General features: G+C 69.0%; 56 protein-coding genes and 1 tRNA gene (1 of these 57 only partly in view). 28 read left to right on the top strand and 29 right to left on the bottom strand.

All coding sequences use genetic code 11. The features are described 5' to 3' along the window. Positions 1–538: the 3' end of a DUF5916 domain-containing protein gene (locus tag L3V18_RS16160; protein ID WP_237056281.1), read on the top strand. It extends 1,715 nt beyond the left edge of the window; the window shows 538 of its 2,253 coding nt (coding positions 1,716–2,253); its start codon lies off the left edge, out of view; its stop codon occupies positions 536–538. Positions 539–584: 46 nt separating this feature from the next. Beyond that, on the top strand, positions 585–1,586 hold the full coding sequence (locus L3V18_RS16155) for a TauD/TfdA family dioxygenase (RefSeq protein WP_237056279.1): 1,002 nt from the start codon (positions 585–587) through the stop codon (positions 1,584–1,586). 661 nt (positions 1,587–2,247) lie between these two features. On the opposite strand, the gene L3V18_RS16150 is transcribed toward L3V18_RS16155, so the two are convergent. Continuing rightward, positions 2,248–2,324, bottom strand: a tRNA-Met gene (locus L3V18_RS16150). 143 nt (positions 2,325–2,467) lie between these two features. Here L3V18_RS16150 and L3V18_RS16145 point away from each other — a divergent pair. The 3 genes from L3V18_RS16145 to bfr all read left to right on the top strand — a co-directional run bounded on the left by L3V18_RS16145 (position 2,468) and on the right by bfr (position 4,017). Continuing rightward, the gene (locus L3V18_RS16145; RefSeq protein ID WP_237056277.1) at positions 2,468–3,070 is read left to right on the top strand and encodes an RNA pyrophosphohydrolase; all 603 of its coding nucleotides are present in this window, start codon (positions 2,468–2,470) and stop codon (positions 3,068–3,070) included. A 135-nt stretch (positions 3,071–3,205) separates the two neighbouring features. Next, a complete protein-coding gene (locus L3V18_RS16140) occupies positions 3,206–3,409 on the top strand; it encodes a (2Fe-2S)-binding protein (RefSeq protein WP_237056275.1) in 204 nt (67 codons plus the stop codon). A gap of 137 nt (positions 3,410–3,546) precedes the next feature. Further along, positions 3,547–4,017 carry a bacterioferritin gene (bfr, locus tag L3V18_RS16135; protein WP_237056273.1) on the top strand — a complete coding sequence of 157 codons (471 nt, stop codon included), beginning with the start codon at positions 3,547–3,549 and terminating at the stop codon, positions 4,015–4,017. Positions 4,018–4,156: 139 nt separating this feature from the next. Here the strand turns inward: bfr and L3V18_RS16130 are convergent, their stop codons facing one another. Next, the gene (locus L3V18_RS16130) at positions 4,157–4,732 is read right to left on the bottom strand and encodes a DUF4126 domain-containing protein (protein WP_237056272.1); all 576 of its coding nucleotides are present in this window, start codon (positions 4,730–4,732) and stop codon (positions 4,157–4,159) included. A gap of 97 nt (positions 4,733–4,829) precedes the next feature. On the opposite strand from L3V18_RS16130, the gene L3V18_RS16125 reads away from it, so the two are divergent. The 6 genes from L3V18_RS16125 (at position 4,830) to L3V18_RS16100 (ending at position 9,672) form a co-directional block, all read left to right on the top strand. Continuing rightward, complete coding sequence (locus tag L3V18_RS16125) at positions 4,830–5,630, top strand: DUF6776 family protein (RefSeq protein WP_237056270.1); 801 nt, start codon at positions 4,830–4,832, stop codon at positions 5,628–5,630. Between the two features lie 2 nt (positions 5,631–5,632). Next, positions 5,633–6,067, top strand: coding sequence for a bactofilin family protein (locus tag L3V18_RS16120; protein ID WP_237056268.1), 435 nt, complete (start codon positions 5,633–5,635; stop codon positions 6,065–6,067). 120 nt (positions 6,068–6,187) lie between these two features. Next, positions 6,188–6,988 (top strand): DUF6776 family protein, encoded by an 801-nt coding sequence (locus L3V18_RS16115; protein WP_237056266.1) that lies wholly within the window; start codon positions 6,188–6,190, stop codon positions 6,986–6,988. Positions 6,989–7,038: 50 nt separating this feature from the next. Next, positions 7,039–7,425, top strand: coding sequence for an iron-sulfur cluster insertion protein ErpA (gene erpA / locus L3V18_RS16110; RefSeq protein ID WP_237056264.1), 387 nt, complete (start codon positions 7,039–7,041; stop codon positions 7,423–7,425). 182 nt (positions 7,426–7,607) lie between these two features. Then, positions 7,608–8,552 carry an NAD(+) diphosphatase gene (nudC, locus tag L3V18_RS16105; protein ID WP_237056262.1) on the top strand — a complete coding sequence of 315 codons (945 nt, stop codon included), beginning with the start codon at positions 7,608–7,610 and terminating at the stop codon, positions 8,550–8,552. Between the two features lie 202 nt (positions 8,553–8,754). After that, positions 8,755–9,672, top strand: coding sequence for a hypothetical protein (locus L3V18_RS16100; protein WP_237056260.1), 918 nt, complete (start codon positions 8,755–8,757; stop codon positions 9,670–9,672). A gap of 101 nt (positions 9,673–9,773) precedes the next feature. On the opposite strand, the gene L3V18_RS16095 is transcribed toward L3V18_RS16100, so the two are convergent. The 4 genes from L3V18_RS16095 to L3V18_RS16080 all read right to left on the bottom strand — a co-directional run bounded on the left by L3V18_RS16095 (position 9,774) and on the right by L3V18_RS16080 (position 13,201). Further along, a complete protein-coding gene (locus L3V18_RS16095) occupies positions 9,774–10,058 on the bottom strand; it encodes a CD225/dispanin family protein (protein WP_237056258.1) in 285 nt (94 codons plus the stop codon). Positions 10,059–10,083: 25 nt separating this feature from the next. Further along, a complete protein-coding gene (locus tag L3V18_RS16090; RefSeq protein ID WP_237056256.1) occupies positions 10,084–10,515 on the bottom strand; it encodes a DUF2752 domain-containing protein in 432 nt (143 codons plus the stop codon). Positions 10,516–10,518: 3 nt separating this feature from the next. Beyond that, positions 10,519–10,863: a CD225/dispanin family protein gene (locus L3V18_RS16085; protein ID WP_237056254.1), complete on the bottom strand. Its 345-nt coding sequence runs from the start codon at positions 10,861–10,863 to the stop codon at positions 10,519–10,521. A gap of 391 nt (positions 10,864–11,254) precedes the next feature. After that, entirely contained in the window at positions 11,255–13,201 is a 1,947-nt protein-coding gene (locus L3V18_RS16080) for an MFS transporter (protein ID WP_237056291.1), read from the bottom strand. Positions 13,202–13,524: 323 nt separating this feature from the next. Here L3V18_RS16080 and L3V18_RS16075 point away from each other — a divergent pair, with 323 nt between their 5' ends. The 3 genes from L3V18_RS16075 to L3V18_RS16065 all read left to right on the top strand — a co-directional run bounded on the left by L3V18_RS16075 (position 13,525) and on the right by L3V18_RS16065 (position 14,897). Next, complete coding sequence (locus tag L3V18_RS16075) at positions 13,525–13,851, top strand: DUF2200 family protein (protein WP_237056252.1); 327 nt, start codon at positions 13,525–13,527, stop codon at positions 13,849–13,851. Between the two features lie 7 nt (positions 13,852–13,858). Continuing rightward, positions 13,859–14,245, top strand: a complete 387-nt coding sequence (locus L3V18_RS16070) for a hypothetical protein (RefSeq protein WP_237056250.1) — start codon at positions 13,859–13,861, stop codon at positions 14,243–14,245. A gap of 121 nt (positions 14,246–14,366) precedes the next feature. Continuing rightward, complete coding sequence (locus L3V18_RS16065; protein WP_237056248.1) at positions 14,367–14,897, top strand: DinB family protein; 531 nt, start codon at positions 14,367–14,369, stop codon at positions 14,895–14,897. Between the two features lie 43 nt (positions 14,898–14,940). Here the strand turns inward: L3V18_RS16065 and purD are convergent, their stop codons facing one another. After that, on the bottom strand, positions 14,941–16,242 hold the full coding sequence (gene purD / locus L3V18_RS16060) for a phosphoribosylamine--glycine ligase (protein ID WP_237056246.1): 1,302 nt from the start codon (positions 16,240–16,242) through the stop codon (positions 14,941–14,943). 158 nt (positions 16,243–16,400) lie between these two features. On the opposite strand from purD, the gene L3V18_RS16055 reads away from it, so the two are divergent. Further along, the gene (locus tag L3V18_RS16055) at positions 16,401–17,840 is read left to right on the top strand and encodes an alanine/glycine:cation symporter family protein (protein ID WP_237056244.1); all 1,440 of its coding nucleotides are present in this window, start codon (positions 16,401–16,403) and stop codon (positions 17,838–17,840) included. A gap of 28 nt (positions 17,841–17,868) precedes the next feature. Here the strand turns inward: L3V18_RS16055 and L3V18_RS16050 are convergent, their stop codons facing one another. From L3V18_RS16050 to L3V18_RS15980, 15 genes are all read right to left on the bottom strand, one after another. Beyond that, positions 17,869–18,951, bottom strand: a complete 1,083-nt coding sequence (locus L3V18_RS16050) for a calcium/sodium antiporter (protein WP_237056242.1) — start codon at positions 18,949–18,951, stop codon at positions 17,869–17,871. Between the two features lie 171 nt (positions 18,952–19,122). Then, on the bottom strand, positions 19,123–20,733 hold the full coding sequence (purH, locus tag L3V18_RS16045) for a bifunctional phosphoribosylaminoimidazolecarboxamide formyltransferase/IMP cyclohydrolase (RefSeq protein ID WP_237056241.1): 1,611 nt from the start codon (positions 20,731–20,733) through the stop codon (positions 19,123–19,125). Positions 20,734–20,867: 134 nt separating this feature from the next. Continuing rightward, positions 20,868–21,140: a DNA-binding transcriptional regulator Fis gene (gene fis / locus L3V18_RS16040; RefSeq protein ID WP_237056240.1), complete on the bottom strand. Its 273-nt coding sequence runs from the start codon at positions 21,138–21,140 to the stop codon at positions 20,868–20,870. Between the two features lie 126 nt (positions 21,141–21,266). Continuing rightward, positions 21,267–21,749: a DUF3426 domain-containing protein gene (locus L3V18_RS16035; RefSeq protein ID WP_237056239.1), complete on the bottom strand. Its 483-nt coding sequence runs from the start codon at positions 21,747–21,749 to the stop codon at positions 21,267–21,269. A 454-nt stretch (positions 21,750–22,203) separates the two neighbouring features. Then, positions 22,204–23,124 carry a 50S ribosomal protein L11 methyltransferase gene (prmA, locus tag L3V18_RS16030; RefSeq protein WP_237056238.1) on the bottom strand — a complete coding sequence of 307 codons (921 nt, stop codon included), beginning with the start codon at positions 23,122–23,124 and terminating at the stop codon, positions 22,204–22,206. Between the two features lie 11 nt (positions 23,125–23,135). Next, positions 23,136–23,816, bottom strand: a complete 681-nt coding sequence (locus tag L3V18_RS16025; protein ID WP_237056237.1) for a hypothetical protein — start codon at positions 23,814–23,816, stop codon at positions 23,136–23,138. Positions 23,817–23,964: 148 nt separating this feature from the next. Next, positions 23,965–25,332, bottom strand: coding sequence for an acetyl-CoA carboxylase biotin carboxylase subunit (gene accC, locus L3V18_RS16020; protein ID WP_237056236.1), 1,368 nt, complete (start codon positions 25,330–25,332; stop codon positions 23,965–23,967). Between the two features lie 11 nt (positions 25,333–25,343). Further along, positions 25,344–25,817: an acetyl-CoA carboxylase biotin carboxyl carrier protein gene (gene accB / locus L3V18_RS16015; protein ID WP_237056235.1), complete on the bottom strand. Its 474-nt coding sequence runs from the start codon at positions 25,815–25,817 to the stop codon at positions 25,344–25,346. 92 nt (positions 25,818–25,909) lie between these two features. Further along, positions 25,910–26,326: a lysozyme inhibitor LprI family protein gene (locus L3V18_RS16010; protein WP_237056233.1), complete on the bottom strand. Its 417-nt coding sequence runs from the start codon at positions 26,324–26,326 to the stop codon at positions 25,910–25,912. Continuing rightward, positions 26,323–26,766, bottom strand: a complete 444-nt coding sequence (aroQ, locus tag L3V18_RS16005) for a type II 3-dehydroquinate dehydratase (RefSeq protein ID WP_237056231.1) — start codon at positions 26,764–26,766, stop codon at positions 26,323–26,325. The genes L3V18_RS16010 and aroQ overlap by 4 nt, the downstream gene beginning before the upstream one ends. 250 nt (positions 26,767–27,016) lie before the next feature. After that, the gene (locus L3V18_RS16000; protein WP_237056230.1) at positions 27,017–27,637 is read right to left on the bottom strand and encodes a TlpA family protein disulfide reductase; all 621 of its coding nucleotides are present in this window, start codon (positions 27,635–27,637) and stop codon (positions 27,017–27,019) included. 94 nt (positions 27,638–27,731) lie between these two features. Next, positions 27,732–30,227: a protein-disulfide reductase DsbD family protein gene (locus tag L3V18_RS15995; protein ID WP_237056229.1), complete on the bottom strand. Its 2,496-nt coding sequence runs from the start codon at positions 30,225–30,227 to the stop codon at positions 27,732–27,734. Continuing rightward, entirely contained in the window at positions 30,224–30,574 is a 351-nt protein-coding gene (gene cutA, locus L3V18_RS15990) for a divalent-cation tolerance protein CutA (RefSeq protein WP_237056228.1), read from the bottom strand. The genes L3V18_RS15995 and cutA overlap by 4 nt, the downstream gene beginning before the upstream one ends. A gap of 185 nt (positions 30,575–30,759) precedes the next feature. Next, complete coding sequence (locus L3V18_RS15985; RefSeq protein WP_425493547.1) at positions 30,760–32,493, bottom strand: endonuclease; 1,734 nt, start codon at positions 32,491–32,493, stop codon at positions 30,760–30,762. Positions 32,494–32,578: 85 nt separating this feature from the next. Next, positions 32,579–32,980, bottom strand: a complete 402-nt coding sequence (locus tag L3V18_RS15980) for a helix-turn-helix transcriptional regulator (protein WP_237056226.1) — start codon at positions 32,978–32,980, stop codon at positions 32,579–32,581. Between the two features lie 629 nt (positions 32,981–33,609). Here L3V18_RS15980 and groES point away from each other — a divergent pair. Together groES and groL are read left to right on the top strand one after the other, a co-directional pair. Continuing rightward, a complete protein-coding gene (gene groES / locus L3V18_RS15975; protein ID WP_237056225.1) occupies positions 33,610–33,897 on the top strand; it encodes a co-chaperone GroES in 288 nt (95 codons plus the stop codon). 140 nt (positions 33,898–34,037) lie between these two features. Next, positions 34,038–35,675: a chaperonin GroEL gene (gene groL, locus L3V18_RS15970; RefSeq protein ID WP_237056224.1), complete on the top strand. Its 1,638-nt coding sequence runs from the start codon at positions 34,038–34,040 to the stop codon at positions 35,673–35,675. 169 nt (positions 35,676–35,844) lie between these two features. On the opposite strand, the gene L3V18_RS15965 is transcribed toward groL, so the two are convergent. The 4 genes from L3V18_RS15965 to L3V18_RS15950 form a co-directional block, all read right to left on the bottom strand. Then, entirely contained in the window at positions 35,845–37,365 is a 1,521-nt protein-coding gene (locus L3V18_RS15965) for an MAC/perforin domain-containing protein (protein WP_237056222.1), read from the bottom strand. A gap of 35 nt (positions 37,366–37,400) precedes the next feature. Next, complete coding sequence (locus L3V18_RS15960; protein ID WP_237056220.1) at positions 37,401–38,138, bottom strand: hypothetical protein; 738 nt, start codon at positions 38,136–38,138, stop codon at positions 37,401–37,403. Positions 38,139–38,148: 10 nt separating this feature from the next. Beyond that, positions 38,149–38,490: a hypothetical protein gene (locus tag L3V18_RS15955; RefSeq protein ID WP_237056217.1), complete on the bottom strand. Its 342-nt coding sequence runs from the start codon at positions 38,488–38,490 to the stop codon at positions 38,149–38,151. Positions 38,491–38,918: 428 nt separating this feature from the next. Then, complete coding sequence (locus L3V18_RS15950) at positions 38,919–39,077, bottom strand: hypothetical protein (RefSeq protein ID WP_237056215.1); 159 nt, start codon at positions 39,075–39,077, stop codon at positions 38,919–38,921. Between the two features lie 14 nt (positions 39,078–39,091). Here L3V18_RS15950 and glnE point away from each other — a divergent pair, with 14 nt between their 5' ends. From glnE to L3V18_RS15935, 3 genes are all read left to right on the top strand, one after another. Further along, positions 39,092–41,935, top strand: coding sequence for a bifunctional [glutamate--ammonia ligase]-adenylyl-L-tyrosine phosphorylase/[glutamate--ammonia-ligase] adenylyltransferase (glnE, locus tag L3V18_RS15945; protein ID WP_237056213.1), 2,844 nt, complete (start codon positions 39,092–39,094; stop codon positions 41,933–41,935). A 63-nt stretch (positions 41,936–41,998) separates the two neighbouring features. Continuing rightward, complete coding sequence (locus L3V18_RS15940; protein ID WP_237056211.1) at positions 41,999–42,697, top strand: aspartate/glutamate racemase family protein; 699 nt, start codon at positions 41,999–42,001, stop codon at positions 42,695–42,697. A 179-nt stretch (positions 42,698–42,876) separates the two neighbouring features. Beyond that, the gene (locus L3V18_RS15935; protein ID WP_343226350.1) at positions 42,877–43,524 is read left to right on the top strand and encodes a LysE family translocator; all 648 of its coding nucleotides are present in this window, start codon (positions 42,877–42,879) and stop codon (positions 43,522–43,524) included. A 15-nt stretch (positions 43,525–43,539) separates the two neighbouring features. On the opposite strand, the gene L3V18_RS15930 is transcribed toward L3V18_RS15935, so the two are convergent. After that, the gene (locus L3V18_RS15930; protein WP_237056209.1) at positions 43,540–44,529 is read right to left on the bottom strand and encodes a mitochondrial fission ELM1 family protein; all 990 of its coding nucleotides are present in this window, start codon (positions 44,527–44,529) and stop codon (positions 43,540–43,542) included. Positions 44,530–44,737: 208 nt separating this feature from the next. Here L3V18_RS15930 and L3V18_RS15925 point away from each other — a divergent pair, with 208 nt between their 5' ends. The 7 genes from L3V18_RS15925 to L3V18_RS15895 all read left to right on the top strand — a co-directional run bounded on the left by L3V18_RS15925 (position 44,738) and on the right by L3V18_RS15895 (position 50,374). Next, the gene (locus tag L3V18_RS15925) at positions 44,738–45,325 is read left to right on the top strand and encodes a malonic semialdehyde reductase (RefSeq protein ID WP_237056207.1); all 588 of its coding nucleotides are present in this window, start codon (positions 44,738–44,740) and stop codon (positions 45,323–45,325) included. 130 nt (positions 45,326–45,455) lie between these two features. Beyond that, on the top strand, positions 45,456–46,037 hold the full coding sequence (locus tag L3V18_RS15920) for a YceI family protein (RefSeq protein WP_237056205.1): 582 nt from the start codon (positions 45,456–45,458) through the stop codon (positions 46,035–46,037). Positions 46,038–46,131: 94 nt separating this feature from the next. Beyond that, positions 46,132–46,836 (top strand): pirin family protein, encoded by a 705-nt coding sequence (locus L3V18_RS15915; protein ID WP_237056203.1) that lies wholly within the window; start codon positions 46,132–46,134, stop codon positions 46,834–46,836. Positions 46,837–47,051: 215 nt separating this feature from the next. After that, complete coding sequence (locus L3V18_RS15910; protein ID WP_111267499.1) at positions 47,052–47,252, top strand: zinc-finger domain-containing protein; 201 nt, start codon at positions 47,052–47,054, stop codon at positions 47,250–47,252. Between the two features lie 105 nt (positions 47,253–47,357). After that, positions 47,358–48,482: a glycosyltransferase gene (locus L3V18_RS15905; RefSeq protein WP_237056201.1), complete on the top strand. Its 1,125-nt coding sequence runs from the start codon at positions 47,358–47,360 to the stop codon at positions 48,480–48,482. Further along, positions 48,463–49,797 (top strand): O-antigen ligase family protein, encoded by a 1,335-nt coding sequence (locus L3V18_RS15900; protein ID WP_237056199.1) that lies wholly within the window; start codon positions 48,463–48,465, stop codon positions 49,795–49,797. The genes L3V18_RS15905 and L3V18_RS15900 overlap by 20 nt, the downstream gene beginning before the upstream one ends. A 37-nt stretch (positions 49,798–49,834) precedes the next feature. Beyond that, the gene (locus tag L3V18_RS15895; protein ID WP_237056197.1) at positions 49,835–50,374 is read left to right on the top strand and encodes a hypothetical protein; all 540 of its coding nucleotides are present in this window, start codon (positions 49,835–49,837) and stop codon (positions 50,372–50,374) included. Between the two features lie 16 nt (positions 50,375–50,390). Here the strand turns inward: L3V18_RS15895 and lpxL are convergent, their stop codons facing one another. Beyond that, the gene (lpxL, locus tag L3V18_RS15890) at positions 50,391–51,308 is read right to left on the bottom strand and encodes an LpxL/LpxP family Kdo(2)-lipid IV(A) lauroyl/palmitoleoyl acyltransferase (protein ID WP_237056195.1); all 918 of its coding nucleotides are present in this window, start codon (positions 51,306–51,308) and stop codon (positions 50,391–50,393) included. Positions 51,309–51,559: 251 nt separating this feature from the next. On the opposite strand from lpxL, the gene waaA reads away from it, so the two are divergent. Next, a complete protein-coding gene (gene waaA, locus L3V18_RS15885) occupies positions 51,560–52,936 on the top strand; it encodes a lipid IV(A) 3-deoxy-D-manno-octulosonic acid transferase (protein WP_237056193.1) in 1,377 nt (458 codons plus the stop codon). A gap of 114 nt (positions 52,937–53,050) precedes the next feature. Here waaA and L3V18_RS15880 read toward each other — a convergent pair whose 3' ends face one another. Beyond that, on the bottom strand, positions 53,051–54,463 hold the full coding sequence (locus L3V18_RS15880) for a TolC family outer membrane protein (protein ID WP_237056192.1): 1,413 nt from the start codon (positions 54,461–54,463) through the stop codon (positions 53,051–53,053). Between the last annotated feature and the right edge of the window lie 188 nt (positions 54,464–54,651).

Genomic DNA, 54,651 nt, shown 5'->3' with positions numbered 1-54,651 from the left:
CTTCGGTGCCGGATTCACCGCGATGGCGACCGGGCTGTCGGCGGAGACCGGGAGGGAGCTGGAGCTCTGGGCGGACTGGTTCCCCAGCGACGCTTTCAACGCTTCGCTGACCCTCGGTCCCGAGCGGACAGGAGACTGGCTCATATGGGAGGGCGGTACGGACTTTGGCCGCTACTCGCGCCGGGGCGATTCGATACGTCTCGGTCTGAGCTGGTTTCCGGGCCTGCGCCACGAGCTGCGCCTGAAGTCCGAGTGGGTTGCGATCCGAGCCAGCGACGGGACGGCCTATGTCCTGGATCCATCCGGCGACATGCGGGCGACCGGGGCGGAGCTGGAAGACTTCGACATCAACAGCTTTGGCCTGCAACTGCGTTATCGCTACCTGATCGGCCCGCAGTCGGACGTGTACCTGGCGTACTCGCGAGGCGGCGAGTCCCGCTTCGATCGCGAGGACCCCGGCCTCTCCGACCTGCTCGATGATGCGCTGAGTCTGCGCGACTCCGACCAGGTGCTCGTGAAGGTCCGCTACCGCTTCTGATCCTCGACGCCCGCCGCGTCTGCCCGGCACAACAGGAACGCCCACAATGTCCGACTTCAACCAACGTCTTCTGATCCCGGGCCAGCGCGGCCCGCTCACCTTCGAGCCCGAAGGCGAGCGCGATCTCGCGGCATTCGTCTCGGCGCATTCCGCGCACATCGAGGCATCGCTGCTTGAGCATGGCGCATTGCTGTTCCGGGGTTTCGACGTCGCCTCGGTCGAGGACTTCGAGCGGGCCGGCGCCGCGATCTCCCCGAATGCGCTGGAGTACACCTATCGCTCCACGCCGAGAACCTCGCTGGGCAAAGGGGTATTCACCACTACCGAATATCCGCCGGACCAGGAAATCGCATTGCATTGCGAGAATGCCTATCAGCGCGCCTGGCCGCGGAAGATTGCGTTCTGTTGCCTGGTCGCCCCCGATAGCGGTGGCGCAACCCAGATTGCCGATGTGCGCAAGGTCACCGCTTCACTGGATCCCGCGCTGATAGAGCGGTTCTACCGCCTTGGCGTGCGCTACGTACGCCACTATCGACCCTATGTCGACATCCCATGGGAAACGGTCTTCCAGACATCGGACCGCAATGAGCTGGCGGATTTCTGCGTACGCAACGGGATCGAGCACGACTGGCTCGACGGCAACACGCTTCGTACCGTGCAGACCAATCAGGGGTTGGCCACACACCCTGTAACCGGCGAGCGCGTGTTTTTCAACCAGGCGCATCTGTTCCATATCTCAAACCTGCCTGCGGACGTGGTGCGCTCGTTGCGAACGATGTATGGCGATCGCGTCCCGCGCAACACGTTCTATGGCGACGGCAGCGAAATTCCGGCAGCCGACCTGCAGGCGGTGCGCGAGGCATTCAAGGCGGCCGAGATGAGCTTTCCGTGGCGAGTTGGCGATGTGATGCTGTTGGACAACATGCAGATGGCCCACGGGCGGAAGCCGTTTAGGGGCAATCGAAAAGTCGTGGCGATGTTGCTCGACGCTCATGCCCCCGGCGGTACCCGCGAGCTCGGTGATGCGCTGCGCACCGCGGTGCATTGACAGCAAGTTCGAGGCGTAGCATCTTCCGGCGGCTCACAGTCCGCATCAGCGACTGAGTTCGACCGGGCGCGGCGTCTCGATCCGCGATCGGCAACCCCCGGCACCATCGATACCGCTTTTCGCAGGGCCAGGAATCGTCTGCTTTCCGAAATTGGCCTTCGACGCTCGGATCTTCCACGTTCCGGCTGTTCTTCCTGGTTCCGGCCGCCATGCCATGCAGCGTCCCGCTCCAGGACCGGTTTCTTCAACGGAATGGATCGGGTGCGGAAATATGCCCGCCGGCACATTCGACTTCGCGCGCGAGCCTTCCCAACACATCAGCTGCGTTCTGGATCCAGCTCGCGGCCGGGTGCTGGACACGGGGTCAGCATGGCGATCGGCGGAGGCCGTTTCATGGGAGCGACTTGAGGGAGTGCTTGTCTCCACGTGGCAGCTTGGCAAGACTGCCCAGCGCGACCAGTCGAGCTCGGGGCTACCCTGTCCAGCAGACACTCGCGGACGACAGATGCCGCCCCAGGCCTGGCCGCCCAAGTGACCGTAATGGCACGTCAGAGGCAATTCAGCAGGTTCGCCGATTCCGATGACACCCGGTACCGCCGCAAGAAAGCCTGTTTCGAAGCTGGGCTTTCGCCGGCTAACGCATTGTTTTTGCGGCGGAATCTGGTGGCTATGGGTGGACTCGAACCACCGACCCCAGCATTATGAGTGCTGTGCTCTAACCGGCTGAGCTACATAGCCACGGGGTGAACCGCGAATTTTTCACGCAAGTGCGCGGCCTGTCAATTGCCCCGCCGGGCATCGCGCGGCGGCTTGTGGCGCCGCCGGGTGCGTGGCAGAGTCGGTGGCAGTGACGCAAGTCAGTAATTCAGGGAGTCCGCATCGTGATCGATCCGGACGGCTATAGACCCAATGTAGGCATCGTCCTGATGCGGCCGGACGGCCGGCTGTTCTGGGCCCGCCGGGTTCGCCGCGATGGCTGGCAGTTCCCGCAAGGCGGGATGAACAGCGACGAAACGCCGATCGAGGCCATGTATCGCGAACTGCGCGAAGAAACGGGCCTGCTTCCCGAACATGTCGAGGTGCTGGGCGTCACTCCGGGCTGGCTGCGTTACCGGCTGCCGCAGCGGGCGATCCGCCGCAACGACCGCCTGGTCTGTGTCGGCCAGAAGCAGGTCTGGTTCCTGTTGCGGCTGCTCGGCGAGGAATCGCACCTGCGCCTGGACCTGACCGACAAACCCGAGTTCGACCACTGGCGCTGGGTCGACTTCTGGTACCCGCTCGAGCACGTGGTGATGTTCAAGCGCGGCGTCTACGCCCGCGCACTGGGGCACCTGGCGCCGTTCGCCCGCAAGGTGGCCGGGGTCCAGGCGGTGCCGCCGAAGGAGGGCGACCCGCGGACGGCCGGCTGGAGCCGCAATCGCGCCAGGCCGAGGTCGCGCGAGGCCGCCGGCGGGGACGGCGGTCGCGGTCACCGGCACAAGTAGCGCGGGCCGGCCTGGCGCCGCCCGGGCTTTTCGGGAACCCGATCTGCGTCGATTGACAATCATTCTCATTCGTAGTGGAATGCGGATGCGGCCAATCCGGCTGCGACAGTGCCCGCCACGCCACCACACGCCATCATGTACGTCTGCATCTGCAACGGGGTCACCGATCACGACATCCGCGAAGCGGCCGAAGCCGGCTGCGGCAGCGTGCCGGAGCTGACCATGCGGACCGGTGCCGGCGCCAACTGCGGCAGCTGTCTGGATCTCGCCGCCGAACTGCTCGAGGCCCATCGCCCGGTCCGCGACCTGCCGCTGCCGGTGCTGGCCCACGCCGCCTGAGCCCCGCGCCTCACCGGCGCCGCGATTCCTTCATCGTTGAAACTGATTCGCGAGTGCGGCTGCGGCCGATTCGCGTTCCGTCACGCCTGTCCGGCAAGCGCTAGAGTGCCGCCATAGTTTTCGCACGGAGCTCGACCATGAAGGGTGACGCCAAGGTCATCGAATTCCTCAACAAGGCGCTCTACAACGAGCTGACCGCGATCAACCAGTACTTCCTGCACGCCAAGATGCTGAAGAACTGGGGACTCAAGGAACTCGCCGAACACGAGTACCACGAGTCGATCGACGAGATGAAGCATGCCGACAAGCTTTCGGAGCGCATCCTGTTCCTCGACGGGCTGCCCAACTTCCAGGCGCTGGGGAAGCTGCGCATCGGCGAGAACCCGCGCGAGCTGCTCAACTGCGACCTCGCGCTGGAGCTGGAGGCGGTACCACTGCTGCGCGAGGCGATCGCGCACTGCGAGAGCGTGTCCGATTACGTTAGCCGCGACCTGTTCGCCCACATCCTCGACTCCGAGGAGGAACACATCGACTGGATCGAGACCCAGCTCGCGCTGATCGAGCGCGTCGGCGAGCAGAACTACCTGGCGATGAAGATGGAGAGCTGAGGCGGGGCCGCGGTATGCCCGCACCTGCCGCGGAGCTCAAAGAGGAAGCGGCGTAGGCTGCGACGAGATTCTCCCGAAGAAGTCCGTCGCGCCCCGCGCCGCTTCCGCGCGTGAGCCTGGAGGACGCCCGGAACCGCCGTCAGGCCGGCTTGGGCGCGCGCCTGAAGAGCTTGCGCCATACCCACCAGATCGACAGCGCGATGCCGAGGCTGAACAGCAGCACCACGGCCAGGGTCAGCCACGGATAGGCGAACACCAGCGCCAGCGCGCCGACCACGGCGACGTCCTCGCCGACCGACGCGGTCCAGTTGGTGACCGGTTCGGGCGAAGTGTTCAGCATGATCCGAGTGCCCGACTTCAGCGCATGGCTGGCCAGCGCCACTCCGGCGCCCGTGGCCAGCGCGCCGGCGCCGAGCTCGCCGTCGGACGACAGCGTGGCGGCGGCCAGGAACGCGCCGGCCGGCACCCGCGCCAGGGTCTGCAACAGGTCCCAGCCCGAGTCCACGCCGGGGATCTTGTCGGCGAAGAACTCCGTCAGCGCCAGGGCGCCCGACACTCCCAGCACCCACGGCGACTGCGTCGCCTGCAGGGCCTCGGGCAGGTCGAGCCAGCCCAGCGCGCCTGCCAGCCCGACTCCGAACACGGTCAGATAGGCACGAACCCCGGCCAGCCAGGCCAGAACCACGCCAATTGCGAACAGGTGCGCATCAGTCATCGTCGTCGCGCCGCTAGAATGACGATTAAGTATAGGGTCAGCCGCGTGACGATCCGCCCACGAACGTCGGCCGGCCCGGCATCTCCGAACCCAGCGCATGAGTCCGTCACCGAGGAATACGCCGCCACCGCGTTACCGCATCGTCCAGCAGGGTCCGGATCGCCGGCCGCTGATCTGGACGCTGCTGGTGCTGGCATGGCTGGGTTCGGTCGCGGTCGCATGGCGCTGGTCGCAGCAACTGGCGGCTCCGCGGCTGCCCGAGCTCAGCCGCGAGCTGACCGAGGCCCGCGGCCGGCTCAAGCGCCAGCAGGGCGAACTGGAGACCCTGCGTCAGCGCACCGAGATCCTGGAGAAGTCCGATCAGATCACCCGCGCCGCCAACAAGCAGGTGCAGCGCAGCCTCGCCGAACGCGAGGAGGAGATCGCAGGGCTGCGCGAGGACGTTGCGTTCTATGAACGACTGGTTGGGGCCACGACGCCCCGCAAGGGCCTGAACGTGCATTCCTCGCAGTTCACCCGCGAGGCGGCCGGCAGCTGGCGCTACGAGATCGTGCTGACCCAGAACCTCAACCGCGGCGCGGTCAGCGAGGGGCGGCTGAAGTTCGCGATCGAGGGCGTGCGCGAGGGCAAGCTGGCGGCGATCGACTGGGATGCGTTGCACCAGACCTCCGGCGCTCCGGGTCAGCCGTACTCGTTCCGCTACTTCCAGCAGCTCGCCGGCAGCGTGATGCTGCCGCAGGGCTTCACTCCGCAGCGGGTGAAGGTGCGGCTGCGAGGCGAGAGCGGTTCGGTCGACCAGACCCTCGCCTGGCAGGGACGCGAGCCGGAAAACGCGACGGCGGCGACCGCCGTGGCCGGTGCCACCGGCGCCAACGATCTCATCCAAGGGGAACCGTAAGCATGTTCAAGAACAAACCCGCCCACATCGAAGGCGGCCAGGTCGACACCTTGATCGGTGCGCAGGTCGTGTTCCGCGGCGATCTGGAATTCAGCGGGGGCCTGTACATCGAGGGCCGGGTGATCGGCAAGATCGTCGCCCAGGAGGGGCAGAAGGCCACCCTGACCCTGGCCGAGGGCGGAGTCATCGAAGGCGAGGTGCATGCGCCTGTGGTGGTGATCAACGGTGCGCTGACGGGGGACGTCTATGCGGCCGAGCGCGTCGAGCTCGCGTCTAAGGCGCGGGTGCAGGGCAATGTCCACTACAAGGTGGTGGAGATGTGTGCCGGTTCGACCCTGACCGGCCGCCTGATCCATGCCGACAGCCTGCACGCCGGAAGCACCCTCGCCGAGCAGGTCGCCGCCCCGGCGCGCGGCGAGTTCGTCGAAGCCGCCTGAATCGAACCTGCCTCCCGCGCCACGGTGCGTGCGGCGGCGACACGCGTGCGTGAACCGCGACCGTCGACCCGGCCATCGGTTGGGTTGACGCGGTCCGGCCCGGCTTCTATATCGGTGACGATGGACGAGCCCACGCATCCCGACACGGCCGCCGATACCGGCGATGCCGCGGCGCCCGCTGCCGAGCCAGGGCCGCCGGATCCGCGTTGGCGGCGCGCACGCTGGGCGCTGCTGGCCGCGGTGGTGCTGTCGCTGCTGTTCGGGGGCTGGGGCCTGTGGCGGGTGTTGTCGCCGGTCTCGGACGACATCCGCAGCCGACTGACCGCCAGCGAAGCCCAGCGCGACCGGCTGCAGGTGCAGGTCGACGAACTGCAGCAGCAGGTCGCGACCCTGAGCCGCTCCGACCAGATCAGTCGCGACGCCAACCGCGACGTCCAGAACACGCTGGCCGAACGCGACGAGGAGATCGCCGGCCTGCGCGCCGATGTCGCCTTCTACGAGCGCCTGGTCGGCGCCACCGGCCAGCGTCGCGGACTCAGCGTGCATGCGATCCGGATGCAGCCGCAGAGCGACACGGCCTGGCACTTCACCACCACCCTGACCCAGAACCTCAATCGGGGCGCGGTCAGTACCGGCCAGCTGAGCCTGGTGATCGAGGGCACCCGCAATGGCCGCCGCGAGACCCTGGAGTGGGACCGCCTGCGCCAGGGCGAGCAGGCTCCGGGGCTGGAATACTCGTTCAAGTACTTCCAGCAGGTCGAAGGCGACGTGTTCCTGCCCGAGGGCTTTGCGCCGGTGCGGGTCATGGTGCGGCTGCTGCCGCGTTCCGGCGCTGCGGTCGAGCAGTCGTTCACCTGGGCCGAGGCCATCCGCGAGGCCCACGTCGCTCCTGCAGGCAATGGCGGCGGCGAACGCAACTGAAGTCCGCCGCCGCGCTTGAATGCGGGACGGCGACGCCCCATCCTGAAGGCATGGACATCACCCCGCTGCCCACCGCCAACGCCGCCGCCCCCGACTACCAGTCGCTGGACCGGCCGCTGGCGTTCACCTCGGCGGCCGCCGCCAAGGTCCGCGAACTGATCGCCGAGGAGGGCAATCCGGCGTTGAAGCTGCGTGTCTACATCCAGGGCGGCGGCTGTTCGGGCTTCCAGTACGGCTTCGAGTTCGACGAGGCCCGGGCCGAGGACGATCTTGCGGTCGAGACCGATGGCGTGACCCTGCTGGTCGATCCGCTCAGCCTGCAGTACCTGATGGGCGCCGAGGTCGACTACACCGAGAGCCTGCACGGCGCGCAGTTCGTGATCCGAAATCCGAACGCCAAGACCACCTGCGGTTGCGGTTCTTCGTTCTCCGCCTGAGTCCGGGTCTTTCCCGATCCGGACGCCGCGCGGCTGAGGCGATCCGGGCTGCGGAGGGCTTGCCGTAAGGGCGGTTCCTGGCTCATGTCCCCCGATCGCGCCATTCGTGCGGGATCCGTTCGGGGTGAGAGGACCGCTGTCATCGTCGACAATAGGCGTTGGTTCAGCCGCAAGTCCGCCCGATGACCGACGCATCCCCGTTCGCCTTCGTCCCCACCGTCCCCGGTGAGCTGCCCGCGGCGGTGCTCGACCGCGCCGATCACCTGCGCGACGACAACGCCGCGCTCGATGCGTTGTGGAACGGCGCGCGCGTGCTGCTGCTCGATTCCACCGGTCGCGCCCTGGTCGACGGCGAGCGCCGGCCGGCCGCGCCGCAGGGCGCCGAGCTCAGCGGCGGCGCCGGCGGCAGCGGGATGGCGACCTTCCTCGGCCTGACCGGCGCCGGCCAGGCCTGGTTCTCGCTGGACGCCGAACTCGTCGCGTACACCGCGGCGGGCACGCTGGACGTGCGTTCGGCCGCCGCGCTGTGGCCGATGCAGGAGGCCGCGGTGTTCGCGCAGGCGCGGGCGATGCAGCACTGGCACCAGCGCCACCGCCACTGCGGCAGTTGCGGCGCACAGACCCGGGTGGAACGCGGTGGTTGGCTGCGCCGCTGCAGCGGCTGCGGCATCGAGCACTACCCGCGCACCGACCCGGCGGTGATCGTCGCGGTCAGCGACGGCGAGCGCCTGCTGCTCGGCCGGCAGGCCGGCTGGCCGCCGCGCCGCTATTCGGTGATCGCCGGTTTCGTCGAGCCGGGCGAGTCGCTCGAGCAGGCGGTCGCGCGCGAGGTCGAGGAGGAGACCGGCCTGCGGATCAGCCGCTGCCGCTATCTCGCTTCGCAGCCGTGGCCGTTCCCGGGCACGCTGATGCTCGGCTTCTTCGCCGATGCCACCGGTGAGCCCCGTCCGGGCGAGGAGCTGGAGGACGTACGCTGGTTCGACGCCGACAGCATCGCCGACGCCCGCCGGCGCGAGCAGGAGGGGGGCGAGGACCACGGCGAAGAGCTGCTGCTGTCGCCGTCGATCTCGATTTCGCGCTGGCTGCTCGAACAGTGGCTGGCCGAGCGACAGCGCGCCGGCTCCTGAGAGCCGGGCCCTGCGCGGTCACCGGTCCGCCCACGGGACCGCCGCAGCGGCCGCCGTCGCAATCCGCGGCGGTGGTCCCGTGCCTGGCCGCAGCGCGGCATGAACCGATCACACCGCGCAGGCTAGAATCAACCGACGCGATGCCGCCGGCATTGCCGCCCTGCACGCTGTCCGCACAACGCCGCTGGAGCCCTGCCGCCGCATGTCCACCACCCTGATCGCCACCGTCGTTGCGCTCGTGCTGGGTCACCTGGTGCCCTCGCTGGCTGCCAGCGTGCGTGCCTATGGCTGGTACGGCGACTGGCTGCACTGGCTGGACGCCCGCTTCGAGGAAGAAAGTCCGTGGCATGGGCGGTGGGGCATCGTGCTCGCGCTGGCGCCGCCGCTGCTGCTGATCGGATTGTTCCAGTACGCGCTCGAGGGCACCGTGTTCGGGCTGGCCAGCCTGGTGCTGGGGATTGTCGTGCTGTTCTACACCTGGGGTCCGCGCGATCTGGATGTCGACGTCGAGGCGATCCTCGACGCTCCCGACACCGCGTCGCGTCGGGCCGCGGCGATGCCGTTGTGGTCGGAACCGGAGGCGGTCTCGCTCGACGGCGGCGCGCTGGTCGACGCGGTGTTCCGCAACGCGCTGCGCCGCTGGTTCGGTGTGCTGGCCTGGTTCCTCGTGTTCGGGCCGTTCGGCGCGCTGCTGTACCGGCTGACGGAGCTGGCGGCGCATGGCCGCCTCGCCCGCATCCTGCCGCACGATACCGTGCTCGGTGCCCGCAACCTGCTGGCGGCGCTGGAATGGCCGGTCGCACAGCTGATGACGCTGGCGCTGGCGATCGTCGGCAACTTCGATACCGTGCTCGCCGCCTGGCGCGACAACGGCGGTGCCTCGTTCAGGCTCGACAACCGCTTCCTCGCAGCGGTCGGCCGCGCGAGCGTGCGCACCGAACTGGCCGAGGAGGCCCGCGACTATGCCGACGAGCCGGACCTGGTCGAGGGCGGCGGCGAGGTGACCGCGGTGCCCGGCGATCTGCCGGAACTGCGCGACGCGATGAGCCTGGTCTGGCGCGTGCTGCTGGCCTGGCTGGCGGTGCTGGCGCTGTTCGTGATCGCCGGATACGTCAACTGATCCGCCACCGCAGCGCGTCTGCAGGAGTGCCAGTAGGCGTGCCTGTAGCAGCGGCGTGAGCCGCGCCCCATCGTTTGGCTGATGCCGCGCGGCCTTCGACCTCAGTAGTGTCCGCCGCTGAACATCGCACTCAGCACGGCCATGCCGCCGGCGAACATCATCCACAGCATGATCAGTACCGGCCCGGCGACCGCCGACGCGATCGCCCAGTTGCGCGCGCTGGCCGCGGCGGCGCGTGCGGCGGGAATGTTGCCGGCGGCGCGCAGACCGTCGACCCTGGCCGCGTAGACGATCGAGACGATGCCCAGCGGCAGGCAGCAGAACAGGGTGGTCAGGATCGCCCAGACCAGGTTGTTGGGAACGTATTCGCCGTGCGGGGCGTTCATCGGGAGTCTCCAGCGGGACGGACGATCAACCCGGCGCCAGCCAGGTGAACGGCCACCACGGCAGGTTGCGGGCGATCCAGTAGCCGGTCAGCAGCACCAGCCACAGTTTGGGATTGTTGAGCGTGCGCATCACCGCGCCTGGCAACGGCACCTGCCAGCCCAGGCCGTGCAGCACGATCGGCGGCAGCGCGACCGCGAGCGCCGGTAGCAGCGGGTTCATCGCCACCATTCCGACGAGGTCGCCGTGCACCAGCGCATGCAGTGCACGGGTGGTGCCGCAGCCGGGGCAGTACAGTCCGGTGGCCTCGAGGAAGATGCAGCCCATGAACGGGCTGTTCGCCGCATTGGGATCGAAGTTGCGCAGCACCCACACCCCGAAACCGGCCAGGGCCACGGCCGCCGCGGAGACGGCGGCCAGCGGCCAGCGGAAACGGGGCGGGGCGGATGCGGCGGCCATCGGTTACTGCTGGGCCCGCTGCATTTCCTCGATCATCTGCATGTACTGCTCAGTGCCGCCGGTCATGAACCCCCAGACGTTCAGCAGCAGGCCGAAGATCGCCAGGCCGGTGGTGACCCAGCACCAGGTCTTGGCATTCGCCGAGGCCTGCATCGCGCCCTGCACGTCGCCGAGGTTGAGCTTCTTGTTGACCTGTGCCGAGTAGACGATCGCGACCACGCCCGGAATCGCACCGACGAAGCAGCACAGGCAGAACGCGACGACGGTGGAGACGATCGCCCAGGCGAGGTGGTTCTGGACCGGTTGCGGCGGCGCCGAGGCGGGCGGTACCGGAGGCGGCATGCTCATGGTGGTGTTCCCCTTCTGATTGTGATGGCTGGTTACGTAAAGCGTTGCGGTAAAGCGTTGTCGTGGCCGACTGCGGATGCGCGACCCGGACGACGGATATCGATGTGCGCCGATGCGGTCCGTCTGCCGGCACGTTCCCCTGTCGCATCCTAGCAGCGGCCGGCGAAATTCGCGTCATCGCCGTGGTCGCGGGAGCGTCTGCAAGGCCATCGCCATCCGCCGATGCCGGCAGCGCCGGTCGTGGTGCCGCCGGCGCCATGCGGAAATTGCCGTTGCGGAGCGGACACCTCCACCAGGAGCATCATGGCGGCAGCGCGCCCTGCCTGTGCCGCGCCGCTGCACGCTCGCTGCGATTGCCGTGCCCCGATGGGGCGGACACCCTGCACCGGCATCACGCGGCGTCGCCGCGCATCGCCCGCACCCGTTCCTCGAGTCCGGCCGCGGTTGCCGTGGTGCCGTCGATCGGCGCTCCGGCCAGCACCTCCACATGCGCGCGGAAGCGGCGCGGCACGCGCATCCGCCCCAGCCGGGAGTCGCGTCGGCTCCACATGCTGGCCCACATCCCGCGCAGCGCCATCGGCACCACCGGGACCGTCTGGCCGCGCGCGTTCGCCCGTTCCAGGATCCGCTCGGCGCCGGCCTTGAACGGCGCGATCGTCCCGTCCCGCGTCAACGCGCCCTCGGGGAAGATCCCGACCAGCTCGCCATCGGCCAGCGCTGCGTCGATCTCATCGTAGGCGCGTCGCAGCAGTTCCGGATCCTCCTTCGCGCCGGCGATCGGAATCGCCTTGGCGGTGCGGAAGATCCAGCGCATCACCGGGATGTTGAATATCCGGTAGTACATGACGAATCGCACCGGGCGTGGGATGCAGGCCGACAGGATCAGCGCGTCCATGTAGCTGACGTGGTTGCAGACGATCAGCGCCGGCCCCTCGTCGGGTACGTGCGCCTCGACCCCGCGGACCCGCAGCCGGTACAGCACCCGCACCAGCAGCCAGCTCAGGAACCTCATCAGGAATTCGGGCACGATCGTGAAGATCCAGATCGCGACCAGGATGTTGAGCACCGCCAGCGCCAGGAACACCTGCGGGATCGTCCAGCCCAGCAGCTTCTGCGCTGCCAGTGCCGACATCGCCGCCAGCACGATGAAGCCCGAGTTCTGGATGTTGAGGCCGGCGATCACGCGCGACAGTTCGTTCTTCGGCGAACGGCTCTGGATCAGCGCGAACAGCGGCACCACGAACAGGCCGGCGAACAGGCCGATCCCGAGCAGGTCGGTGACGATCCGCCAGCTGCCCTCGGTACGCAGGAAGCCGGCCACGTCCAGCCCGGCCGCCGTTGCGACGCCGGTGCGGGCGAAATACAGGTCGAGGATGAAGGCGCTCATCCCGAACGCGCCCAGCGGCACCAGTCCGATCTCGACGGTGCGTCCGGACAGCTTCTCGCACAGCAGGGAACCCACGCCGGTGCCGATCGAGAACAGCGCCAGCGCGAAGATGTACAGCGTCGCATCGCCGCCCAGGTGAACCTCGGCATAGGCCGGCAGTTGCGAGGTCAGCACGGTACCCACGAACCAGAACCACGACACCCCGAGCACTGCGTTGCGCACCGCCAGCTGCCTGCGCGCCAGCTTGAGCATGTGCACCGATTCGGGAATCGGATTCCAGTTGATCCTCAGGTCCGGCGCGCCGGCATCGACCCGCGGGATCAGCCGGCTGACCAGGTTGCCGGTCACTGCCAATGCGACCACCGCCGTGCCGGTCACCCAGGGTCCCTGATCGCCGGCCAGCTTGAACAGCAGCCCGCCGAGGATCATGCCGAGCAGGATCGACATCGACGTGCCCATTTCGACAAGCCCATTCCCGCCCGTCAGCTCCTCCGGGCGCAGCACCGACGGCAGGATCGAGTACTTGACCGGACCGAACAGGGTCGATTGCAGGCCGGTGCAGAACAACGCGACCAGCAGCACCGGCAGGCTCTGCAGATAGAAGCCGGCTGCCGCCACCGACATGATCGCGATCTCCATCGCGGTGGTGATGCGGATCAGCCGGTGCTTCTCCAGCTTCTCCGCGACCTGGCCGGCGAGCCCGGAGAACAGGAAGTAGGGCAGGATGAAGATCGCCGGCGCCAGGCTCGCGTACAGCGCCTTGTCCTCGCTGTTGGCGCCGAGCCAGAACAGCATGCCGATGATCGCCTGGCGGAACACGTTGTCGTTGAACGCGCCCAGCGCCTGCACCACGAAGAATGGCAGGAAGCGTCGCTGCTTCAGCAGGCCGAACTGGCTGCGGGTGGGTGGCGCATCCGGTCCGGGGCCGGCGGCCGGCGGCCTGCGCCCCATCAATGCGTCGTTCGATTCCTGCTGCGCCGTCACGTCCTTCGTCATGGAGCCTCCACGCGGTTCCGCGGGAGTGTAGCCGGTCGAATGGGCAGGCGACCGGACCGGGGTGCCCGGACCCGGCGGCCGTGGCTGGTGCGCGCCATGTGCGGGGGGCAAGCCGGTGCGGCGAACAAGCGGAGTGTGCCCAGGCCGATCTGGTGCCGCTTAAACAGGTCCGATGCGGTGTGCGCTGCAGGAGCACTCTGCGGAGACCTGCGAAGATATGCTCCCATCGAGATTCGATCGACGGGAGGACGACGATGACCCAGCATCGGATATACCGCATGAAGTTCGCGAGCGTTTACCCGTTGTATGTCCAGAAGGCGGAGCGCAGGAAGCGGACGAAGGAAGAGGTGGACAGGATCATCTGCTGGCTGACGGGCTATGGCCCGGCGGAGCTGCGGAATCAGATCGAGAACGAGAGTGACATGGAGACTTTCTTCGCCCAGGCGCCGTCGTTCAATCCGAAGGCCTCGCTCGTCAAGGGCGTGGTGTGCGTGGTACGCGTGGAAGAGGTCGAAGACCCGCTGATGCGGAAGATCCGCTGTCTGGACAAGCTTGTTGATGAGCTTGCAAAGGGCAAGGCCCTGGACAAGATCCTGCGGAAGTAGGTCGTGCATGGGAGACGACCTGCGGCGTGAGCTGGAAAAAGCGCGTACTGCGCTGATCCGCACCTACGTTCTGCATGTGGCGTGGTTCGCGGCCATGTGCGTGTTCGTTTCGCTCCAGTGGAGCGGGGATGGACTGAAAGCCTCGGTACTGCTCACGCTCATCACGGTCCCGCCGGTGCTGTTCTACACCGTGCGGGTTCACCGGTTGTGCCGGCGCATCGACCCGGCGGCGCGCACTGTCGGGGTGGTTCCGGTTCTGGTGACCACGCTGGTGCTGAGCCCGTTCGAGTCGGGGCTGATCCTGCCGGCCAGGAACCTGCTCGTCGCAAACAGGATCCTCCGGGCGCGCAAGCGGCAGGAAGCCGCGCGGATCGGCACGGGCCCGTTGAATTGAAAGTCCCTCCCATTCGGATCCGCCCAGGCATCGAACGCATGCTTTGCGCTACTCTGGCACGTCGTTGCCATGCGATGCGACCGGTCAGGCCCGGGCATGGTCGCACCGCGGAAGAGGTCATATGAGCACGCATCAGGATCAGCTCCGGGGATTCGCCCGGTACAACCGCGAGTTCAACCGGCGGCTGTTCGAGCAGCTTTCGGGACTGACCGACGATGAGCGGAAGAAGGACATGGGTGCCTTCTTCGGTTCGATCCACGGGACACTGAACCACATCCTGCTTGCCGACCGGATCTGGCTGGGCCGCTTTGCCGCGGCGTTCCCCGCGCTGTCGTCGCTGGAGGGCGCTGACCTGGTGCACGAATTCTCGTCGTTGCGTCAGCAGCTGTACGCCGGGTTCGAAGCGCTGCACGCCGGGCGGCGCGCGACCGACCGGGTCATTTCCGACTGGGTCGAGGAGCTTTCGGACGATCTGCTCGGGGAAACGATGCGCTATCGCAATTCCCGGGGCGATCGGCGCGAGCACGCGGCCTGGATCGCGGTGGCGCACATGTTCAATCACCAGACCCATCACCGCGGCCAGGTCACGGCCCTGATGCATCAGCTCGGGCATGATCCGGGGGCGACCGACTACCTCGTGTACGTGCAGTAGGTCAGGACGACGGCGGTCGTGCCGGCGCGCACCGGCACCGGCCTTACGCCGTCACCGGTTCGCCCTGCTCCCGCGCGATCGCGCGCCAGCCGATGTCATGGCGGTGGAACTCGCCGTGCCAGGAAATCCCGGCGACCTCGGCATAGGCATTCTTCTGCGCCTCGGCGACGCTGTCGCCCAGCGCGCAGACGCACAGCACGCGGCCGCCGGCGGTGACGACGTGTTCGCCCTCGACCTTCGTGCCGGCATGGAAAACCTTGGCGTCGTCCACGTCGGGCGTGTCCCAGCTGCCGATGACGTCGCCGGTGCGCGGCTTGCCGGGGTAGCCTTCGGCGGCCATCACCACGCCGAGCGAGGCGCGCGGATCCCAGTCGACGCGGCGACCGGCGAGCTTGCCGTCGATCGCAGCGTCGACCAGTTCGACCAGGTCGGACTGCAACCGCAGCATGATCGGCTGGGTCTCGGGGTCGCCGAACCGGACGTTGAATTCGATGACCTTCGGCGCGCCGCTGTGGTCGATCATCAGGCCGGCATAGAGGAAACCGGTGAACGGAACGCCATCGGCGGCCATGCCGCGCACGGTCGGCTCGATCACCTCGCGCATGATGCGGTCGTGGACGGCCGGGGTGACCACAGGTGCCGGGGAGTACGCGCCCATGCCGCCGGTATTCGGACCGGTGTCGCCGTCGCCGACCCGCTTGTGGTCCTGGCTGGTCGCCATCGGCAGTGCGGTGCTGCCGTCGACCATCGCGATGAAGCTGGCCTCCTCGCCGTCGAGGAACTCCTCGATCACCACCCGCGCACCGGCCTGGCCGAATGCATAGTCGGACAGCATGTCGGTGACCGCCGCCTCGGCCTCGGCCACGGTCGTCGCGACGATCACGCCCTTGCCGGCCGCCAGGCCGTCGGCCTTGATCACGATCGGTGCGCCCTTCTGGTGGATGTAGTCCAGTGCCTTGTCGGCCTCGGTGAACACCGCGTAGTGCGCGGTCGGGATCCGGTGGCGGGCCAGGAAGTCCTTGGCGAACGCTTTGCTGCCTTCGAGCTGCGCGGCAGCGGCGGTTGGCCCGAAGATGCGCTGGCCGGCCGCACGGAAGCGGTCGACGACGCCGGCCACCAGGGGCACTTCGGGACCGACCACGGTCAGCTCGACACCTTCGTCCTGTGCCAGCGCCAGCAGGCCGTCCAGGTCGTCGGCGGCGACGTCGGCGTTGCGGCACCTGGCCTCGCTGGCGGTGCCGGCGTTGCCCGGGGCGACCACGACCTCCTCCACGCGCGGCGACTGCGCCAGCTTCCAGGCCAGGGCGTGTTCGCGGCCGCCGGAACCGATAACGAGGATCTTCATGGGCACTCCTGGCCGGGGTGTATATGGGGAGTCACGGATTTTACGGGAGGTTCCGGAAGCCGCGCAGTATCGCGGGCGGACCCCCGGGCCGGCGCATCCGCGGCGCGTTGCTACCATGGCCCGCATTGCCCGCCGGGCTCCGGGGACGCCTGCAACCGATGGATGTGGTACTGGATACGATCGAGGCGCTGCTGGCGCCACTGATTGGCGGCATCAATGCGCTGCTGTGGGACTACGTGCTGGTCTACGGCCTGCTGGCCGTCGGCCTGTTCTTCAGCGTGCGCCTGCGCGGACTCCAACTGCGTCGCTTTCCGCACATGCTGCGGCTCGTCGCCGGCGGTACCCGTGCCGACGCCAGCGGCATCTCGCCGTTCCAGGCGCTGTGCACCAGCCTGGCGGCGCGGGTCGGCACCGGCAACCTGGCCGGGGTCGCGATCGCGCTGGGCGTCGGCGGTCCGGGGGCGCTGTTCTGGATGTGGTGCACGGCGCTGCTGGGCATGGCGACCGCCTATGCCGAAAGCACGCTGGCGCAGTTGTACAAGGAACGTGACGCGACCGGCCAGTTCCGCGGCGGGCCGTCGTATTACATGACCCGCGGGCTCGGCCGTCGCTGGATGGGCGTCGCCTTCGCCCTGGCCCTGCTGCTCAGCTACGGGCTGATCTTCAGCAGCGTGCATGCCAACGCGATGGCGCAGGCGCTGGAGGGCGCATTCGGGCTCGGCCAGGCGACGGTCGCGATCGGGCTGGTGGTGCTGACGGCGGCGATCATCTTCGGCGGCCTGCGTTCGGTCGCGCGCTTCGCGCAGTGGGTGGTGCCGTTCATGTCGCTCGCCTACCTGCTGCTGGCGGGGTGGATCGTGCTGACCCATCTGCCGCAACTGCCGGCCGTGCTGCTGCAGGTGGTGCGTGGTGCGTTCGGACTCGACGCCGCTACCGGGGGCCTGCTGGGCGCGCTGAGCGTGGCGATGCTGCAGGGTGTGAAGCGCGGCCTGTATTCGAACGAGGCCGGCATGGGCAGCGCCCCGAACGTTGCCGCGGCGGTGACGCCGGTGCCGAACCATCCGGCAAGCCAGGGCCTGGTGCAGGCGCTGGGCGTGTTCATCGACACCCTGCTGGTGTGCAGCGCGACCGGAGTGATCATCCTGTTGTCGGGTGTGCTCGGCGAGGGAAACAGCGACGGCGTGCAGCTGACCCAGGCCGCGATGACGGTGTTCCTCGGCGACTGGGGCGCCGGCTTCGTTGCGGTGGCGATGTTCTTCTTCGCCTTCACCACGATCCTCGGCAACTATTCCTACGCCGAGGCCAACCTGCTCTATCTCGGCGGCGGCCGGGCCGGGCTGCTGATGCTGCGGCTGGCGGCGCTGGCGACGATCACCTGGGGCGTCTATTCCAGGGTCCAGCTGGTCTGGGACGCGGCCGATGCCTCGATGGCGGTGATGGCCTCGATCAATCTGGTCGCGATCGTGATGCTGGCCGGGGTGGTGGTGCGGCTGACCCGCGACTACGAGGCTCAACTGGATGGCGGCGGTGAGCCGAGCTTCCGGATCGCCCGCCATCCTGAAATGGCCCATGGCGTGGATGCCGGCATCTGGAAATAGATTCGCCGCTCCTGCGGGACGCCTGGATCTACCGTGGTGCGCCGCTCTGCGGATTGCGCAACGCGTGCGCGACCACCACCAGCAGGGTCACCACCGTCAGCGGGATCACGAACCACAGCATTACCGAGCTGAACGTTTCCAGCGCCGCGTGACGGGTGTTCGCCAGCAGCAGGTAGGCGGCGTAGGCGACGTAGTAGCCGAGGAACAGGCCGCCTTCCCAGCGTGCGATGTAATGGCCGGTGAAGAAGATCGGCAGGCAGGCGACCGCGGTCGCGATCATCACCAGGATGTCGAAGTTCAGCGCCGAATTCGAGACGTGGACGCCGTCCGGCGCCACCACGGCGGTCGCACCCAGCACCACCAGCAGGTTGAAGATGCAGCTGCCGATCACGTTGCCGGCAGCGAGGTCGCGCTGGCCGCGGACGACCGCCAGGAGCGAGGTCGCGATCTCCGGCAGTGAGGTGCCGATCGCGATCACGGTCAGGCCGATGATCAGTTCGCTGACGCCCAACGCCTGCGCGATCGATACCGCCGACTGCACCAGCCAGCCTGCACCGAGCACCAGCAACGCCAGCCCGGCGACGAACAGCAGCAGGTTGAACCACAAGGGCCGTTGTGGCATCCCGGCGAGATCCTCGCCGGCCTCGCCAAGGCCCTGGCCACGCCGGCTCATCCATACCAGCAGCACGGTGTAGGCGATGCCGCCGAGCACCAGCGCCAGCCCCTCGACGCGCGAGAGTTGGTGGTCGAGCGACATCAGCCAGACCGCGCCGGACACGCCGACCAGCAGCGGCGCGTCCAGCCAGACCAGCTGGCGGGCGACCACCAGCGGCGCCACCAGCGCGGCGATGCCGAGCACCAGCAGCACGTTGGCGATGTTGCTGCCGACGACGTTGCCGACGGCGATGTCGGGCGATCCCTGCAGGGCCGCGCCGATGCTGGTCGCCAGCTCGGGAGCGCTGGTGCCCAGCGCGACCACGGTCAGGCCGACGACCAGCGGCGACAGCCCGGTCGCCAGCGCGATGCGCGACGCGCCGCGAACCAGCAGTTCGGCGCCGAAGATCAGCGCGACCAGTCCGGTGATCAGTCCGAAGGCGACAGCGAGGGTCATGGCGGATATCCGGCGTGCAGGGCGAGGGAGCAGGTCTGCCAGGCGCCGTGCGGTACTTCCGTCAGCGCGCTTCCATGCCCTCGTTCGGACCTGCGGCGCGAATCGCCTCGCGGCGCATCGGACGGGTTGGCCAGGCAGCGCATGCCGGACATCATGCCGACGTGCTCGACATCAATGCCGGAAGTGGCGCACGCCGGTGAACACCATCGCCAGGCCGTGTTCGTCGGCGGCGGCGATCACCTCGGCATCGCGCATCGAGCCGCCCGGCTGGATCACCGCCTTGATGCCGGCAGCGGCGGCGGCATCGATGCCATCGCGGAACGGGAAGAACGCATCCGACGCCATTACCGAGCCTTCGACGACCAGGTTCGCATCGGCGGCCTTGATCCCGGCGATGCGCGCCGAGTAGACCCGGCTCATCTGGCCGGCGCCGACGCCGATCGTGCGCTGGTCCTTCGCGTAGACGATCGCGTTGGACTTCACGAACTTGGCCACCTTCCATGCGAACAGCAGATCGGCGAGCTGCGCCTCGGTCGGCGCCAGTCTGGTCACGACCTTCAGCTCGTCCCGCGTCACCACGCGCGCATCGGCGGTCTGCATCAGCATGCCGGAGCCGACGCGCTTGGTGTCGATGAAACCGGTGGAGGGCGGCGCCAGGGGAATCCGCAACACGCGTACGTTGGCCTTCTTCGACGCGTAGGCAAGCGCCTCGTCGTCGTAATCGGGTGCGATCAGCACCTCGACGAACTGGCGATCCAGGATCGCCCGGCAGGTCGCGCCGTCGAGCGGCTTGTTGAAGGCGATGATGCCGCCGAAGGCGCTGGTCGGGTCGGTCGCGTAGGCCAGTTCGTAGGCGTCTCCGCAGGCCACGCCCTGGGCCACGCCGCAGGGATTGGCGTGCTTGACGATCACGCAGGCCGGCGCCTCGAACTGGCGGACGCATTCCCATGCGGCATCGCTGTCGGCGATGTTGTTGTAGCTCAGCTCCTTGCCCTGCAGCTGCTCCAGCGTCGCCAGCGAGCCGGGCGCGGGGTAGAGGTCCCGGTAGAACGCGGCCTGCTGGTGCGGGTTCTCGCCGTAGCGCAGGTCCATGACCTTCACGAAGCTGCCGTTGGCCTGCGCGGAGAACGCCGTCCGTGCCGGCACTTCGTCCGTACTGTCGGCCGAGCTGCCGGCGATCGCGGACAGGTAGTTGCTGATCGCGGCGTCGTACTGCGCCACGCGGTTGAACGCCGCCACCGACAATTCGAAGCGCCTGGCGGAGGACAGTCCGCCGTCGTTGGCCTGCAGTTCCGTCACCAGGTCGGCGTACTGGTCGGGTGAGGTGGCCACCGCCACGCGGGCGAAGTTCTTCGCCGCCGATCGCAGCATCGCGGGGCCGCCGATGTCGATGTTCTCCACCGCATCCGCGAGCGTGCAGTCGGCGCGGGCGGTGACCGATTCGAATGGATAGAGGTTCAGCACCAGCAGATCGATCGCGCCGATGCCGTGTTCGGCCATCACTGTGTCGTCGATGCCGGCACGCCCGAGCAGTCCGCCATGCACGACCGGATGCAGGGTCTTGACCCTTCCGTCCATCATTTCCGGGAAGCCGGTGACTTCGCTGACGTCCTTCACCGCCAGGCCGGCATCGCGGATCGCCTTCGCGGTGCCGCCGGTGGACAGCAGTTCGACGCCCAGCTCCGAAAGCGCGGTGGCGAGCTCGACCAGGCCGGTCTTGTCGGATACGGACAGCAGGGCGCGGCGGATCTTTACGGCGCCGGTCGGTCGGGCAGCGGTCATCGGAATGCGTATGCGGGCGAGGGGAGCCGGCAATTATACCGGGGCGGTGCGATCGGGCCGCGGTCGCGATGGTGGAAACGCCTCGTCCGATCGGTCCTGTAGGCAGCTCGGGCCCGCTCGTATGCGCCAGCGGCTCAGGCCAGACCGTACTCGCGCAGCTTCTTGCGCAGGGTCGCGCGATGGATGCCCAGCATCGCCGCGGCGCGGCTCTGGTTGCCATCACAATGCTGCATGACCTCGGCGAACAGCGGAATCTCCAGTTCGCGCAGCGCGATCTCGTAGAGGTTCTCGGTGCCGCTGCCGTTCAGATCGCCCAGGTAGCGGCGGATCGAGGTGGCCACATGGTCGCGCAGTGGCACGCGTGGCCCGGGACGGGCGGATTCATTGCGTTCGGCGGCAGCGTTCAAGGCATTTCCCCTGTGCGACGACTCCGTCACCGCCTGTTCGGCACCGGCCGGGCGTACGCGGGGCGATAGCGGGAGGAGGGGAGTCTAGCGCGATGGCCATCCGGAGGACACCGCTTGGCATCACATTCACTGGAAGTCGAAGGTGAATGCGACGATGTGCGGCGCCGGCTCGACCACGTCGAAGCTGACGGTCGTGCTCTGCCCGGGTTCGAGCACGTCGCCCGGGTCGTGCGCCGCGCGGTACTCGTCGGGGGCGAATGCGCGCAGGCCGACCTGGCGGCCGTCGACGTCGGACAGGCTCAGCACCAGGACCGGCCACGCCTGCGCCCAGCGCGCGTCGTTGCGGAAGCTCGCGTTGACGCGCAATACGCCCGGCCGGTCCGGTCGCGGCGTCACGCTGCGATCCAGCATCGCGTAGGCCTCGGGCTGGTGCCACGGCGGCAGTTCGCAGAACAGCGCCGTGCACAACGCGCCCAGCAGCGGCCGCCAGCGCGCCTGCGCCGCCAGTTCCGCGCGCTGCGACAGCAGCAGTTGCAACGCCAGCAGCAGTACCAGTCCGGCGACGACCGCCAGCAGCGGCCAACGCCGGGTCGACGCCAGCGGATCCACGCGGACGCGGGCGAAGCTGGGTCCGCTGGCGCGTACCCGGGGGGCGGTCGCTGTCGTATCGGTCGCTGTGGCGGCGATCGTCGCGGGTGCGGAATCGTGTCCAACGCCAGGTGCCGGCGTCGGTGCTGGTGCGGAAGCAGCAGGCGGAGAGGCTTCAGGCGGTGCGGGTGCCGGCGCGACCGGTTCCGCAGCATCCGCCGCCGCTGGCGATGCTTCCGGCGCCGGTGTCCCATCGGCCCGCCCGGGCGCGTCTTCGTCATCCATCAGCGCATTGCAGCGCGGGCAATGCTGCGAGGTGCCGGCGCGCCTGGCGGCGAGCGCGACCAGGAATCCGCAGTTGGGGCAGGGCACGAACATGGTGGCCAGTGTACGAGCGAGAGCGCGTCGAGCGGAACCGTCGCGGATGCGATCCGTGCGTCGAAGCCGCCCCGGCTCGGTGTCGGGCCGGGATGGTTCAGCCGCGACGGATGCCGGTGACCCGCATCCAGTCGTCCAGGCGCTCGGCGTGCAGGGCGTCGAAGCGGTCGGCGTAGGCGGCGATCACCTCGTCTTCCTGGCCGGCGAGGATGCCCGACAAGGCGATCCGGCCGCCGGGGGCGACCTGGTGGCCGATCACGTCGGCCAGCTCGATCAGCGCCGAGGCGAGGATGTTGGCGACCACCACCGGATAGGTCGCGTCCGGTGCGTCCTCGGGGAGGTATACGGCCATCCGCGATTCGACCCCGTTGCGCTGCGCGTTGTCCAGCGTCGCGGCGACCGCCTGCGGGTCGTTGTCGACGCCGACCGCGCGTGCGGCCCCCAGCTTCAGCGCGGCCAGCGCCAGGATGCCCGAGCCGCAGCCGAAGTCGAGAACCTCGCGGCCGGCGATCAGGTCTTCGCTGGCCAGGCCGTCCAGCCATTGCAGGCACAGCGCGGTGGTCGGGTGGGTGCCGGAGCCGAACGCCAGTCCCGGATCGAGCCGTACGACCGCCGCATCGACGGCATCCGCGCCTTCGGGCAACGCGTGGTTCCACGGCACGATCCAGGTGCGCGCGCCGAACTTCAGCGGCTCGTACTGGTCCATCCACGCGCGTTCCCAGTCCTGGTCCTCGACTTCGCGGAACTGCGCGCGCGACCAGTCCAGCCCTTCGTCGTGCGCGGCCAGCGCGTGCAGCAGCAGTTCCGACGGGGTACCGCCGGGAAACAGCGCGGTCAGCACCATCTCGCCCCACAGCGGGGTCTGGCCGACGCCGGGCTCGAAGATCGCCTGTTCGTCCGGCGCATCGGCGTGCGCGTCGGCGAGGGTGACCGCGAGCGCGCCGACGTCTTCCAGCGCGCGCTCGTAGCGCGGCTGCTGGGCCTCGGTGCAGGGCAGGGTGAGTTCGAGGAAGGGCATGGTTAGCCAGTCTATTTTAGATCTACTTTTTCGCAGAATCTTCGGGCTTCAGGGCACTTTATGTCGATGTACTGCTCATTCGTCTCATATCCGTTGCAATACCATATGAATCGGTATTCAGACTGGTGCGCGTACTGAGCGCGCTTGATAAATAGAAGATCGCGAACATGCTCTGCAACGTACCTGTCGATCTTTTCACCGACATCCACTTCGCTTTCCTTGGTTTCGTTGAGTAGTCTCTCAAAGTCAAGGCCGCGGCTTGTGTGGACAGTGGCATGGGGTTTGTCATGATAGGAGCAAAGTCCTTCCATTCCGCCAAGAAAGCCAGGTAGGTGAGAGGATATTGCGTTAGCAAACGCAATTGAATTTTGGATGCGGATGCCGAAATTTGTGACGAATCTTCCATGTAGTTCTCGGCTCTCGATTGTGCTTGTGCTCAGCACGTAGGCTCGTTGGCCATTCATGGCCATGACTTGCCAGTTTGCGTTGGGAGCAGAAATTGATGCTGCTACACGGCCTTCATAGGGATCGCCAATCTCTTCATCTGGATTATTTCGGAAACGTTGAAACGTGGGGATGCGAAGTGATCCATCAGTGAAAAAGGCGTCGGCGTATTGTTCGTCCAAGTAGCGGAATACTGATGCTGATCGCACGGTCCAAGGACGTGTGAAAACAGTGCTGATCATGTTCATATGATCTCTCCGGCCTTCTTCTGCTGCATCCATGTGTAGCCCGGGTAAGCGCAGCGCACCCGGGAGATGCGACGGTGGCGATGGATCGCGGAGGCAGGGGCGTCCCGAGTGCGGCCTTTGACCTTGCCCCGACTACGGGCATCGCCGATCAGACGATCGACAGCGCCTTTTCCTTCTGCTCCTTCAGCCGCTTCTCCAGGTAGTGGATGTTCTGCCCGCCCTGCTGGAAGCCGATGTCGGAGAGGATGCGCTGCTGCAGCGGGATGTTGGTCTTGATGCCGTCGACGACCATCTCGCTCAGCGCCACCCGCATGCGCGCGATCGCGGTCTCGCGGTCGGGGCCGTGCACGATCAGCTTGCCGATCATCGAGTCGTAGTTCGGCGGCACCCGGTAGCCCTCGTAGATGTGGCTGTCGACGCGCACGCCGGGACCGCCCGGGGCGTGGAAGTGCTGGATCAGGCCCGGGCTCGGCATGAAGGTCTCCGGGTCCTCGGCGTTGATCCGGCACTCGATCGCGTGGCCTTCCAGCACGATGTCGTCCTGGGTCAGGCTGAGGGTGTTGCCGGCGGCGATGTTGAGCTGCTCGCGGATCAGGTCGACCCCGGTGACCATCTCGGTGACCGGGTGCTCGACCTGGATGCGGGTGTTCATCTCGATGAAGTAGAAGCGGCCGTTCTCGTACAGGAACTCGAACGTGCCGGCGCCGCGGTAGCCGATGCGGATGCAGGCTTCGACGCAGACGCGGCCGATCTCGGCGCGCTGCTCGGGAGTGATCCCCGGCGCCGGCGCTTCCTCGACGACCTTCTGGTGGCGGCGCTGCATCGAGCAGTCGCGCTCGCCCAGGTGGATCGCGTTGCCCTGGCCGTCGGCGAGCACCTGGATCTCCACGTGGCGCGGGTTCTCCAGGAACTTCTCCATGTAGACCATGTCGTTGCCGAACGCGGCCTTGGCCTCGCTCTTGGTGGTCTGCACGGCGCTGTGCAGGTGCGCCTCGGTGTGGACCACGCGCATGCCGCGGCCGCCGCCGCCGCCGGCGGCCTTGACGATGACCGGATATCCGATCTCGCGGGCGATCTTCGCATTGGCGTCGGCGTCGTCGCCGAGCGGGCCGCCGCTGCCGGGCACGCAGGGCACACCGGCTTCCTTCATCGCCCGGATCGCTTCGACCTTGTCGCCCATCAGGCGGATGGTCTCGGCCTTCGGGCCGATGAAGACGAAGCCGGACTCCTCGACCCGCTCGGCGAAGTCGGCGTTCTCCGACAGGAAGCCGTAGCCGGGGTGGATGGCCTGGGCGTCGGTCACCTCGGCGGCGGCGATGATCTGCGCCATGTTGAGGTAACTGTCGGTCGACGGCGCCGGGCCGATGCACACCGACTCGTCGGCCATCGCGACGTGCTTGAGGTTGCGGTCGACGGTGGAGTGGACCGCGACGGTGCGGATGCCCAGGGCGTGGCAGGCGCGCAGGATGCGCAGCGCGATCTCGCCCCGGTTGGCGATTACGACTTTATCGAGCATGGGCCCCGGCCTCAGGCAATGACGAACAGCGGCTGGTCGAACTCGATCGGCTGGCCGTTCTCGACCAGGACCTTGACCACGGTGCCGGAAACGTCGGCCTCGATCGGGTTGAACATCTTCATCGCCTCGATGATGCCCAGCGTGTCGCCGGCCTTGACCGTCTGGCCGGCGTTGACGAAGGCCGGCTTGTCCGGCGCCGGCGAGGCGTAGAAGGTGCCGACCATCGGCGCGCGCACGACGTGGCCGTCGGGCAGGTCGTTGCCGGCGTCGCCGCTGGGCTGGCCGCCGGTGGCCGCCTCGACCGGGGACTGCATCGGCATCGCGGCCGGAACGTGCACCGTGTGCTGCATCGGTGCGCTGGTGGGAATGCCGCCGCGCGGGGTGCGGGCCAGGCGGACGGACTCCTCGCCCTCCTTGATCTCGATCTCGGCGAGGTTGGATTCCTCGAGAAGGTCGATGAGTTTCTTGATCTTGCGCAGGTCCATGGATGGGCCTCTTGGTCGTGTGCCCCGGCAGGGGCGGGGCGGTCTGGGTTGAATCGATCCGTGCGGGTCGATCCGGGTATCGGTGGAGCGGGTCAGCCGGCGGGTTCGATGCGCCGGTCGAGTTGTCGGGTGCGGGTGCGGGTGTGCTCGATCAGGCATTCCAGCAGGGCCTGGTTGCGGCCGCTGCCGTCGGCGGCGTGCGCGTAGACGGCGTCGCAGTCGCGGTCGCGAAAGGCAATCCAGTGTCGCTGTGCCTCCACCAGCATTTCGCTCATGCCGGTGCAGGCCGCGCAGTCGAACTCGTCCTCGAAGCGCTGCAGCTGCGCGCGCAGGCGCTTGTAGCTGGTATTGAGTTCGACGTCGGCGCGCTCGTATTCGCGCGACATGCAGATGTCGATCTCCATCGTCGCGCTGGCCTGGGCGCAGTCGATGTCGTCGGCGCCGGCGCGGGTGGGTACGCTGCCGGCCCCCAGGGCCAGTCCGGCGAGCAGGACGGCGCGCGCGATCACGCCGCCGCTCCCAGTCGCTGCAGGGCGGCATCCAGCGCGTAGCGGTAGCTGTCGACGCCGAAGCCGCAGACCACGCCGACCGCGAGGTCGGAGAAGTAGCTGGTGTGGCGGAACGGTTCGCGCGCGTGCGGGTTGGACAGGTGGACCTCGATGAACGGGATCGCGACCGCGGCCAGCGCGTCGCGCAGCGCGACCGAGGTGTGGGTGAACGCGGCCGGGTTGATCAGGATGAAGTCGATTCCGTCGCGCGCGGCCTGGACCCGTTCGACCAGCGCGTGCTCGGCGTTGGACTGGAAGCTTTCCAACCGGTGGCCGGCGGCCTCGGCGCGACCGGCCAGGTCGGCCTCGATCTCGGCGAGCGTGGTCGCGCCGTAGATGCCGGGCTCACGGGTGCCGAGCAGGTTGAGGTTGGGGCCATGCAGGGCCAGCAGCTTCGCCATCGCCTGGGATTCGTCCGGGTCATTGCCCTCGAAGGCCGGCAGTGTGCGCGATGGTGGTGTCGCTGTCCAGAAGTTACCCGCCAAATCGGCGAAGTTGTCGCGATTTAAGCGGTTGTTTGAGTTGACGCTCTAAATTGCTCGCGCGCTGCCGTCAAGCATCCCGCAGCGGGCGGCGGGGATCGGCCGGTCCGGTTCCAGGGGAGGTCGTTCCGAGCGGAGGACGGAACATCGCTGCTCAGTTTGTGACGTCTCAGTCGCGTTCCGTCGCCCAGCCGTCGATCTCGCCGGACTGGAACGGGCCGACTTTCTGTTTCAGCAGGCGCCCGTCGGCCGATATCAGCACCGAGTAGGGCAGCACCCCGCGCGGGTTGCCGAGCTGGACGCTGCTGTCGCGTGGCCCGGCCCGGTCGATCAGGACCGGGTAGTCGACCGGGATCCGGGCCAGGAACTCGCGGACCGCGTCGGCATCGTCGAGGGCGATGCCGACCACCTGCGTGCCGTCGCCGGCCTTGCCGCCGGCATTCTGGCCAGCGGCGTAGCGGTTGAGCTCCGGCATCTCCTCGATGCAGGGGCCGCACCAGCTGGCCCAGAAGTTCACCAGCAGCGGCCGTCCGGCGTAGGCGCCGGGTACTTCGACGGTGGCGCCATCGAGATCGGGCAGCCGCACTGTCGGCACCGTTTCGCCGCGGCGGGCGACCGGCAGGTCCTGCGGCGGTGCGGGCGCCGTGGCCGACAGCGCGCCCTGCAGCGCGCGTTGGCCGGCCTCGGTCCGCAGCAGCGGGCTCGATCCGCCGCGCCACAGGCCGACGGCAGCCCCGAGCACGGCGCCGACGACGGCGATCAGGAGGATGTGGCTGGTTTTCAATTTCATGTCGTCAACGTCTTGTCGTCAGCTCGGTGGCGTCGCCGGCTCCCGGCCGCGGCGCGGGAGGTGACGGCTCCGACCGGACCGGTCGCCCGCGACATCAGCGGGCCGCGCCCGCGGCGTCGAGCAGGGCCTCGCGGACGACGCCGGGCGTGAGCAGGATCGGCAGCACCCGGCCTTCGCCGCCGCCGGCCGGATAGACCACGTACAGCGGCACGCCGACGGCTTCGTGGCGCTGCAGGAATGCGGTCAGCGCCGGGTCGACATCGGTCCAGTCGCCGACCATGTAGACGGTGCCGGTCGCCGCCAGCGTTTCGCGGAACTCGTCGCGGGAGAACACCGTGCTCTCGTTGGCCTTGCACGACACGCACCAGTCGGCGGTCACGTTGACGAACACCGGCCGGCCGGCAGCACGCAGCTCGGCCAGCCGCCGTTCGGAGAACGGCACCGTCGCCGCTGCGGCATCCGTTGCCGACGCGACGGATGCGGTGGCCTGCGGACGCGGCATCTGATGGATGCGCAGCAGCGGCCAGGCGGTGGCGAGCAGGGCCAGTCCGGCAACGATCGCGGCCCAGCGGCGGCCGTCGCGGCGCGCGCGGGTCCACGCCCAGGCGGCGAGCGCGAGCGCGGTGGCCGCCAGCAGGAACCAGCCGATCGCGTCGGCGCCACGCTGGCGCGCCAGCACCCAGGCCAGCCACACCGCGGTCAGGTACAGCGGGAACGCGAGCAGCTGCTTGAAGGTCTCCATCCAGGCGCCCGGCCGCGGCAGCCGGTGCGCGAGCGCAGGGATGAAGCCGATCAGCAGGAACGGCAGCGCCAGGCCGAGGCCGAGCGCGAGGAACACCGCCATGGCGGTTGCGGTGTCGGCCGTGAACGCCCACGCCAGCGCCGCGCCCATCAGCGGTGCGGTGCAGGGCGTGGCCACGACCACCGCCAGCACGCCGGTGAAGAAGTCGCCGAGCGGTCCGGACTTCGCGGTCAGCTCATGGCCGACGCCGGTCCAGCGGCCGCCGACGTGCCAGACCCCCGACAGGCTCAGGCCGAGCGCGAACATCAGCAGGGCCAGCACCGCGACCACCAGCGGCTGCTGCAGCTGGAAGCCCCAGCCCAGCGCCAGCCCGGCCTCGCGCAGCGCCAGCGCCAGGCCGCCGAGGGCGGCGAAGCTCAGCAGTACGCCCGCGGTGTACCACAGTGCGTGTCTGCGCGCGCGCTGCGGGCTCTCGCCGTTGCCGGCCAGCGACAGCGCCTTCAGCGACAGCACCGGCAGCACGCAGGGCATCAGGTTCAGGATCAGGCCGCCACCGAGGGCGAGCAGCAGGGCGCTGAACAGGTTCAGCGGCGGGCGCTGGCCGCTGTCGGTGGCCGGAGCCCGGTCCTTGCCAGCCGTCATGCTGTCAGCTCCGGCGCCGGCCGTGGCCGGATCCTCGTGGAGAGCCGCGGCGTCGGCAGACGAGTCTGCGACGCCGGAGATCGCGTCCGAGCCCGGCATCCGGTCCGCGCCGGTCGCGACTTCCGGTTCCGGCGCGTCCACCCCGCCGTCCGCGGTGGCCGGCTCCTGGCCGCCGGCGATGTCGACGCGTCCTGCCGGCAGCGACACCGCCAGCTGGCGCGTCATCGGCGGATAGCAGATCCCGTCGGTCTGGCAGCCCTGCAGTTCCACGGTCAGGCGGGCGTCGGTCGCGCCGGCCTCGCGCCGCAGCACCGGCAGTGCGACCTCGACCGGCTCGAAGTACACCGTGGTCCTGCCGAAATACTCGTCCTCGTGCGCGGCTCCGGGCGGCCAGTCCGGACGGCCGCTGGCGAGGCCCCGGCCGCCGTCGTCGGCCTGCAGGCGGAACGCGGTCTTGTCGCGGTAGAGGTAGTAGCCCGGGGCGACGTCGAAGCGCACGCGCAGCCGGTTGCCGCCATCGGCGAAGGCCTGTACGGCGAAGGCCTGTTCCGGCGGCAGCGGTCGGGCCTCGCCCCCGGGCAGCGCAGCCGGCGCCAGCAGGCGGCCGCCGTGGGCCGTCGGTTCGACCGCGCTCGACGCGCCCGAGCTGCCGGGCAGGCGCAGCCCGCCGCTGGCCGGTGCCGGGTCGCTGCCGCCGGCGGCGGCCGTCGGCGCCGCCACTCCGGCCGCGGCCGATCGTGATGCAGCGTCGGACATCCTCACGACCAGCTCGCGAGTCTGGGGCGGATAGCAGATGCCGACGTCGGCACAGCCCTGGTATTTCACCTTCAGGCCGACCGTGCCCGCGCCGGCACGGCCGGGCAGCACTGCGGTCAGCCGATCCCGGTAGGTTTCGACGTCGCCGAAGAACTCGTCGGTGTAGGCGTGGCCCTTCGGCAATTGCAGTTCGCCCTGGGCGAACGCCGGGTCGGCCTGGACCGAGGTCCGGTGGCGGTACAGGTAGTAGCCGTCGGCGATCTTCCATTGCACGGTGATCGTGTCCGCGGCGCTGGCCGAGGCACTCAGTACGAAGGCCTCGTCGACCGGCAGCAGTTCCTCCTCGTCGACCGCCGCCTGCACCGGCAGCGGCGGCATCAGCAATGCGAGCAGGGCGAGCATGACGGCGGACGCGCGCTGGCGCGCCGGGGCGTTTCGGAGTCGGGTCATTCTTGAGGGTCCGGAGAGCGGGTCTGCTCGGCCACCCACTGCAGGTAGGGGGCCAGGCCTCCGCGGGCTTCGACCGCGACCAGTTCGGGAAGTTCGTACGGGTGCAGGGCCTGGACGCGTGCGGCCAGTGCTTCGAGCCGGTCGGCGCGGGTCTTGATCAGCAGCAGCACCTCGTCGGCCTGCTCGATCGTTCCCTGCCAGCGGTAGGTCGAGCGCAGGCCCGGCAGCCGGCTGACGCAGGCGGCCAGCCGCTCTTCAACCAGAGCTTCGGCGAGTCGCGCCGCGCTGGCGTCGTCGGGGCAGGTGCAGTGGACGAGGAGGACGGGCGGGGAGGGCGCGACGGACATGCCGCGATTGTAGCGGGCCCGCCCTGGATGGCACCGGCGGTCGTGTGGACCGGCCGGGATTGGCACCAGATCCGATAGCGGTATAGCGGTCCCGCTTCGCTCCGTTGCGGGAGGGAACAGGCCGTGGGCCACAAAAAAGGGAGGGCCGGCAAGCGGCCCTCCCTGTCGTGCCCTTGATCAGCCTCTCAGTTGAGCTGGCAACTGGCCGGCTGGCTCGAAGTGAACAGCGCCTCGGAGGCCCATTCCGGATGGTCGATGAACGGATTGCGGTTGCCCTGGAAGCTGTAGATCACCTCGTTGCGGGCGCGCTCGGCGTCGTCCGGCGGATCGGCCTGGTGCCAGGCCAGCAGGGTCGACAGCAGTCCCATGTAGGCCGGCGAGCCGGACGTGGCCACGATCAGGCTGGCGTTGTCGGTCAGCTCCAGGTCGGGCTCGGCCTGGCCGCTGTTGATGTCCTGGCCGCCTTCGTAGCGGATGGCCATGTACATCACCGCACGGGCCATGTCGCCGCGACGCGCGCCCCAGACCTGGAAGCCGCTGCTCCAGGTCCAGTTCGAGTTGCCCGGGAACACGCCACTGCCTCCGCCGATGCCGTTGTAGGCATCGGTGACCCGCTCGCCGCAGCTGCCCTGCGACGGGCAGTTCTTGTACGGCTTGTTGCCGCGGTCGGAGTTGTAGCCGGTGTCGGTCAGGTACAGCATGTGGGTATCGGTGTACGGCGCGTTCGGCAGGCCGAGGTTGCCGGTGCGGCTGCCGAAGCCCAGCGAGTTCGGCCAGGTGTGCTCGCGGTTGTAGGTATCCCCGCTGCCAGTGCCGGCGCGATCGCTGCCCTTCGTGTAGGTGCGGTTGCGGTAGGCGTCGAGGATGCGGTTGGCGTTGTTCGGATCCTCGTCGGCGATCTCCAGGATGTCCCAGGTATCGGTGCTGCTGGCGCTGTAGGGATAGACCGTGTGGCCGCGGATCACGTGGTGCAGCGAGCAGCGCAGCTGGCTGGCGCTGCTGGTGTTGACCGGGTCGTAATAGCTGCCGCCACCGCCACCGCTGCTGGCGACGTTGAAACCGACCTGGGTGTCGGCGACCGGGTGGGCGCCGCCGGTGTCGGTGACCTGGCTGGCGTGGACGGTGAAGGTGCAGGCCTCGCCGGCATGCAGCGCGGTACCGGTGGTCGCGGTGAAGCTGCTGCCGCTGGACGGGTACTGCAGCGGGACCGTGCCCGACTGTGCGCACTGCAACGTCAGCGCGCTGCCGGTGAGGCTCACGCTCTCGCTGAAGGCGACACCGAGATCGCCGGCAGCCGGGAAATCGCTCGCGCCGTTGACCGGCTGGGTCGCGGTGACTTCCGGGAGGGGATTCGGAGTGCTGAAGCTCTGGCCGTTGTTGCAGCCGCCGAAGGTCTGGGCGGCGGCCGCCTGCCAGGCGAAGTCGCCGTAGCCGTCGCCGCTGCCGGCCAGCTGCAGCGAATGGCCGACCGGGGTGCTGCCGCTTTCGGACACCGGCAGTGCAGTGCTGGTCTGACCGGCGGCCGGACCGTTGGAGGCGGTGACGGTGCCCTCGTAGCTGAGGAACTGGACCAGCGCGCCGCTGCCGTCGACCAGCGCGATCGCGTCCGGTGCGCCGTTCTGGATGCCGTTGCCGGGATAGTTGAGGGTGGCGATGCGGACGTTGCCGCCGCAGGCGACCATGCTGCCGGCCGGCAGCGGGTCGTTGTCGTACACGGTTGCGGACGACGGCGAGCTGCCGTTGTAGAGGTAGATGCGATAACCGGACAGGCTCTCGCCCGCGGTGGCGACCACTTCCACGGCTTCACCGGTATCGCTGCCGTCGTTGTCGTAGTGAATTTCGTTGATGAAGACTTCGGCCAGCGCGGGGGCGGGCGCGAGCGATACCGCGAGGGCAAACCACAGACTGCGGCGGATCATCCGTTCGACTCCTTTCATGATCGTGAACGCCGGAGTCTAGCGGGCTTTTGTGACCACAAGTAGCAGACGCGGCGGGCCGATGTGCTCAGCCTGTGCGGTCGGTCGCGGGCTTGCGGCCCATCCGCTGCGCGGCCAGTTGCTCGGTGATCTCGACCAGCGGCGCCCGCGCCAGTGTCGGAGCCTCCCGGAACGCGGCCAGCAGCCGCAGCTCCAGCGGGTCGTCGACCAGCAATGCGTCCGCCGCCGCGACCGAGTCCATTGCCACGTCCTCGCTCAGGGTCATGCGGCCGCGGCCGGTGGCGAGCCACTCGAACTGGACCTGGGTGGCCAGGGCCAGCTCGCGCATGTTCGCGGTGCTCGGGGACTTGCCGATGGTGGCTTCCCAGTGGCTGACCGCGCTGCGCTGCACTCCGACCGCGCGGGCGAGTGCGGCCTGGGACAGCCCGGCGTGACGGCGGGCGAGACGGATGCGCTGCTGGAGAGTCATGGGGTGCTCGGTCCGGTGACGGGCTGCCGCAAGGGGCGGAGGGAAGCGCCGGCGCTCCGTGGTCGCCTGCAGGGGCGGCCATCAAGCGTTCACGCCAGAATCGGCAAATAGGCTACCAAAAGTCACGTTGCGATCAATAATCACAAACATGTGTCTACCGCCAGTCACCTCTTCGCCGGCCATCATCGTAATTTCAATGATTTCATGCCGTAATCCGGGGGATGCGCTACCAGAAGTAAACATAATTCGTGACTGGATGCTATAGCCAAGGTGACGTGCTGCGCGCAATATCGACTCAGGCCGACATGGATAGCTGGTATCGACACTGAAGTCAGGTCAGGGGAGGACGCAGGATGCGCATGCCAGGTAAGGCCGATCCCATGCCACGAAAGAGCGCGTCACTTCGGGGACGCGCTCTTTCTCTTTGAGCCTCCCCGGATCGCCTCCACCGTCTGACGCCGGCGACGAAATTTTTCGTCGCGGCCCCTTGAAAGCCTCCCGCCCGCTCCCATCTCGTCGCGGTCCCGGTTCGCCGGGCGCGGTCGTGCCCGGACTTTGGCACTCTCCCGGGGCGACTGCTAACATCCAGCGACTTTTTTCCCACAATCAATTACTTGCATGAGGTTCTCATGAACATCAAGCCGCTCTACGACCGCGTGGTCATCAAGCGCATGGAAGAAGAGAAGATGTCCGCCGGCGGCATCGTCATCCCCGACTCGGCCACCGAGAAGCCGATCAAGGGCGAGGTCGTCGCCGTTGGCGAAGGCAAGGTGCTGGACAACGGCAACGTGCGCGCTCCCAAGGTCAAGACCGGCGACAAGGTGCTGTTCGGCAAGTACAGCGGCACCGAGGTGAAGCTCGACGGCGTCGAGTACCTGGTCGTGAAGGAAGACGACATCTTCGCCGTCCTCGGCTGAGCCGACGATGGCGGGACCGATGCCGGCCCCGGAATCCGCGAAAGCGCTTCGCGCTGACATTCCTGCCCGGCAGCCGAGCCCGCGTCGCCTTCGCTTCCGCGAACCCCCCAATCCCTGATCAAGAATTCCGGAGTTAACCCATGGCTGCCAAGGAAATCCGTTTCGGTGAAGACGCGCGCGCGAAGATGCTGCGCGGCGTCAACACGCTCGCCAATGCCGTCAAGGCCACCCTCGGCCCGAAGGGCCGCAACGTCGTGCTCGACAAGAGCTTCGGCGCCCCGACCATCACCAAGGACGGCGTCTCCGTCGCCAAGGAAATCGAGCTGCAGGACAAGTTCGAGAACATGGGCGCGCAGATGGTGAAGGAAGTCGCCTCCAAGACCTCCGACAACGCCGGCGACGGCACCACCACCGCCACCGTGCTGGCGCAGGCGCTGATCCGCGAGGGCATGAAGGCGGTCGCCGCCGGCATGAACCCGATGGACCTCAAGCGCGGCATCGACAAGGCCGTCGTCGGCGCCGTCGAGGAGCTGAAGAAGATCAGCAAGCCGTCCTCGACCAGCAAGGAGATCGCCCAGGTCGGCGCCATCTCCGCCAACTCCGACGCCAACATCGGTGACCTGATCGCGCAGGCGATGGACAAGGTCGGCAAGGAAGGCGTGATCACCGTCGAGGATGGTTCGGGCCTGGAGAATGAGCTCGACGTCGTCGAGGGCATGCAGTTCGACCGCGGCTACCTGTCCCCGTACTTCATCAACAACCAGCAGTCGATGCAGGCCGAGCTGGACGATCCCTTCATCCTGCTGCACGACAAGAAGATCTCCAACGTGCGCGACCTGCTGCCCGTCCTCGAGGGCGTGGCCAAGGCCGGCAAGCCGCTGCTGATCATCGCCGAGGACGTCGAGGGCGAGGCGCTGGCGACGCTGGTGGTCAACACCATCCGCGGCATCGTCAAGGTCTGCGCGGTCAAGGCACCGGGCTTCGGCGACCGCCGCAAGGCGATGCTGGAGGACATGGCGATCCTGACCGGCGGCACCGTGATCTCCGAGGAAGTCGGCCTGCAGCTGGACAAGGCCACGATCAACGACCTCGGCCGCGCGAAGAAGGTGCAGATCTCGAAGGAGAACACCACCATCATCGACGGCGCCGGCGACACCGCGGGCATCGAGGCGCGCATCAAGCAGATCAAGGCGCAGATCGAGGAGACCTCCTCGGACTACGACCGCGAGAAGCTGCAGGAGCGCGTGGCCAAGCTGGCCGGCGGCGTGGCCGTCATCAAGGTCGGTGCCGCCACCGAGGTCGAGATGAAGGAGAAGAAGGCCCGCGTCGAGGATGCGCTGCACGCGACCCGCGCCGCCGTCGAGGAAGGCATCGTCCCGGGCGGCGGCGTCGCCCTGCTGCGCGCCAAGGCCGCGATCGCCGAGCTCAAGGGCGCCAACGAGGACCAGAACCACGGCATCGCCATCGCCCTGCGCGCGATGGAGGCCCCGCTGCGCGAGATCGTCACCAATGCCGGCGACGAGCCGAGCGTGATACTCAACAAGGTGCTCGAGGGCAAGGGTGCGTTCGGCTACAACGCCGCCAACGGCGAGTTCGGCGACATGCTCGAGTTCGGCATCCTGGACCCGACCAAGGTGACCCGCACCGCGCTGCAGAACGCCGCGTCGATCGCGGGCCTGATGATCACCACCGAGGCGATGGTCGCCGAGCTGCCGAAGAAGGAAGAGCCGGCGATGCCGGCCGGTGGCATGGGCGACATGGGCGGCATGGGCTTCTGATCCCGCCTGCTACGCTGGACGAGAAAGGCCCGCCTCGGCGGGCCTTTCTTTTTGGCCGCACCCACGTCGAGGGCCGGCGCTCAGGGCTGGTAGCGCGATCCGCTGACGAACTGTCTCGGCGTAATCGTCGGAGGCCGGCACCCGGCCGGCACGGGCGGGCGAGCGGCGTTCACAGCAGATCCAGCAGCAGTTCACGATTGGCCGGAGCGATGTACTGGGACATGTCGAGCGCGGTCAGCTGCCGGTTGATGTGACCGCGCGCGAAGTCGTCGATCAGCGCGATGCACGGATTGGCCAGTGCCGGCGGCAGGAAGTGCAGGATCGGCAGCAGTTCCTGGTTGCCGATCACCCGCCAGCCCGCCACGCGATCCAGGCTGCGCACCCAGAGGGCTTCGTGGGCATCGTCGATGCCCAGCGCCTCGTCGCCGCCCATCACCCTCACCTCCTCGCGCCGCAACTGGTCGATGTAGCGCTTCTGCAGCGCGCGCTGCTCGCTGTGGCCGCTGCCGACGTCCGCCGTTGCGCGGCCCTTGGAGGTCTGCACGTCGGCGGCGGCACCGAGCCTGAACTCGCGCACCAGTTGCTCCTGCTCCTCGCTGTCCGTGTTCTCGATGAGCAGGGTCCGCACCCGTTGTCCGCCCAGGACGACCTCGCAGGGAAAGAAGTAGCCGAATCGATGGAAGACTTCTTCGTGCAGGCGTCGGTACTGCTCCTTGCGGCCACCACGCCGGTCGCCCAGCACCCGTTCCACCGCGGCCGTCAGCGCGTCGGATGCGCGCAGGTCCTCTTGCGGCCGCAGTCGCAGCGTGACCCGCGGCACGAAGGTTTCCAGCGACAGATGGATCGTCGTGGTCTCGTTGCGGCGGAGCCGTTCCAGGTCCTGACGGAAGCTGGCGTCAAGGCCGAACCCCGCGAAGCTGCCGGATGCGTGGCTCGCATGGATGCCGCGCTCGCGCAGCGCATGCAGCGCCCGGCTCGCGGTCGCGGCGAACTCGCGCCGCAGCCGTCCGGGTTCGGGGAAGGCGGGACGGCGGTCGGGATGCAGGTAGACCACCGGCGGCATCGCCGAGCGGGAGCCGAACACGCGCGGGTCGAGGATGAATTCGTCCGGAGCGGGTGAGCGGTCGATGTGGAGGTTCGGGCCGAAACGCAGGCCGCGATCCAGCCCGAGCGTCGAGAACACGAGGCGCACCGTGCGAAGTGGAAGCGTCGCGAAGACGTCGGGAGTGCCGGCCTCGACGTTGCCGATCTGCGCGCGCAACGCCTCGATCAGGTCCGGGGCGTCGTCGCCGGGGGCAAGGCCCCAGGCGGGCTCCTGTCGCGTGAGGTCGGGCCCCCGGGGTCGAACCGGTTCGCGCGTGTCCTCCGGGGGGCTTGGTGCGGGAGGCGTGTCCGTGGTTCCTGCCGGCGGTTCCGGCGGAGAATCGGCTGGTGCCGGTTCCGCCGGTGCGGCCGCGATCGCGCGTGCGCGCACCCGCAGGGTGCGGTCTTCGGCGATCAGGTCGGCGATGGTCGTCTCGCCCTCGGCGGCCGGATCCAGTCCGGCGTTGCCGATCAGGAAGCGCTCCTCGGGCTGCAGCCCCGCGCGCTCGGCGAGCAGCGTGCGCAACTGCTGCAGGCTCTGGGTCGGAGCGGCCCGCAGCGCGATGTCGCGTTCGGCGGCGCCTTCGAATGCGATGGTGATGAGCATGAGATGTCCTTCTGAATGTGCGTCCGTGGTGCGGCTCAGCTTTCGTCGAGCACGAAGAAGTGCACGCGCAGCTGTCCGATCCGGGTCCGTTCGGGGTCGTCCTCGCGCTGCACCTGGATGCGGTCGAAGCGCTGCTCGGCAGCACCATCGGCCCAGACCACGCCGGCACGTACCGGGTATGCGGTACGCGTTGCCGCCATGACGCTGCGGGCGGCCATGGGTGCTCTCGCAGCGGCAACCGGCGGTTCCTGACGGGGAAAACGCGGATTGGCGGCGGTGAAGACACGGCCGGCGATCGGATCGAGGAACTGGTGTACCTGCCAGGTCGAGATGTCGCAGGCCCACAGGCGCTCCAGCGAATGCAGGTCATGCGTGCCCTGCTGCCGCGCGCGCATCAGGTCGACGGTGATCAAGCTGGCGTCGCGCTGGAAACGGCGCACCGTTGCATCGCGGAAGCCGTCGGCGTCGGGCCGGTCGACCGCATACAGCCGGTCCACGACCGGTTCGGCGCCAGTGGCGATCCGGAAGCCGAAGCCGAGGTCGGCGCGGGAGCGGATCTGGATCGACAATGCGGCGCCGCGGCTGACCGCGACGACGTGTGCGAACGACCGCCCGGGCGCCGCGCTGACCTCTGCATCGTTGAGCATTTCCAGGCGCGCATGTTCGTTGCGCTGCCGCGCTTCGGTGTCGGCGACGTTGAGGCCGAAACGGACCCTCAGGTCTCCGCCGTTGCTGAACCATGGGCCCGGCGTACCGGAAATCGAAGGAGACATGGGCGGCTCCTTATGCCAGTTCGACCGAGTAGTGCAGGGTGGTGCCGCGGACGTTGAAGGTCGCCGTCTGGCCGTTGGGCGCGTAGCGCACCATCGGGCCCTCGCGGGTGGAGCCGAGCACGGCGTGCACGCGCGGCTGGACCAGGTCGCCGACCTCCAGGCCGCCGCCATCGAACTCCAGCTGGGACAGATCGACACGCCGGCTCTGGTTGATCGGATAGTTGCCGCTGTCGCCGGCGTGGCGACCGTCGCGCTGGCGACGGATCTGGAAGCTCATTACGAAACCGGCGTTGTTGACGCAGGCGATGTGCTGGACGTGCAGATCGACGTCTCCGGATTCGGCTGGATTCATGCGGGGTCTCGTTGACATGAGTGGACGGTGCACTGATCAACGCGGGGGGTTGACGCTTGTGAAACATCGGTGACGGCGGGGCGCGAACGCCCGCGGGCGACGGATCGATCCGCGGCATCGATGGCGAGCGCGGACGCTCAGCGCCGACCGCCATGCGGCCGGTGTCGTCGCAAACGTGTGGTGTCGGACTGTCGGCGTGCGTGCCGCCGCTGCCGCCGGCCGCGCCGCATCGGCCGGACGATGGGCGATGCCGGAATTGCGCGTCGGCGCCCGCAGGGTTTGCCGGATCGGGTCGACCGCTTGCTGAACCCGGCAGTTCTATTTTGCACTGCAGCGTGCAAGCCGGTAACGCTTCCTTCACGATCGGTCCCGCATCCCGACGTGGGGGAGGGAGCAAGCCCGCAACCGGTTCGACCGGGGCGGGCTTTTTAATTGCCGGCATCCAGGCGTTTGCCCCAGGCATCCGCCGTGTCCCGGTTCAGCATGCTTGCGGTCAGGCCATGCACGCGCCGGCTCGCGTCGGTGGACCGCCTCTGGCCGCGATCGCGGGCCTGCATCGCGCTGGTGCAGGCGTCCGCGGCGCCCATGTCATCATCGGGCGATGACGCAAACACACAGCGCCGATCACGATGCCCGGCCCGACGCCGAAGAACTTGCCGCCTGGGCCGACCGCGCGGTCGCGCGGCTGCGCGAGGCGTCGGCCGAAGCCCGGGTCGTGCTGGACGACCCCGTGGTCGCCGCCCGCTTCGGACGCCTGGCCTGCGCAAGCGACTTCGCGATCGAGACACTGCGGCGGCAGCCGGCGCTGCTGGCGCGGCTGGCAGCCGACGCCGCGGCGCCGGCCTTGCCGGTACCGGTACTGGACGCCGGAAACCGCGACGAGTGGGGCGCGCGGCTGCGCCGCCATCGCGCTGCCGAGTCCACGCGGCTGATCTGGCGCGACGTGCTCGGGCTCGACGATGTCGCCGCGACCCTCGCCGGCGCCACCCGGCTGGCCGAGGACTGCCTGCGGGCAGCGCTGGACGCGCTGGAGACCGAGTTCGCGAGCCGTCACGGTGTGTTCCGCGACAGCGACGGCCGAATGCGGCGGCTGGTCGTGTTCGGGCTGGGCAAGCTCGGCGGCGGCGAACTGAACTTCAGTTCCGACATCGACCTGGTCTATGGCTACGACCTCGACGGCGTCTCCGATCCGCAGGCAAGCGACGGCGAGCGACCGCTCGCCGCGGAGACCTGGTTCGCCCGGCTCGGCCAACAGCTCGCGCGCCTGCTCGACGAGGTGACCGGCGAAGGCTTCTGTCATCGCGTCGACCTGCGCCTGCGGCCATACGGCAGCGCCGGCCGGGTCGCCTGGTCGTTCTCGGCGATGGAGCAGTATTTCCAGCACGAGGGTCGCGACTGGGAGCGCTATGCCTGGCAGAAGGCGCGTCCGGTGGCCGGCGACATCGCGGCAGGCGAACGCTTCCTGGTCGCGCTGCGGCCTTTCATCTATCGCCGCTACCTGGACTTCGGCGCGCTCGATGGCCTGCGCACGATGAAGGCGGCGATCGCCGCCGAGGTCGCGCGCAAGGAGCTGGCGGACGACATCAAACGCGGTCCCGGCGGCATTCGTGAGATCGAGTTCCTGGTCCAGGCGCTGCAATTGATCCGCGGCGGTCGTGAACCGACGCTGCGCGGGCGCGAACTGCTGCCGACCCTGCACGCGCTGGTCGAGTCCCGGCAGATGGACGCCGGCGCCGCCGAAGCGCTCGCCGGCGCGTACCGGTTCCTGCGTCGCCTGGAGAACCGCCTGCAGATGCTGGCCGATGCGCAGACCCACGCGCTGCCGGACGATGCACTGGCGCGCGCGCGCATCGCCACCGGCCTGGGCTACGCCGGCTGGGCCGCGCTGCGCACCGAACTGGACCGCCAGCGTGCCGTGGTCGGCGCCGAGTTCGCGGCCCTGCTGGCGCCGCGACGCATGCAGGCGGCCCCGGACGCGCTGGCGCTGTACTGGCGCGCGCTGCCGGAGGCGGGATCTGCCGATGCGCTGGCCGAGGCGGGATTCGCCGAGACCGAGGAGGCCGATGGCCTGCTGCGCGACCTCGCCCGCAGCCCGGCGGTGGCGGCGTTGTCCGATCGGGCGCGGGCGCGCCTTGACCGGGTGCTGCCGGCCCTGCTGCAGGGCGCCGCCGAGGCCAGCCATCCGATGCTCGCGCTGCGGCGGCTGCTGACGATGCTGCACAACATCCTGCGGCGCAGCGCGTACCTGGCCCTGCTTGACGAACAGCCGCCGGCGCTGGCGCGGCTGGTCGAGGTGGTATCGCAGAGCGCGCTGCTGGCCGAACGCCTCGCCCTGCATCCGCTGCTGCTCGACGAACTGCTCGATGCGCGGGTGTCGGGCCCCTTGCCGGGGCGGCAGGAGCTGTTCGACGCCTGCGCCGGCGTGCCCGGTGGCGACGACGCCGAGACCGTGCTGCAGGCGCTGAACGAGGTGCGCCAGGCGTTGAGCTTCCGTATCGCGATGGCGTTCCGCGACCGCCGCCAGGGCGCCGAGGCCAGCGCCCGCCAGCTGGCCTGGCTGGCCGACGGCGTGGTCGCGCGCGTGCTCGCGCTGGCCTGGCACGAGGTCGCCGGCAGCCACGGCGAGGTGCCCGGCGCGCGCTTCGCGGTGCTCGGCTACGGGAGTCTCGGCGGCGAGGAACTGGGTTTCGGCTCCGATCTCGACCTGGTGTTCCTGTACGACGCCGACCCGGACGCGCCTTCCGACGGCGCCCGTCCGCTCGAGGCCTCGCGCTGGTTCTCGCGGCTGGCGCAGAAGATCGTCGCCCTGCTCGGCGCGGTCACCGCGGCCGGCCGCCTGTTCGACGTCGACGTGCGCCTGCGTCCGGACGGTGCCCAGGGTCTGCTGGTGTCGAGCTTGGCCAGCTATTCGGAATACCAGCGCGAACGGGCCTGGACCTGGGAGCACCAGGCGCTGGTCCGGGCGCGGGTGGTCGCCGGTGGCGCCGGCCTGGCCGAGGACTTCGAGCGGGTGCGCACCGCGACCCTGGCGCGCGCGCGCGACCCTGGCGGCCTGGCCGACGACGTGGTCAGGATGCGGCGACGGATGCGCGGCGAGCTCGACCGCAGCGACGCGGCACTGTTCGATCTGAAACAGGGCGAGGGCGGCCTGGTGGATCTCGAGTTCCTGCTGCAGGCAGTGGTGCTGCGCCATGGCCTGCGCATTCCTGTCCTGCTCGGTCCGCGCCATACGCCTGGCCTGATCGACGCCGCGCGCGACGGTGGAGTGTTCGACGCGGAGACCACGGCCGCACTGCACGCGGCGCACGCGCACCTGCTCGACCTCGGGCTGTCGTGCACGCTCGACCGTCGCCAGCGCCGCGCGCCCCGTGACACTGCGCTCGACCGCGCCCGCGCCGCGATCCGTGAAGCGGCCCGCGGGCAGGGGCTCGACTTCGTCTCCTGAAACGTGGTCGCGGGAAGGGATCCGCCGGTATCCTGCGAGCCGTCGACCATCGCCAACCCTCCCATGATCCGGCACATCGGTATCGTCGCCTGCTCGGCGGAAGGCGCCGCGCTTTGTTACCGCACTCTTTGCGAGGAAGCCCCGGCGCTGCTCGGCGCGCACGCGCATCCGGAGATATCCCTGCATTCGCTGTCGCTGGCCGACTATGTCGACCGCCTCGACAACGGCGACACCGCCGGTGTCGGCGAGCTGATGCTGGAATCGGCCCGGAAGCTGGCGCGGATCGGGGCCGACTTCCTGATCTGTCCGGACAACACCATCCACGCCGCGCTGCCGCACGTCCGTGCACGGCTGCCGCGGCCGTGGCTGCACATCGCCGAGGCGGTCGCCGCCGAAGCGGCCGGCCGCGGCTTCCGCCGGCTGGCCCTGACCGGAACCCACTGGCTGCTCGACAGCGAGGTCTATCCGGCTGCGCTCGCCGCACATGGCCTGGAGTGGCTGCGGCCGGAGCCGGAGGAACGCGCGGAGATGGGGCGGATCATCATGGACGAGCTGGTCCGCGGCGTGTTCCTGCCGGGATCGGTGGCATGGTTCCAGCAGGCCATCGCGCGGATGCAGGCCCGGGGGTGCGACGCGGTGGTGCTCGGCTGCACCGAGATCCCGCTGATCCTGTCGGATGCGAACTCGCCGCTGCCGACACTGGATTCGACGCGGTTGCTGGCGCGCGCGGCCCTGAGGCGGGCCGTCGCGGCGGACGGCTGAACCCGCCTGGTCGTGAGCCGTGGTCGTTGTCGTTGTCGCGACTCCGCCGGCGTCCATACAATCGTCGCGTCCACGTGACCGGCGACGTGGGAGGCGACACCATCGCGGAGCGGGGATTGCATCGCATGTACACCGCGCGCCCGGACCCCGCCCGATCCGTTTGCCCCTGGAGGTGCGCCGTGCCCGATTTTCCCCATCTGCTGGCCTTCTCGCTGATCGCACTGGGCATGGTGCTCACGCCCGGGCCGAACATGCTCTACCTGCTGTCGCGCTCGATCAGCCAGGGCCCGGCGGCGGGGATGATCTCGCTGGGCGGGGTCGCGCTGGGTTTCGTGTTCTACATGGTCTGCGCGGCGCTGGGCATCACCGCGCTGGTGATGGCGGTGCCGTACGCCTACGACGCGTTGCGCATCGCCGGCGCGCTGTATCTGCTGTACCTGGCCTGGCAGGCGGTGAGGCCGGGTGGCAGTTCGCCGTTCGCCACGGTCGACGCGCAGTCGCGCCGGCTGCGCCACGACAGCCCACGCCGGCTGTTCCTGATGGGGCTGTTCACCAACCTGCTGAATCCGAAGGCCGCGGTGCTGTACCTGTCGCTGCTGCCGCAGTTCATCGAACCCGGGCGCGGCAGCGTGCTCGCACAGTCGTTGGCCCTGGGCTTCACCCAGATCGCGATCAGCGTCGCGGTCAATGCGCTGCTGGTGCTGATGGCCGGGACGATCGCCGCCTTCCTTGCCGGCCGTCCTCTCTGGGTGCAGTGGCAGCGCTGGCTGATGGGCGGAGTGCTCGGCGCGCTGGCGCTGCGGATGGCGACCGATGCGCGGCGCTGAGCCGACGCCGGAACCCTACAGCCCCAGTCGTGCCGCGACCTCGGCGGCCACCCGCGCGGTCTCGCGCAATGGCTGCACCGGGAACGCCGCCATCGCCGCGTCGAGCGGCCGCAGCCGGCCGCGGCCGAGCAGACTGTCGACGAAGCGGCGCGGGCGCCCGCCGACGCGCTCGATGCCGGCTGCGAATACGGGCGCCCCGGTCGCGCAGGCTTCCGACAGCATGTTGACCGAGTCGGCGGTGCATACGATGCGGTCGGCCCAGCCGAGCAGGCCCGGATAGGGGTTGCTTCGATCGCCGGCGGTGTCGGAGGTCCAGACGATGCCGGGCAGCCGGCCCAGCCGTTCGCGCATCCGTGCCGCCGCAGCCGGTGGCGTGCGTCGCGAAGCGGTCGCCAGCACGCTGCCGCCCTCGTTCCGGACACGTTCGACGACGCGGTCGAACAGGGTTTCGAAGACCGCGTGGTCGAAGTCGGCGTGCGCGCTCGATCCGCCGACCAGCACCGCCGTGCGCGGCCCGGGCAGTTCACCGAACGCAGGAAAGTCGCGCCGTGCCGCCGCCAGCCACAGATCGTCGACCGGATGCAGGCTGCCGAGCAGGTTGATCACGTTGCGGCCGAGCAAACCGTCGTGTTCGGGCGCGATCACCAGATCCCAGTGGCGGGTCGCGATCCGGGGGGCGAGGATCTGCACCGCGGCGACCCCGTGCCGGCGCAGCAACCGGGTCGCCAGCGCGGCCTGCCTGCCGCAGCCGATCGCCAGTCCGGGCAGGACCGCGTCGCCGAGTGCCAGTGCGCGGGCGAAGTCCGGGCCGAACGCACTGCGGCTGCCGGGCAGGCGCCGTGGTGCCCACCAGCGCCACGGCGCGCGCGCGGTCAGCGTCCAGTCGCGCGCGGCCAGGCCGAGCGCGGCCGTGAGCGCGGTGGCCTGGCGGACATTGCCGGCGTGGCCATCGCTGAGCGTCCACGTGGTGGAGCTTTTCGATGTTTGGCGGTCGCTTTGTTGCACGGTTGGTGCTAATACGTTCCGGGCGTGAAGACGGTGGGCTGATTTCCGAGACTCTACACTTGCCCTGCCTGCCGCGGACGCCTGTAACGTCCGCGCCCCATGGCCCGAACGGGCAGGCTGCCGGCATGCGCGCCAACGGATACCGGCGAATCGCCGGCCCGGCGCCCGTCCGGACCCGCATCGACCCACCGCCCTACGGAGACCCTAGATGTCCAGGACCCTGCCCGACGCCGCCCTCGACCAGTTGTTCCGCACCGCCCGCACCCACAACGAGCTGGGCGGCGAGGTCAGCGACGAGACCCTGCGCCAGCTGTACGAACTGGCCAAGTGGGGCCCCACCAGCGCCAACATGAGCCCGCTGCGGCTGGTGTTCGTGAAGTCCAAGGAAGCCAAGGCCAAGCTCGGTCCGGCCCTGGACGAAGGCAACTACGCCAAGACCATGGCCGCGCCGGTGACCGCGATCGTCGCGTTCGACGAAGACTTTCACGACAAGCTGCCGTACCTGTTTCCGCATACCGACGCCAAGAGCTGGTTCGAGGGCCCGCGCGAGAACCGTCACGTCGCCGCGTTCCGCAACGGCAGCCTGCAGGGTGCCTACGTGCTGCTGGCGGCGCGCGCGCTGGGGCTGGACTGCGGCCCGATGTCGGGCTTCGACAATGCCAAGGTCGACGCGGCGTTCTTCGCCGGCACCGCGATCAGGTCCAATTTCCTGATCAACCTCGGCCACGGCGATCCCGGCAAGCTGTTCCCGCGTTCGCCGCGACTGTCGTTCGACGAGGTCGCGCAGATCCTCTGAGCGCGGACGCGCGACCGGTCGCCGTGCCCCGTCACGCTCGTCGCCGGCTCAGGCGAAGTACCGCGCATACGTTCCGATGAAGCCGTTCCCGCTACCGTTCTTTCGCCCCAACCGACCCATGGAGCCCCTCATGTTCAAGCAGATCGTCCTCGCCGCCGCGCTGTCGGCCGCCAGCGCCGCCGCCTTCGCCGCCCCCGTCACCTACGACATCGACCCGAACCATACCGATGTGATCGCATCCTGGAGCCACTTCGGCTTCTCGCATCCGGTCGCGCATTTCGGCGATGTCGATGGCGCGATCGTCTACGATGCCGACAACGTCGGCCAGTCCTCGGTCCAGGTCACCATTCCGCTGAGCGGGCTGGAGTCGCACGTGCCCGATTTCAACGATCACCTGCTCAGCGCCGACTTCTTCGACGCCGCACAGTTCCCGGAGATCACCTTCAAGAGCACCAAGGTCGAAGCTGCCGGCGACAGCAAGCTGCGCATCTGGGGCGACCTGACCGTTCACGGCGTGACCAGGCAGGTGCTGCTCGACACCACCATCAACAAGCTCGGCGTGCATCCGCTCGGCAAACGCGAGGCGGCGGGCTTCGACGCCACGACCGTGATCAAGCGCAGCGAATTCGGCGTCGGCAAGTACGCGCCCAACGTCAGCGACGAGGTCGAGATCCGGATCACCGTCGAGGCGATGGTGCCGAAGGCGGAATAAGGCAGAATTCCCGGGATCCCGGATTCGGGGTCCCGGTTGCGGCTCCCGAACCCTCAGCCCCCGTCTTTCAAGCCCTCGGCCCTTCATCGCCCCCATGATCATCGAACGCAGGTCCCAGGATCGCGGCCATGTCCAGGCCGGCTGGCTCGACAGCCGCCACACGTTCTCGTTCGGCCATTACTACGATCCGGCCTGGATGGGCTTCGGCGTGCTGCGGGTGATCAACGAGGATCGTGTCGCGCCGGGTGCCGGCTTCCCGACCCATGGCCACGCCAACATGGAGATCCTCAGCTACGTGCTCGACGGTGCGCTCGCGCACAAGGACAGCAGCGGTGGCGGCGGGGTGATCCAGACCGGCGAACTGCAGTGGATGGGCGCCGGCCACGGTGTCGAGCACAGCGAGTTCAACGCCTCGCAGACCGAGCCGGTGCACTTCCTGCAGATATGGCTGCAGCCGGACCGGGTCAATGCGGCACCGGGCTATGCCCAGCGGGCGGCCGCAGGACCGGTGCCCGGTGGCGGCTGGACCCTGCTGGCGTCGCCGGATGGCGCCGACGGCAGCGTCGCGGTGCGCCAGGATGCGCGCGTGCTGGAAGCCAGGCTGGGCGACGGCGATGTCGCAGACCATGTCCTGGATCCGGCACGCCGCTATTGGCTGCATCTCGCCCACGGCCGCGCCCGGGTCGGCGAGCGGGACCTGGAGGCCGGAGACGCCCTCGGATTCAGCGACGAAGCCGGCACGCTGCATGTCCGGGCCGACGACGAGGCCCTGGCGTTGCTGTTCGACCTGCCGGGCTGAAGCCGTGCCGCAGCAGCCGTAGGCGCGGTGCGAGCCGCGACGAAGCTTTCCCGTGATGGCCTGGTCGCGGCTCGCGCCGCGCCTGGGAGGCTGACGCCCAGGCTGATGCGCGGCTGCCCGACCCGCGATGGCCGTGCCGCCGCAGTGGCCGACCGCGTCGGTGTCCGGTTGCGGCTGCTAGAATCGCAGCTCCGCGATCGACCTTCCCGCGCCCCATGACCGCAGCCGCCAGCACCCACACCACCCAGGCCAATGCCGAGCAGCGCTACACCGTCACGCGCGCCGACCTTCCGCTGAGCTGCCCGACGCCGTCGATGGCGCTGTGGAACTCGCACCCTCGCGTCTATCTGCCGATCGAGGCCGAAGGCGAGGTGCAGTGCCCGTATTGCGGCGCCCACTTCGTGCTCGAAGGCTGACCTGCCGCAGGGCCGTCGGCGTGCGCGCCGTCAGCCCGCAGCGGGCCGCCGGCCGGCCATGCAATGACCGACCTGGCCAGGGCGATCGCCGTGCAAAATGACGGCATGGAGTCTGCGCCCCGCCGGACCGTGATGCAGCTGCTGCCCGCCCTCGATTCGGGCGGAGTCGAGCGCTCCACCCTGGAGATCGCCGAGGCGCTGGTCCGTGCCGGACACCGTGCCCTGGTGGTGTCCGCCGGTGGCCGGCTGGTACCGCGCCTGCAGGCGCTGGGCGCCGAACACATCGAACTCGAGATTGGCCGCAAATCGCCGATCACCCTGCTGCGCGCGCGCGCGCTGTGCAGGCTGATCGAAGCCGGGCGGGTCGATCTGGTGCATGCGCGCTCCCGCCTGCCGGCGTGGCTGGCGGTGCTGGCCCTGCGCGGCTTGCCGGCATCTGCGCGACCGCCTCTGGTCACCACGGTGCACGGCCTCAACTCGCCGTCTCGCTACAGCGCGGTGATGACCCGTGGCGAACGCGTCATCTGCGTGTCCACGACCGTGCGCGACTATGTCCTGCGGCATTACCCGGCCACCGACGCGGCGAAGCTGCGGGTGATCCCGCGCGGGATCGATCCGTCGGCATTTCCCCCTGCACCGCATCCGGATCCGGCCGCACGCGCCTGGGCCGCCATGCTGCATCCGGCGCTCGGCGGAGACGGCCCGTTGCTGCTGCTGCCCGGCCGTGGCACCCGCCTGAAGGGCCATGCCGATGCGCTGGCGCTGCTGGCCGCGTTGCGCGGGGAGGGTGGAGATGTCCGCCTGTGGTTGCCGGGCGCGCGCGAACGCGGCCGCGAGGCATACATCGCCGAACTGGAAGCGGAGGCGATGCGGCTCGGTGTGGCCGACGCGGTCGCATTCACCCCGCCGACCGACGCGATCGCGCGCGCCTATGCCGCGAGCGACCTGGTGCTGCAGTTGTCGCGCAAGCCGGAGGCGTTCGGCCGCACCGTGGTCGAGGCGCTGTCCAGTGGTCGGCCGGTGTTGGGCTGGGCGCATGGCGGGGTCGGTGAGCTGCTGGCGGAACTGCAGCCGGCTGGTGCGGTTCCGCCATTCGATGCCGGAATGCTGCAGCAACGCGCCCGCACACTGCTCGCGCAGCCGCAGGCGGCAGCCGGTACGATGTCGCGCTACACCTTGCGCGCGATGCAGGACGCCACGCTAGCCGTCTATGACGAACTCCTCGACTGAATCCGACTTCGCCCCCGATCCCGCGACCGGCCGCGATGCCACGGCGGGCTGGCGCTGGGCGCCAGCGTGGATCCTCGCCTACGTCGCGTTGTGGCCCGCGCCGGGCTATGCCGAGGCGGTGCTGGCGCTGGGCGCGCTGGCCGCGCTGTTCAAGCTGGTCTCGTCCCGCTTCCGCGGCGGCGTGCAACTGCTCAGCCATCACGCCTGGGCGCTGACCAGCGTGCTGTTCTTCGCCTACTGGCTGCCGGAGCTCGTATCGGCCTTCGATGCGGTCGATGTCGGACGCGCGCTGAAGGAGGCCGCGGGCGACCTGCGCTACCTGCCGTTCCTGTGGCTGGCGGCGTCGGCGGTGGCCGGCCGGCGCGGACGCCGCACGACCTTCGGCGGACTGGCGGTGATCGTCGGCATCTGGACGGTCGACGCGCTGATACAGGCGGCGACCGGGACCAGCCCGCTGTTCGCCGGCATCGACGGGCTCAAGCAGGCGATCAGCGGTCGCGGCATGTGCACGCCCGAGGAGGTGGCGGGGGCCGACCGGCTCAGCGGCGTCCTCGGCCCATGCAATCTCAAGCTTGGCCTGGTGCTGGCCAGCCTGTCGCCGTTCGCGTTGTACGCCGCTGGCCGCCGTTTCGGCAGCGCCGGCTGGTTGCTGGCGTCGGCGGCGATCGGCGTGGTGATCGTGCTGGCCGGCTCGCGCGCGTCGTGGATCACCTACGGACTGGTGCTGCTGTTCTCGGGCTGGCGCCTGCTGGGCTGGAAGAAGCTGCTGGGCGTATTCGCATTCGGTGCGGTACTGCTGCTGGCGCTGAGCTTCGTCTCGCCGCAGGTCGGCCAGCGCGTGCAGCGCACGATGCATGCGCTGACCGGAGACAGGCTCGGGGTCGATACCGCACTGTCGGGACGCGCCCGGATCTGGGGGGCGGCCGTCTGCATGGCGCGCGAGCATCCATTCAACGGCGTCGGTGCACGCGGCTTCCGCGAGGCGTTTCCAGCCTGCGACCCCTCCCCAGGCGAGCCCGCGGCATGGGGAGAGGGACCGGCATTCCACGCCCACCAGCTGGTGCTGGAAGTACTCAGCGAAACCGGCGGCTTCGGTTTGCTGTTGTGGCTTGCCGGCGCCGCGCTGGCCTGGCGCGCGTGGCGATTCGCCGATGGCGGGGCGCGCGACAACGCGCGTCCGGCGATGCTCGCGCTGGCGGTGACGGTATTCCCGTTCAATACCCACCTCGCGTTCTACTCGACGTTCTGGGGCGGACTCACGCTGCTGCTGGCTGCACTGTATGCGGGGAGCCTGCTGGCGCGGGAGGAACCGTAAGGTGTCCGCGGTTCCAGCACGGGCACGCCTTCGCGCAATGACGGTGCTTCTGTTCGCCTTGATTGCCGCTTTCTTGCTGCCCAGCACCCATGGTCATGCCGAAGAATGCTCCGAGGGGAGTGCAAGGGAAACAGTCGAGGACTTCATGGAGGCCGCAGGTGCGGAGGACTGCGATGTCCGTCTGACCCGTCTCGGGGCAGGCCCATGGTGGCTGGATGAATGCCGCAGGCAACAGGGATCGCCGGATGCGCACATGCAGGCCGAGCTTGCCACAAGGACCGAGGTTTCCTTCCAGAAGGTACTGGAAAGGGATGGACGAATGCTGGTCGTGATGACATTGCATGGCCCCGACCCAGTGGTCTATCAGCATGCAGTGGCAAGAGAACACCACTGCCGCCCCGGAACAGAGGCAAATGGCTTGTGGGGCAGTTTCATGTCCGAGTTCGAGTCGAAGTCGGGCATTCACCGCACCGGTTGCGGCGAACAGTTCTGGGCCGGCATTCCCGTAATAGAACGCCTGGGCGCCGTTCCGGTTGAATGCCGGGCAGGCCGATGGCAGGTGCTGGACCTGCCTTGACGCTAGCGCTTGGCGATCACCGGCCGTACGGCGCCTTCATTCCTTCCGGGCGCCGCTTGAAACGGCGGTGGATCCACAGGTACTGGCTCGGCGCCTCGCGTACCATCGCCTCGATTGCGGCATTGACGCGTGCGGTGTCGGCGGTAGCGTCCTTCGACGGGAAGTCGGCCAGCGGCTCGCCCAGGCGAAGCACGTAGTCGGCGCCCTCGCGACGATGGAAGAACGGCACCACCGCGCAGCCCGACAGGCGTGCGAACTGGTGGGTGGCGGTGATCGTCGCCGCCGGCACGCCGAAGAAGGGGGCGAACACGGTGTCCTTGCCGCGCATGTCCTGGTCCGGCGCGTACCACAGGATCCCGCCCTGCTTGAGATGGCGGATCGCGGGGCGCACCTCCTCGTTGGCGAACATCGCCACCGCGTAGCGCTGGCGCCCGCGCCGCACCGCCCATTCGAAAACCGGGCTGCGGTGGCGGCGGTACATGCCGGCCAGCGGCAGCCTGTCGCACATCAGCCGGCCGCACATCTCCAGGGTCATGAAGTGGCCGGACACCAGCAGCACGCCGCGCCCCTGCGCGCGGATCGCCTCGACCCGCTCGACGCCCTCGATGCGCACGGTCCTGCGCATCGCGGTGGCGTCGCCCCACCATGCGCGGACGAACTCGAGGAAGCCGATGCCGAGGTCGCGGAAGCCGTCGCGCAGCAGCACTGCTCGCTCGTCCTCCGGCATCTGCGGGAAGCACAGCGCGAGATTGGTCGCGGCGGCACGGCGGCGGCTGCCGGCCAGACGGAACGCGAGGGCGCCGAGACCGCGCCCGAGCGCGCGCTGCAGCGGCCAGGGAAGCCGTGCAGCGAGCACCATCGCCGCGAGGCCGAGCCACATCGGCCAATGACGGGGACCGACGGGTGGCCGGGGGAGCGGGCTGTCATCGCGCATCCGCGGATTCTAAGGCAAGGCCCGAAGCGTCCTTCGAATATCGCCGCGACCGCACACCGCGACGACCGCTGCCGCGCGTATCGCCTGCGCCTTCGCTATCCTTTCCCGATGTCCAGTGCCAGCCAACCGCCATCCGGCAGATCGCGCCGCATCCGTGTGGCCATCCGCCACGGCGCCCGTCCACCGGCCGCGGACGTGCCGGCGCCGGCGACGCGGCATCGCGGCCGACCGGACGCCGCCGCAAGCGCGCGATGCGAGACGTCGGGACGTTGATGGCGGCCTCCGGAAACATGATCGAGCGCCTGCTGCGCGGCCTGTACTCGGCCGTCCTCTACCTGCTGGTGCCGGTCACCCTCTATCACCTGATCTGGCGCGGCTTCCGCCACCAGGCCTATCTGCTGCGGTGGCACGAACGCTATGCGGTCTACCACGATCCGCCGGCCGGTGCGGAACTCGGTCGGCGCACGGTATGGCTGCATGCTGTCTCGGTCGGCGAGGTCAATGCCGCCGCACCGGTGGTCAATGCCCTGCGCCGCGCGCGTCCGGACCTGCGCCTGCTGATCACCACGATCACCCCTACCGGCTCGGATCGCGTCAACGCCCTGTGGGGAGGCGAGGTCGAGCACGTCTATCTGCCCTACGATCTGCCTGGCGCGGTCGGACGCTTCCTGGCCCACTTCAGGCCCGGCGTCGCGCTGATCATGGAAACCGAACTGTGGCCGAACCTGCTGTTCGGCTCTCGCGACCGCGACATCCCGACCTACATACTCAATGCGCGCCTGTCGGAGCGTTCGCTGCGCGGCTACCGGGTGCTCGCACCACTGGTTTCCCGTGCCCTGCGCACGGTTTCCCGTGTCGCCGCACAGTCGCAGGCGGACGCCGACCGCTTCATCAGGTTGGGCGCTCGTGCGGATCAGGTCATCAGGACCGGTAACCTCAAGTTCGACGTGCCGCTGCCCGACGACATCGGTTCGTTCGCCGCCGAATGCCGCGCCCGCCTTGGCGGACGGCCTGCCTGGATCGCCGCGAGCACCCACGAAGACGAAGAAGCGGCCGTGCTGGCGATGCACCGCCGCCTGCGCGAGCGGCACCCGGGCCTGCTGCTGATCTGGGCGCCGCGGCATCCGGAACGGTTCAGGGTGGTCGCCGAGCTGGCGCGGATGGCCGGCATGCAGGTTGCGACCCGCTCGCGCGCGGGGTGGCCCGGTGCCGACGACGACGTGTTCGTGGTCGACACGCTCGGCGAACTGATCCGGTTCTACGCCTGTGCCGACATCGCCTTTGTCGGCGGCAGCCTGCAACCGGTTGGCGGCCATAACCTGCTGGAACCGGCCGCCGCGGGCACCGCGATCGTGACCGGGCCGCACCTGCACAACTTCGCCGAGATCCGGCGGCTGTTCACCGAGGCCGGGGCGTTGAAGATCGGCTACGACGCCGATGGGATCGGCCGTGCGCTCGGCGATCTGCTCGACAGTCCCGACGAGCGCGCGCGGATGGTCGAATCAGGACTGGAACTGGTGGACTCCGGTCGCGGCGCGCTGGCGGCGACGATGGTACTGATCGAACCGGTTTTGCCGCCCGTACCGACGGCAGCATCGCCACGAAGCCGGACGCCACCGCCAGGCTGACGGTGCCGCACCGGCAAGACGCATGTGACGAGCATGAATACCAAGGGCCGGCAGTGCCGGCCCTTGGTAGGTCGCATGTATCGGAGCGCCCGCTGGCGGACGCCCGATCCGGTATCAGAGATCGACCTGCGACTCGGCGTCGACGGTCAGCAGGCGGTTGATGTCCTGCAGGTCCTCGATCTCGAGGGTGCCGGCGGCCTGTTCCAGCAGCAGGCGGTTCTGCAGGTAGTTGTAGCGCGCCTGCGCATAGTTCTGCTGGGCGGTGAACAGGTTGCGCTGGTTCTGCAGCACGTCGAGCACGGTGCGGGTACCGACTTCCAGGCCGACGTTCGATGCGTCGTAGGCGCTCTGCGCCGCGACCAGGGCCAGGCGGCGCGCTTCGACTTCGCTGATGCCTGCGACCAGCGTCTGATACGCATTGCGGGCGTTGCGTTCCAGGGCCCGGCGCTGCTGGACCAGCTCGTCCTGGACGACGTCGCGCTGGGCCAGCGCCTGGCGCACGCCGGACTGGGTCGCGCCGCCGGCGAAGATCGGCACGCTCAGGGTGATGCCGAACTGCGGGCCACGGCTTTCGTTCTCGACCGGATTGGTGACCGAGCCGAAGCCGCTGGTAAAGGTATTGTCGCCCCATGTCGCGCTGTCGACGTAACTGCCGTTGAGGTACAGGCGCGGATAGTGACCGGAGCGGGCGGTGTTGACGTTGGCCTCGGCGGACTCGAGCTGGTACTCCTTGGCCTGCAGGGCCGGATTGTTGTCGATCGCCGTCTGCACCCATTCCTCGACACCCAGCGAGTTCGGCAGCGCCGGCTGGAAGTCGGCCGGCAGCGCCTTCAGGTTGCGCACCGGCTGGCCGGTGATCTCGGCCAGTGCCTGGTAGGCATCCTCGACCGCGTTGCGGGTCAGGATCGTGCTCGCGCGGGCACTCTCGTACTGGGCCTGGGCCTCGTGCACGTCGGTGATCGGCGCCAGGCCGACCTCGAGCCGCTTGGAGGCGTAGTCGAACTGCTTCTTCGCCGCGTCCTCGGCGGCCTGCGCGGCAGCCAGGGTCTCCAGCTGCACCAGCACGTTGAAATAGGCGGCCGAGGTGCGGGTGATCAGGTCGTCGCCGGCAGCTTCGAGCTGATAGTCGCTGGCCACGCTCAGCGCCTTCTGGCTCCTGAGCGTGGTGATCCGCGAGTGGTCGTAGATCATCTGGGTCAGGTCGACGCCGTAGCGACGCGATGTAGTTTCGCTATCGGAGTTGCCGCTGATCGAAGTAAGTTGACCGTTGGCGGGATTGATCTGGGTCTGAGTCGACGGACCCTCGCTCCTGGAGCGGCTCAGCGTGGCCGTTCCGTCGAGCTGCGGCAGCATCGCCGCACGCGCCTGCACCGCACCTTCGCGGGTCGCGAGGCGATTGGATTCGGCGGCGGAGAACTGCGGGTCGCCGGCACGGGCCAGCTCGTAGGTCTGCATCAGATCTTCGGCCGAGGCCAGCGAGGGCGCCAGCACGAAGGCGAGGGCGAGGGCGAGGGGGCGGCGGATCATGCGGGGTCCTTGTTTTCCAAACTTGTCGTCAGAACTCGAAGGTCGGCGCAGGGGCCGCACCGACGAGATAGGGGAGGTCGGTCTCGAACAACGACTGCACGCGGGCGGGGGGGGGGGGGGGGGGGGGGGCCCCCCCCCCCCCCCCCCCCCCCCCACCCCCCCCCCCCCCCCCCCCCGCCCACCACCCG

Source organism: Marilutibacter chinensis (assembly GCF_021725675.1).
Taxonomy (GTDB): domain Bacteria; phylum Pseudomonadota; class Gammaproteobacteria; order Xanthomonadales; family Xanthomonadaceae; genus Marilutibacter; species Marilutibacter chinensis.
Note: the sequence above shows the minus strand (reverse complement) of the source record. Positions and strands in the feature narration are given on the sequence as shown.

Excerpts from the sequence above, each read along its gene's own strand:
- groL (WP_237056224.1), top strand. The coding sequence starts at position 34,038 with ATGGCTGCCAAGGAAATCCGTTTCGGTGAAGACGCGCGCGCGAAGATG.
- L3V18_RS16080 (WP_237056291.1), bottom strand. The coding sequence starts at position 13,201 with ATGGGGCGCAGGCCGCCGGCCGCCGGCCCCGGACCGGATGCGCCACCC.
- L3V18_RS15940 (WP_237056211.1), top strand. The coding sequence starts at position 41,999 with ATGATCCGGCACATCGGTATCGTCGCCTGCTCGGCGGAAGGCGCCGCG.
- L3V18_RS16095 (WP_237056258.1), bottom strand. The coding sequence starts at position 10,058 with ATGAACGCCCCGCACGGCGAATACGTTCCCAACAACCTGGTCTGGGCG.
- L3V18_RS16155 (WP_237056279.1), top strand. The coding sequence starts at position 585 with ATGTCCGACTTCAACCAACGTCTTCTGATCCCGGGCCAGCGCGGCCCG.
- accB (WP_237056235.1), bottom strand. The coding sequence starts at position 25,817 with ATGGACCTGCGCAAGATCAAGAAACTCATCGACCTTCTCGAGGAATCC.
- L3V18_RS16070 (WP_237056250.1), top strand. The coding sequence starts at position 13,859 with ATGGGAGACGACCTGCGGCGTGAGCTGGAAAAAGCGCGTACTGCGCTG.
- L3V18_RS15955 (WP_237056217.1), bottom strand. The coding sequence starts at position 38,490 with ATGAATCCAGCCGAATCCGGAGACGTCGATCTGCACGTCCAGCACATC.
- L3V18_RS16115 (WP_237056266.1), top strand. The coding sequence starts at position 6,188 with ATGGACGAGCCCACGCATCCCGACACGGCCGCCGATACCGGCGATGCC.
- L3V18_RS15965 (WP_237056222.1), bottom strand. The coding sequence starts at position 37,365 with ATGCTCATCACCATCGCATTCGAAGGCGCCGCCGAACGCGACATCGCG.
- bfr (WP_237056273.1), top strand. The coding sequence starts at position 3,547 with ATGAAGGGTGACGCCAAGGTCATCGAATTCCTCAACAAGGCGCTCTAC.
- L3V18_RS15915 (WP_237056203.1), top strand. The coding sequence starts at position 46,132 with ATGATCATCGAACGCAGGTCCCAGGATCGCGGCCATGTCCAGGCCGGC.
- waaA (WP_237056193.1), top strand. The coding sequence starts at position 51,560 with ATGCGAGACGTCGGGACGTTGATGGCGGCCTCCGGAAACATGATCGAG.
- L3V18_RS15960 (WP_237056220.1), bottom strand. The coding sequence starts at position 38,138 with ATGTCTCCTTCGATTTCCGGTACGCCGGGCCCATGGTTCAGCAACGGC.
- L3V18_RS16120 (WP_237056268.1), top strand. The coding sequence starts at position 5,633 with ATGTTCAAGAACAAACCCGCCCACATCGAAGGCGGCCAGGTCGACACC.
- L3V18_RS15910 (WP_111267499.1), top strand. The coding sequence starts at position 47,052 with ATGACCGCAGCCGCCAGCACCCACACCACCCAGGCCAATGCCGAGCAG.
- cutA (WP_237056228.1), bottom strand. The coding sequence starts at position 30,574 with ATGTCCGTCGCGCCCTCCCCGCCCGTCCTCCTCGTCCACTGCACCTGC.
- L3V18_RS16140 (WP_237056275.1), top strand. The coding sequence starts at position 3,206 with ATGTACGTCTGCATCTGCAACGGGGTCACCGATCACGACATCCGCGAA.
- L3V18_RS15905 (WP_237056201.1), top strand. The coding sequence starts at position 47,358 with ATGGAGTCTGCGCCCCGCCGGACCGTGATGCAGCTGCTGCCCGCCCTC.
- L3V18_RS15920 (WP_237056205.1), top strand. The coding sequence starts at position 45,456 with ATGTTCAAGCAGATCGTCCTCGCCGCCGCGCTGTCGGCCGCCAGCGCC.
- L3V18_RS15895 (WP_237056197.1), top strand. The coding sequence starts at position 49,835 with ATGACGGTGCTTCTGTTCGCCTTGATTGCCGCTTTCTTGCTGCCCAGC.
- lpxL (WP_237056195.1), bottom strand. The coding sequence starts at position 51,308 with ATGCGCGATGACAGCCCGCTCCCCCGGCCACCCGTCGGTCCCCGTCAT.
- prmA (WP_237056238.1), bottom strand. The coding sequence starts at position 23,124 with ATGCCCTTCCTCGAACTCACCCTGCCCTGCACCGAGGCCCAGCAGCCG.
- L3V18_RS15980 (WP_237056226.1), bottom strand. The coding sequence starts at position 32,980 with ATGACTCTCCAGCAGCGCATCCGTCTCGCCCGCCGTCACGCCGGGCTG.
- glnE (WP_237056213.1), top strand. The coding sequence starts at position 39,092 with ATGACGCAAACACACAGCGCCGATCACGATGCCCGGCCCGACGCCGAA.
- L3V18_RS16075 (WP_237056252.1), top strand. The coding sequence starts at position 13,525 with ATGAAGTTCGCGAGCGTTTACCCGTTGTATGTCCAGAAGGCGGAGCGC.
- L3V18_RS16055 (WP_237056244.1), top strand. The coding sequence starts at position 16,401 with ATGGATGTGGTACTGGATACGATCGAGGCGCTGCTGGCGCCACTGATT.
- L3V18_RS15950 (WP_237056215.1), bottom strand. The coding sequence starts at position 39,077 with ATGGGCGCCGCGGACGCCTGCACCAGCGCGATGCAGGCCCGCGATCGC.
- L3V18_RS16050 (WP_237056242.1), bottom strand. The coding sequence starts at position 18,951 with ATGACCCTCGCTGTCGCCTTCGGACTGATCACCGGACTGGTCGCGCTG.
- L3V18_RS16085 (WP_237056254.1), bottom strand. The coding sequence starts at position 10,863 with ATGAGCATGCCGCCTCCGGTACCGCCCGCCTCGGCGCCGCCGCAACCG.
- purD (WP_237056246.1), bottom strand. The coding sequence starts at position 16,242 with ATGAAGATCCTCGTTATCGGTTCCGGCGGCCGCGAACACGCCCTGGCC.
- L3V18_RS15880 (WP_237056192.1), bottom strand. The coding sequence starts at position 54,463 with ATGATCCGCCGCCCCCTCGCCCTCGCCCTCGCCTTCGTGCTGGCGCCC.
- L3V18_RS15925 (WP_237056207.1), top strand. The coding sequence starts at position 44,738 with ATGTCCAGGACCCTGCCCGACGCCGCCCTCGACCAGTTGTTCCGCACC.
- L3V18_RS15995 (WP_237056229.1), bottom strand. The coding sequence starts at position 30,227 with ATGACCCGACTCCGAAACGCCCCGGCGCGCCAGCGCGCGTCCGCCGTC.
- groES (WP_237056225.1), top strand. The coding sequence starts at position 33,610 with ATGAACATCAAGCCGCTCTACGACCGCGTGGTCATCAAGCGCATGGAA.
- L3V18_RS16065 (WP_237056248.1), top strand. The coding sequence starts at position 14,367 with ATGAGCACGCATCAGGATCAGCTCCGGGGATTCGCCCGGTACAACCGC.
- L3V18_RS16125 (WP_237056270.1), top strand. The coding sequence starts at position 4,830 with ATGAGTCCGTCACCGAGGAATACGCCGCCACCGCGTTACCGCATCGTC.
- accC (WP_237056236.1), bottom strand. The coding sequence starts at position 25,332 with ATGCTCGATAAAGTCGTAATCGCCAACCGGGGCGAGATCGCGCTGCGC.
- L3V18_RS15985 (WP_425493547.1), bottom strand. The coding sequence starts at position 32,493 with ATGATCCGCCGCAGTCTGTGGTTTGCCCTCGCGGTATCGCTCGCGCCC.
- L3V18_RS16100 (WP_237056260.1), top strand. The coding sequence starts at position 8,755 with ATGTCCACCACCCTGATCGCCACCGTCGTTGCGCTCGTGCTGGGTCAC.
- L3V18_RS16090 (WP_237056256.1), bottom strand. The coding sequence starts at position 10,515 with ATGGCCGCCGCATCCGCCCCGCCCCGTTTCCGCTGGCCGCTGGCCGCC.
- purH (WP_237056241.1), bottom strand. The coding sequence starts at position 20,733 with ATGACCGCTGCCCGACCGACCGGCGCCGTAAAGATCCGCCGCGCCCTG.
- aroQ (WP_237056231.1), bottom strand. The coding sequence starts at position 26,766 with ATGGCGAAGCTGCTGGCCCTGCATGGCCCCAACCTCAACCTGCTCGGC.
- L3V18_RS16130 (WP_237056272.1), bottom strand. The coding sequence starts at position 4,732 with ATGACTGATGCGCACCTGTTCGCAATTGGCGTGGTTCTGGCCTGGCTG.
- erpA (WP_237056264.1), top strand. The coding sequence starts at position 7,039 with ATGGACATCACCCCGCTGCCCACCGCCAACGCCGCCGCCCCCGACTAC.
- nudC (WP_237056262.1), top strand. The coding sequence starts at position 7,608 with ATGACCGACGCATCCCCGTTCGCCTTCGTCCCCACCGTCCCCGGTGAG.
- L3V18_RS15900 (WP_237056199.1), top strand. The coding sequence starts at position 48,463 with ATGACGAACTCCTCGACTGAATCCGACTTCGCCCCCGATCCCGCGACC.
- L3V18_RS16025 (WP_237056237.1), bottom strand. The coding sequence starts at position 23,816 with ATGAACATGATCAGCACTGTTTTCACACGTCCTTGGACCGTGCGATCA.
- L3V18_RS16000 (WP_237056230.1), bottom strand. The coding sequence starts at position 27,637 with ATGAAATTGAAAACCAGCCACATCCTCCTGATCGCCGTCGTCGGCGCC.